The 57,671-nt window shown below is 65.9% G+C and carries 40 protein-coding genes and 5 tRNA genes (1 of these 45 running past the window's edge); 12 read left to right on the top strand and 33 right to left on the bottom strand.

Annotation, left to right across the window (positions count from 1 at the left end; genetic code table 11):
* The 19 genes from VGM20_10330 to VGM20_10240 all read right to left on the bottom strand — a co-directional run.
* Positions 1-216, bottom strand: partial view of a (2Fe-2S)-binding protein gene (locus VGM20_10330; GenBank protein HEY4101258.1) — the 5' portion only. It extends 33 nt beyond the left edge of the window; 216 of the gene's 249 nt are visible here — the first part of the coding sequence; it begins with the start codon at positions 214-216; its stop codon lies off the left edge, out of view.
* Entirely contained in the window at positions 213-1,340 is a 1,128-nt protein-coding gene (locus tag VGM20_10325) for an FAD-dependent oxidoreductase (GenBank protein HEY4101257.1), read from the bottom strand. Before VGM20_10325 ends, VGM20_10330 begins: the two co-directional genes overlap by 4 nt.
* Complete coding sequence (locus VGM20_10320) at positions 1,337-2,287, bottom strand: proline racemase family protein (protein HEY4101256.1); 951 nt, start codon at positions 2,285-2,287, stop codon at positions 1,337-1,339. The genes VGM20_10325 and VGM20_10320 overlap by 4 nt, the downstream gene beginning before the upstream one ends.
* A complete protein-coding gene (locus VGM20_10315) occupies positions 2,284-3,198 on the bottom strand; it encodes a dihydrodipicolinate synthase family protein (protein ID HEY4101255.1) in 915 nt (304 codons plus the stop codon). The genes VGM20_10320 and VGM20_10315 overlap by 4 nt, the downstream gene beginning before the upstream one ends.
* A gap of 8 nt (positions 3,199-3,206) precedes the next feature.
* Positions 3,207-4,646 carry an aldehyde dehydrogenase family protein gene (locus VGM20_10310; GenBank protein ID HEY4101254.1) on the bottom strand — a complete coding sequence of 480 codons (1,440 nt, stop codon included), beginning with the start codon at positions 4,644-4,646 and terminating at the stop codon, positions 3,207-3,209.
* 6 nt (positions 4,647-4,652) lie between these two features.
* A complete protein-coding gene (locus VGM20_10305) occupies positions 4,653-5,342 on the bottom strand; it encodes a hypothetical protein (protein HEY4101253.1) in 690 nt (229 codons plus the stop codon).
* Between the two features lie 93 nt (positions 5,343-5,435).
* Positions 5,436-5,508 (bottom strand) — tRNA-Lys (locus VGM20_10300).
* 10 nt (positions 5,509-5,518) lie between these two features.
* Positions 5,519-5,590 (bottom strand) — tRNA-Glu (locus VGM20_10295).
* 23 nt (positions 5,591-5,613) lie between these two features.
* A tRNA-Glu gene (locus VGM20_10290) sits at positions 5,614-5,686 on the bottom strand.
* 62 nt (positions 5,687-5,748) lie between these two features.
* Positions 5,749-5,821, bottom strand: a tRNA-Trp gene (locus tag VGM20_10285).
* A gap of 17 nt (positions 5,822-5,838) precedes the next feature.
* Positions 5,839-5,912, bottom strand: a tRNA-His gene (locus tag VGM20_10280).
* 43 nt (positions 5,913-5,955) lie between these two features.
* Positions 5,956-6,603, bottom strand: a complete 648-nt coding sequence (locus tag VGM20_10275; GenBank protein ID HEY4101252.1) for an aminotransferase class IV — start codon at positions 6,601-6,603, stop codon at positions 5,956-5,958.
* Positions 6,603-7,466: a DMT family transporter gene (locus tag VGM20_10270; GenBank protein HEY4101251.1), complete on the bottom strand. Its 864-nt coding sequence runs from the start codon at positions 7,464-7,466 to the stop codon at positions 6,603-6,605. Before VGM20_10270 ends, VGM20_10275 begins: the two co-directional genes overlap by 1 nt.
* A gap of 54 nt (positions 7,467-7,520) precedes the next feature.
* A complete protein-coding gene (locus VGM20_10265) occupies positions 7,521-8,636 on the bottom strand; it encodes an HD domain-containing phosphohydrolase (GenBank protein HEY4101250.1) in 1,116 nt (371 codons plus the stop codon).
* Entirely contained in the window at positions 8,633-10,576 is a 1,944-nt protein-coding gene (locus VGM20_10260; protein ID HEY4101249.1) for a hypothetical protein, read from the bottom strand. The genes VGM20_10265 and VGM20_10260 overlap by 4 nt, the downstream gene beginning before the upstream one ends.
* Complete coding sequence (locus VGM20_10255; GenBank protein HEY4101248.1) at positions 10,573-11,049, bottom strand: DUF3293 domain-containing protein; 477 nt, start codon at positions 11,047-11,049, stop codon at positions 10,573-10,575. The genes VGM20_10260 and VGM20_10255 overlap by 4 nt, the downstream gene beginning before the upstream one ends.
* A gap of 1 nt (position 11,050) precedes the next feature.
* Positions 11,051-12,325 carry an NADP-dependent isocitrate dehydrogenase gene (gene icd / locus VGM20_10250; GenBank protein HEY4101247.1) on the bottom strand — a complete coding sequence of 425 codons (1,275 nt, stop codon included), beginning with the start codon at positions 12,323-12,325 and terminating at the stop codon, positions 11,051-11,053.
* A gap of 60 nt (positions 12,326-12,385) precedes the next feature.
* Complete coding sequence (locus VGM20_10245; protein ID HEY4101246.1) at positions 12,386-13,267, bottom strand: sulfurtransferase; 882 nt, start codon at positions 13,265-13,267, stop codon at positions 12,386-12,388.
* A gap of 28 nt (positions 13,268-13,295) precedes the next feature.
* On the bottom strand, positions 13,296-13,895 hold the full coding sequence (locus VGM20_10240; GenBank protein ID HEY4101245.1) for a hypothetical protein: 600 nt from the start codon (positions 13,893-13,895) through the stop codon (positions 13,296-13,298).
* A gap of 91 nt (positions 13,896-13,986) precedes the next feature.
* Between VGM20_10240 and VGM20_10235 the strand changes: the two genes are divergently transcribed.
* A complete protein-coding gene (locus VGM20_10235; protein ID HEY4101244.1) occupies positions 13,987-15,621 on the top strand; it encodes an O-antigen ligase family protein in 1,635 nt (544 codons plus the stop codon).
* Positions 15,622-15,636: 15 nt separating this feature from the next.
* On the opposite strand, the gene VGM20_10230 is transcribed toward VGM20_10235, so the two are convergent.
* Positions 15,637-16,527 (bottom strand): sulfurtransferase, encoded by an 891-nt coding sequence (locus tag VGM20_10230; protein HEY4101243.1) that lies wholly within the window; start codon positions 16,525-16,527, stop codon positions 15,637-15,639.
* Between VGM20_10230 and VGM20_10225 the strand changes: the two genes are divergently transcribed.
* Both VGM20_10225 and VGM20_10220 read left to right on the top strand, forming a co-directional pair.
* Positions 16,526-16,954: a SufE family protein gene (locus VGM20_10225; protein HEY4101242.1), complete on the top strand. Its 429-nt coding sequence runs from the start codon at positions 16,526-16,528 to the stop codon at positions 16,952-16,954. The two genes, VGM20_10230 and VGM20_10225, sit on opposite strands and share 2 nt — an antisense overlap.
* Before the next feature lie 259 nt (positions 16,955-17,213).
* Positions 17,214-17,435: a hypothetical protein gene (locus VGM20_10220; GenBank protein HEY4101241.1), complete on the top strand. Its 222-nt coding sequence runs from the start codon at positions 17,214-17,216 to the stop codon at positions 17,433-17,435.
* Between the two features lie 8 nt (positions 17,436-17,443).
* Here VGM20_10220 and VGM20_10215 read toward each other — a convergent pair whose 3' ends face one another.
* Positions 17,444-19,258, bottom strand: a complete 1,815-nt coding sequence (locus VGM20_10215) for an ABC transporter ATP-binding protein (protein HEY4101240.1) — start codon at positions 19,256-19,258, stop codon at positions 17,444-17,446.
* Positions 19,259-19,405: 147 nt separating this feature from the next.
* Between VGM20_10215 and VGM20_10210 the strand changes: the two genes are divergently transcribed.
* Positions 19,406-23,287, top strand: coding sequence for a carboxypeptidase-like regulatory domain-containing protein (locus tag VGM20_10210; protein ID HEY4101239.1), 3,882 nt, complete (start codon positions 19,406-19,408; stop codon positions 23,285-23,287).
* Positions 23,288-23,401: 114 nt separating this feature from the next.
* Positions 23,402-27,349, top strand: coding sequence for a carboxypeptidase regulatory-like domain-containing protein (locus tag VGM20_10205; protein HEY4101238.1), 3,948 nt, complete (start codon positions 23,402-23,404; stop codon positions 27,347-27,349).
* 91 nt (positions 27,350-27,440) lie between these two features.
* Here VGM20_10205 and efp read toward each other — a convergent pair whose 3' ends face one another.
* Positions 27,441-27,998 carry an elongation factor P gene (efp, locus tag VGM20_10200; GenBank protein ID HEY4101237.1) on the bottom strand — a complete coding sequence of 186 codons (558 nt, stop codon included), beginning with the start codon at positions 27,996-27,998 and terminating at the stop codon, positions 27,441-27,443.
* A 96-nt stretch (positions 27,999-28,094) separates the two neighbouring features.
* A complete protein-coding gene (locus VGM20_10195) occupies positions 28,095-29,183 on the bottom strand; it encodes an ATP-binding protein (GenBank protein HEY4101236.1) in 1,089 nt (362 codons plus the stop codon).
* 366 nt (positions 29,184-29,549) lie between these two features.
* On the opposite strand from VGM20_10195, the gene VGM20_10190 reads away from it, so the two are divergent.
* The gene (locus VGM20_10190; GenBank protein ID HEY4101235.1) at positions 29,550-31,685 is read left to right on the top strand and encodes a hypothetical protein; all 2,136 of its coding nucleotides are present in this window, start codon (positions 29,550-29,552) and stop codon (positions 31,683-31,685) included.
* On the opposite strand, the gene VGM20_10185 is transcribed toward VGM20_10190, so the two are convergent.
* From VGM20_10185 to VGM20_10175, 3 genes are read right to left on the bottom strand one after another with little or no spacing between them, the layout of a single operon-like run.
* Complete coding sequence (locus tag VGM20_10185; protein ID HEY4101234.1) at positions 31,650-32,801, bottom strand: glycosyltransferase family 87 protein; 1,152 nt, start codon at positions 32,799-32,801, stop codon at positions 31,650-31,652. The genes VGM20_10190 and VGM20_10185 overlap by 36 nt on opposite strands.
* Positions 32,798-34,027 (bottom strand): pyrophosphate--fructose-6-phosphate 1-phosphotransferase, encoded by a 1,230-nt coding sequence (locus VGM20_10180; protein ID HEY4101233.1) that lies wholly within the window; start codon positions 34,025-34,027, stop codon positions 32,798-32,800. The genes VGM20_10185 and VGM20_10180 overlap by 4 nt, the downstream gene beginning before the upstream one ends.
* 30 nt (positions 34,028-34,057) lie before the next feature.
* A complete protein-coding gene (locus VGM20_10175; protein ID HEY4101232.1) occupies positions 34,058-36,658 on the bottom strand; it encodes a DUF5916 domain-containing protein in 2,601 nt (866 codons plus the stop codon).
* Between the two features lie 152 nt (positions 36,659-36,810).
* Between VGM20_10175 and VGM20_10170 the strand changes: the two genes are divergently transcribed.
* Positions 36,811-37,269 (top strand): CBS domain-containing protein, encoded by a 459-nt coding sequence (locus VGM20_10170; protein ID HEY4101231.1) that lies wholly within the window; start codon positions 36,811-36,813, stop codon positions 37,267-37,269.
* Positions 37,270-37,296: 27 nt separating this feature from the next.
* On the opposite strand, the gene VGM20_10165 is transcribed toward VGM20_10170, so the two are convergent.
* The 5 genes from VGM20_10165 to VGM20_10145 all read right to left on the bottom strand — a co-directional run bounded on the left by VGM20_10165 (position 37,297) and on the right by VGM20_10145 (position 44,547).
* The gene (locus VGM20_10165) at positions 37,297-38,721 is read right to left on the bottom strand and encodes a serine hydrolase domain-containing protein (GenBank protein ID HEY4101230.1); all 1,425 of its coding nucleotides are present in this window, start codon (positions 38,719-38,721) and stop codon (positions 37,297-37,299) included.
* Between the two features lie 64 nt (positions 38,722-38,785).
* Positions 38,786-39,235, bottom strand: coding sequence for a MaoC family dehydratase (locus tag VGM20_10160; GenBank protein ID HEY4101229.1), 450 nt, complete (start codon positions 39,233-39,235; stop codon positions 38,786-38,788).
* A 9-nt stretch (positions 39,236-39,244) separates the two neighbouring features.
* Entirely contained in the window at positions 39,245-39,589 is a 345-nt protein-coding gene (locus tag VGM20_10155; protein HEY4101228.1) for a response regulator, read from the bottom strand.
* Positions 39,589-41,367 (bottom strand): ATP-binding protein, encoded by a 1,779-nt coding sequence (locus tag VGM20_10150; GenBank protein ID HEY4101227.1) that lies wholly within the window; start codon positions 41,365-41,367, stop codon positions 39,589-39,591. The genes VGM20_10155 and VGM20_10150 overlap by 1 nt, the downstream gene beginning before the upstream one ends.
* 54 nt (positions 41,368-41,421) lie before the next feature.
* Entirely contained in the window at positions 41,422-44,547 is a 3,126-nt protein-coding gene (locus VGM20_10145) for an ankyrin repeat domain-containing protein (GenBank protein HEY4101226.1), read from the bottom strand.
* Positions 44,548-44,781: 234 nt separating this feature from the next.
* Here VGM20_10145 and VGM20_10140 point away from each other — a divergent pair, with 234 nt between their 5' ends.
* A complete protein-coding gene (locus tag VGM20_10140) occupies positions 44,782-45,297 on the top strand; it encodes a DinB family protein (protein HEY4101225.1) in 516 nt (171 codons plus the stop codon).
* 97 nt (positions 45,298-45,394) lie between these two features.
* On the opposite strand, the gene VGM20_10135 is transcribed toward VGM20_10140, so the two are convergent.
* The gene (locus VGM20_10135) at positions 45,395-47,398 is read right to left on the bottom strand and encodes a Xaa-Pro dipeptidyl-peptidase (GenBank protein ID HEY4101224.1); all 2,004 of its coding nucleotides are present in this window, start codon (positions 47,396-47,398) and stop codon (positions 45,395-45,397) included.
* A gap of 484 nt (positions 47,399-47,882) precedes the next feature.
* On the opposite strand from VGM20_10135, the gene VGM20_10130 reads away from it, so the two are divergent.
* The 4 genes from VGM20_10130 (at position 47,883) to VGM20_10115 (ending at position 56,136) form a co-directional block, all read left to right on the top strand.
* Positions 47,883-50,966 (top strand): response regulator, encoded by a 3,084-nt coding sequence (locus tag VGM20_10130; protein ID HEY4101223.1) that lies wholly within the window; start codon positions 47,883-47,885, stop codon positions 50,964-50,966.
* Positions 50,963-51,928 (top strand): diguanylate cyclase, encoded by a 966-nt coding sequence (locus tag VGM20_10125; GenBank protein ID HEY4101222.1) that lies wholly within the window; start codon positions 50,963-50,965, stop codon positions 51,926-51,928. Before VGM20_10130 ends, VGM20_10125 begins: the two co-directional genes overlap by 4 nt.
* A gap of 90 nt (positions 51,929-52,018) precedes the next feature.
* Positions 52,019-52,849 carry an isocitrate lyase/phosphoenolpyruvate mutase family protein gene (locus tag VGM20_10120; protein HEY4101221.1) on the top strand — a complete coding sequence of 277 codons (831 nt, stop codon included), beginning with the start codon at positions 52,019-52,021 and terminating at the stop codon, positions 52,847-52,849.
* The gene (locus VGM20_10115) at positions 52,846-56,136 is read left to right on the top strand and encodes a glycoside hydrolase family 38 C-terminal domain-containing protein (protein HEY4101220.1); all 3,291 of its coding nucleotides are present in this window, start codon (positions 52,846-52,848) and stop codon (positions 56,134-56,136) included. Before VGM20_10120 ends, VGM20_10115 begins: the two co-directional genes overlap by 4 nt.
* A 42-nt stretch (positions 56,137-56,178) precedes the next feature.
* On the opposite strand, the gene VGM20_10110 is transcribed toward VGM20_10115, so the two are convergent.
* Positions 56,179-57,483 carry a diguanylate cyclase gene (locus tag VGM20_10110; protein HEY4101219.1) on the bottom strand — a complete coding sequence of 435 codons (1,305 nt, stop codon included), beginning with the start codon at positions 57,481-57,483 and terminating at the stop codon, positions 56,179-56,181.
* Positions 57,484-57,671: the final 188 nt, after the last annotated feature.

Raw genomic sequence — 57,671 nt, 5'->3', positions numbered from 1 at the left:
CACCGGTTCGAGGCAGGCGCGAACACCAGCCACCCCGTCGACGGTGACGCGGCATTCAAAGCAGGTTCCCATCCCGCAGAGCGGAGCGCGCGGCGCCCCGTGGACGTCGCGGTGAAAGCTGGTGACACCTGCGTTGAGCAGCGCAGCCGCCAGCGTGATATCGCTCGTGACCGTGACGGGGTTTCCGTTCACGATGATCGGGATGCCGTCAGTCATGCGGCAAGGTGGCCCATCGATGGCATGGTGCGATCGGGCCGGTATGGTAGCGGATCGATTGGTGCCGGTTTCCCGGTGATCCCGGCGACGATCAGTTCGGCGGTTCCGGTCGCCATGGTGATGCCGAGTCCTTCGTGGCCCGCCGCGATCCAGGCGCCGGGGAGCTGTGGCCACGGCCCGATCAGTGGCAGCTTGTCGGGTGTCGCCGGCCGGAAGCCGATCCAGGTGCGAAGCGCTCGAAGCTCGGCCACGCCTGGCATATACTCCGTCGCGCGCGCCAGCATCGTCGCGACCAGCGAGCGATTGATCGACGAATCGGTTCCCACCAGTTCACGCGATGATCCGATGAGCACCTGACCATTCCGCCTGGGCTGCACGTTGAACGCCACGGACGACCCGCCGAAGGTGTGTGCGCTGCGCAGGTAGCCAAGTTCCACGAGCTGATGACGGACAAATCCGGGCGTGCGATCGCTGATGACGAGATGGCCCTTGCGCGGAACGATCGGCAACCCCGGCACGAGATAGGTCGACGCCACGCCGGCCGCGATCACGATCGCCCCGGCGTGGAGCGTGGTGCCGTCCTGCAGTCGCACGGCATTGGATTCGATCGATTGCACCACGCTGCCGAGCTGCACCCGCGCGCCCAGAGATGCAGCGCGGGCGCTGATGGCGCGCGCGACCGCCGGCGGGTAGCAGACGCCGTCGCCGGGAACGAGGAGGGCGCCGGCGAGATCGGGTCGAAGTTGCGGCTCGAGCTCGCGCAGCGCCTGTGCATCGACGATTTCCGCGGCGACACCGGCGGCCCAGTATTGGGTCGCCCGCTCCGTTGCGCCCTCAAGTTCCCGGTCGTCGGCGGCAATCCACAGCGTGCCACAGCCGTCATATTCGGCGGCGGCGGGAAGCGAGTCGGAGAGATCCTGCCATCGTGCCCGGGAGTAATTGCAGAGGGCGAACTGCGCCGGCGTGTCGTCCATCACGACCACGTGTCCCATCGCGGCGCCGCTGCTGCCGCCTCCGGGAAAGCTCGCCTCCAGAAGCGTCACATCCGCCCCCGCCTCGGTGAGGCAGAGCGTGGTCATCGTTCCGACCAACCCGGCGCCCACGACGATGACGTCGGCGGTCATCGCGACGGCAGCCCCTCCCGGAACGGGTCATCGGGATCGAAGAGGAGTGTCGTGCGCCCGGTGATGTAAGCCCGGCCGCGCACCCGCGGGATCAAGGCGCCCTGATCGTCCTCGAGCCATCCGGTGAACATCGATCCGACGATGCTCTCCTGATGCCAATGTTCGCCGATCGCCAGCTCTCCCCTGCCGTGCAGCGTCGCCATCTTCGCCGACGTTCCGGTGCCGCACGGCGACCGGTCATACGCCGCACCGGGACAGAGCACGAAGTTGCGGCTGTCGGCATCGGGCCGGGTCGGCGCCGTGAAGAGCTCGACATGTTCGATCCGATCACCATCGTCACCGGTGATCCCGGCAGCCGCGAGCGCCTCGCGGATCATCGTGGTGATGCGGAGAAGCTCCGCGCGGTGCGACAGGTCGAGCGCCACGCCCGGCAGTTCGGTGAGGAAGAACCAGTTCCCGCCCCACGCTATATCACCGGTTACTACCCCAATGCCGGGGACGGTGACCGCCACGTCACGCCTCGCCAGGCGCGCGGGGACATTGCGGATCGTGACGGTGCCGTCGGCGTCGAGATCTGCCGCCACCGGTCCGACCGGCGTGTCGAGTTCGATGTGCCCCGGACGGACGCGGCCGAGATACTCGAGCGTCCGCACCACGCCGATCGTTCCGTGCCCGCACATCCCGAGGTACCCGACGTCGTCGAAGAAGACGATTCCTGCCGCAGCGGTCGGCCGTTCGGGCGGCGTCAGCAGCGCGCCAACGATGGCGTCGTGGCCGCGCGGTTCGGTGACGACGGCGCGGCGGAGTCCTTCCTGTTCGCGCCGCATGTATTCGCGACGCTCGGCCATTGTCCGGCCGGGCGGCATCGGCCACCCGTCGATCACCACGCGTGTCGGCTCCCCCTCGGTGTGCGAGTCGACGACGTCGATCGGAACCATGCCGCTCATGCGGCGGTGGCCGGCTTCGTCGCCAGCCGTTCGCGGATTACCGCGAGCGCCATTTCGCGTTCCGCTCCCGTCAACACCATGCGTGGTGCGCGGACGCGCTCGTTGCCGAGACCGACTTCGTCCTGCACGAGCTTGATCAATTGCACGAACTTCGGCACCGTGTCGAGTCGCAGGAGCGGCAGGAACCACTCATACAAGGCCCGCGCTTCATGCATCCGACCCGCAACGGCGTGCTCGAAGAGGAGGACCGATTCATCGGGAAGCGCGTTGACCAGCCCTGCCACCCAGCCGGTGGCGCCCATGGCGACGCCTTCGAGGACGGCGTCATCCATTCCGACGAACAGCGCGAGTCGCTCGCCGAGCAGCGCGCGCAGCGCCGTAAAGCGTCGCACGTCGCCGCTCGATTCCTTCACCGCGTGAAGGTTCTTGTGTTCACAGAACATTCGAACCTGCTCCGGCAGAAAATCGGTGCCGTACGCGATCGGATTGTTGTAGAGCAGGCACGAAAGCGGAGTCGCCGCGATCACGGCGCTGACATGCGCGCGCATCTCGGGCCAGTCGCCACGGTAGACGTACGGCGGGAGGACCATGAGGCCCGCACAACCGGCCTTTTCGGCGGCACGGGCGAGCGCGACCGCGTCGCTGGTCGACAGCGACGAGATTCCGGCAACGACAGGAACACGATCGCCGACCGCCTGCACGCAGGTCTCGAGGATCGCGAGCTTCTCATCCGTGGTGAGCGTGGCGCCTTCGCCCAGCGATCCCAGCGCCACGAGGCCGCGGCATCCCGACGCCGTCATCCGCCGCGCGTGTCCCGCAAGAAAGCTGTGATCGACCTCGCCGTTCGCCGTGAACGGCGTCGTGATCGCGGGGAAAACGCCATACCACTGACTGGGTGTCATCGACGCCATTGCATTCCTCAAGGATGAATCTGGACGGTGCGGATTTCGGTGTAGAACTCGCGCGCGGCGGGCCCCTGCTCACGGCTCCCGGATGACGAGGCCTTGGTGCCGCCGAATGGCGCGTGCGGATCGACACCGGTGGTGTCACCGTTGACACGTACCAGCCCGACCTCGATCCGCCGGACATACTCGAGAGCGGTCGCCAGGTGGCTCGTGAAGAGCGAGGCGGAGAGCCCGAACGGCGTATCGTTGGCCAGTGCAATCGACTGATCGAGATCGTCGGCGACCATCACGCCGAGCACGGGACCGAACAGCTCGGTGCGTGCGAGCACGGCAGTCGGCGAATCGAAGCGGAGCACTCGCGGCGCGAACCAGTTGCCGGTGCGATAGCGTGGATCATCGGGAAGTGAACCGCCCAGCAGGACGTTGGCGTCGCCGTCACGCAGCGCGGTTTCGATCCGCGTGCGTGACTCGGCCGTGATCAGCGGCCCGATCGCGGCAGCCGGATCGTCCACCGGCCCGAGTGGCAGCGCGTGAATCGCGGCGCCGAGGCGATCGAGGAACTCCGCTTCCACTCGGCGATCGACAATCACCCGGCTGGTGGCGGTGCACTTCTGGCCTGCATAGCGCATCGCACCTGCAGCGGTCAGCGCCGCAGCCCGACCGAGATCGGCGTCAGCTGCCACGATCACGACGTTCTTGCCGCCCATCTCGGTCTGAAAGCGGATGTTCCGCTGGGCCGCTCCTGCCGCGACACGCGATCCGACGCCCTGAGACCCGGTGAATGAGACCGCGCGCACCTGATCATGCGCCAGCAGCGCGGCACCCGTGCTGCCGTTGCCGTGAATCACGTTGAATGTGCCGCCGGGGAGCCCCGCAGCGGTTGCGGTTTCCGCGAGCAGTTGCGACACCAGCGGAGCGTGTTCCGATGGCTTGAGCACCACGGTGTTGCCGAAGGCAAGGGCGGGCGCCGCCTTCCACAGCGGGATGGCGAGCGGAAAGTTCCATGGCGTGATCAGCGCGACCGGTCCCAGCGGGTCGCGAAGGGTGAACTGCAAGACGTCGGCAGCCTGCGCCGGAATCACGTCGCCCACTTCGCGCACCGCTTCGCCGGCGTAATAGCGGCAGATCACGGTGGCGCGCGCCACTTCACCGCGCGCTTCGCTGATCGGCTTGCCGACCTCGCGCGCCATGGCGCCGGCGAGCTCAGCGGCGCGAGCCGTGATTGCGTCACCCCAGCGGTGCAGGATCTCGGCCCGGGCCGGCCCGCTCTGTCGGCGCCACGCCGGGAACGCCGCCACAGCGGCAGCCACCGCGGCGTCGACGTCGTCTGCTGCCGCCAGGGAGGTTCGCGCGACGACATCCGACGGATTCGACGGGTTGTGCCGTTCGAGGATGGTGCTCGACGATCCGGGACGGAACTCGCCGCCGATCAGGTGATGAAGAACGTCAGTCACCGCAGGTTACTCCCGCGTGAAGACGAGTTTCTTCTGCAGCTTCCCGCCGCCAGCTTCGACCGTCTCCTTGATCTCGAGGACGCTGCCATCCTTGTTCGGCTTGAACTCGCGGGTCAGCATCGCGACGCCGGTCACGCCGTGCGCCACGGCAAGCGTTCCGTCCTTCCAGCCGGCTTCCGTCTCGATGATGCTGCCGTCCATCTGGGCATCCTGCCGCTTGTGACCATCGGTCTTGTAGCTGGATTGCCCTGCTGCGACGGCGATCGCGACCGTCGAGTCGTTGGTCGCGATGATCATCTTCGCGCCGGGGGCAAAATCGGAGAGAATGATCGCCATATGCGGATCGCGCAGGGTGCTCGCTTCCATCTCCTGATTGCGCGCCGCGTCGGCGCTGGCCGCCGCCGCTGCAGAACTGTCAGGCACAGGCGCCTGTTGGCGGCCCTTCCCCTTGCCGCCACCTCCGCCGCCACCACCCCGGCCACCGCCACCACTCGGCCGGGCAAACCCGCCCTCGCCGCCTCGCATCGAGTTGAGCGCGCTAGCACCCACGGCGTCGCTGCGAGCAGGGTCGAGCTTCCAGGTTCCGTTGATCAGTTTCTGCTGGTCTGCGGTCGGCTTTTCCTGGGCAGAGAGCGAGAACGCAGCACCGATGGTCAGTGCGAGGGAGGCGGCGAGGGCAAACGTCCGGCGCGACACGGGAACTCCTCGATGAGGTGTGGCGGAGGGAGCGCTCCCAACATAACGACTGGCGAAAAAAAGCCGCCGTCACGGGGGTGTGACGGCGGAGAATGCCCCGACCAGGACTCGAACCTGGAACCTAGTGATTAAGAGTCACGTGCTCTACCAATTGAGCTATCGAGGCGAAACTGGCATAGCCCCAACGGGAATCGAACCCGTCTCTAGACCTTGAAAGGGTCTTGTCCTAACCGATAGACGATGGGGCCCTTTTCCCGCACAACATCCCACATAGCGCTAACGGGATTCGAACCCGTGTTCCAGCCTTGAGAGGGCTGTGTCCTGGGCCCCTAGACGATAGCGCCGCAGCGGGGGCGAATATAACAAGTCGTCCCCCCGAATCGGCGGGGCCGATCGCGCAACACCACAGGCCCGGCAGGAATCGAACCTGCAACCCCCGGTTTTGGAGACCGGTGCTCTACCAATTGAGCTACGGACCTTCGCGAGGCGTGGCAAGGGTGCCTGACGGGGATTGAACCCGCAACCTCCGCAGCCACAGTGCGGCGCTCTAACCAATTGAGCTACAGGCACCACGGTGCCGCGAGGTGCAAAATGGTCCCCGGCGCCGAACCGGTCAAGCCGTAGTCCGCTGCCAGAATCGCCGCGCAAGCGCCGCCGTGCGCGGGTTTCCACCGAGCGGTGTCCCGTCGAGCATTCCCACCGGAATCACGCCCCGCGCGGCATTGCAGGCGAGGAACGATCGTTTGGCGAGCTGATCGCGAGTGAGCACCGCTTCCCGGAGTCCTCCGCGAGCCATCTCGGTGAGGCGCGCCCTTGCCACACTGCGAAGGCCGCCCAAGGCGAACGGCGGGAAGCAGAGCGTCTCGCCGTCCCACCAGCCAACCGCCCACCGGGTCGCTTCGACGAGGCGATTCTCGCTATCGAAGAGCAGCGCGTCGTCGGCGGCTGCCGCGCGCCCCGTCGCCCGCGCCGCTTCCAGCCAGGCGCGCGCGCCGATCTTGTGCGGGTAGCCGCGATGCGGGGCCGGCGAGCTCGCCAACGCCAGTGACTCGTCGGCTTCGACTTCGCGTTCGGTGATCTGCGCCATCCCATCCGCGATTTCGATCCGGACGACGCGATCGGGACCGCCGCGCGGACGTTCGAGCGCCGGAAGCGGCACCCCAAGCGCGAGGACGCTGTGCATCAGTCGCCATTCGTGCAGCGGCCAGAGCGGCGAATCGCCGTCAATGACGCGCACCGTCTCGATGAGCGCATCAGCCATCAGACAAGATCCGGCACGGGAACCGGTGACGGCGCGCGAATCGCCTGCAGGATCGTGGCACCGACGATGAGTCCGCCTCCCACCAGCGCGAGCGCGGCGGGGACTTCACCGAGGACCAGCCACGACCAGACCGGATTGAACGCCGTTTCCACCAGGAGCATCAGGGACGCCTCGATCGCCGGAATGTGTCGCAAGGCCGAGGTGATCAGCAGGTACGCCCCGGCGATCTGGAAGATGCCCAGATACAGGATCACAGTCCAAGCGTGCCAGGGATGGACGCCCACCGGCATCGCCATCGGAAGGGCCGCGAGACAGGCAAAACAGTTGCCGAGCAGCACGGCAGGAACGCCTCGGTCGACGGTGTCGCCGCGACCCAGCCAGCGCAATCCGATGAGAAGGAAGGCATACGTCACACCGCTGCCGGCGGCGAGGAGGTTGCCGCGTGCAGGATCCGGGGCGGTCGCACTCGGATGGTCGACGCCGAGGAAGACGAGGATCAGACCACCGAAGACCGCGGCGATGATCGGCAGGTCGCTGCGCCGGATCCGTTCGCGGAGGAGGAACGGCGCAAGCAGGAGGACGTAGAGCGGTGCCGTGGATTGGAGGTAGATGGTATTCGCGCTGGTGGTCAGCCGGTTGGCCAGTACGAAGAGCACGAGCGTTGCAGCGTAGGCGATGCCGACCAGCGCCGGCTTCCAGCCGATGCCGCGGCGTGCCTGCGGCACCAGGATCAGCAGCGTGAGCGCCGCGATTCCCGATCGGAACGAGGCGACCTGCCACGCCGTGAAATCGGCGGCCTTGATCGCGGCACCGCCGGTCGAAAAGAGCAGCGCGGCACACGCGATCCGGATACGTGGAGACATGTGCGAAAATACCGGGATTGGCGCATCGGCAAAACAGCAGCGACGGTGCGGGCGTTACCGAGGCGCGACCGCGGTGAGCAGCAGGTGGGCGGCGTCGGCATCAAACAGCGATCCAGTGTTGGTTCGCACGAACTCGGTTGCGCGGTCGGCCGGCCAGGGCGGCCGGAACGGTCGAGGCGCCCGGAGCGCAGCGAAGGTCGCGCAGGTTCCAATCAGGCGGCTGGCCCAATGGACTGACGGGCGAAATCGTCGCGCGGGATATCCTGCCCCGTCAGGACGAAGATGATGTTCAAACGCGACGATGGCGGCGAGCTCCAGGCCCGGCGCGCCAACGCCAAGGAGCAGCTTCGCCCCCTCAACCGGGTGTGTTTCGACCAGGGCACGTTCCGAGACCGTCAAGGTCTCACGTTCGCCGAGATCCGACGGCAGGCGCGCCATTCCGATATCGTGGAGGAGCGCAGCCAGTCCGATCCGTTGACGACCACCGCGGTCGAGCCAGGAGCTTCCGGCGACCATCGCCAGCAATGCCGTGTTGACGGCATGCACCGCCTGGTACCGCGGACCGGCAGCTTCATACGGCGCCTGTGGAAGCTGATACCGATCGAGGATGCTCCCCAGGATCCTGATGATCGCGTCGGCTTCGGCCCGGGCGAAATTGCCGCGTCCGGCTTCGTCCCACACGAATTCCATCGCGGCGAGTTCATCGGCGAGATCCTCGAATGGAATCGCAGTGCCGCCACCAGGAATGGTTCCCTGCGCGCCGGCCGTCGAGTCTTCCACTGCGACGGGACCGAACCGGATGCCGGTGAGCGGGGTCTCGCTTTCATCCGCGCGGGGCTTGCCGGTCGTGAGCCGGAGAACGATCCGTTCGAGCATCGCCACGACGAGTTCGGGAGTCGCGCCGGTGTCGAACTCGAGGCGCTGCACCCCGGCGTCGGCAAGCCGCCTGCTCCATGGCCAGTCGCGGAGTTCGTGTAGCGGGCGGCCGTTGTAGATCGGGGCGAGCCCGAGGAAGAGAAAGGTCGGTGTCGCATCGGCTGCGCAGAGGGCCACCAGCGCGTTCCAGACCACATGGCTGCTGCGCTTCGTAGCAGGGTGCCCCGGCGAATACAGCGACATCGCGGCGAGTGCCTGCGACAAGGCGTGCAGGAACGCGACGGCATCGCTCATCGATTATCGCCCCGGACAGCACCGCGGATCGTCGGGTCCGACGACCGGGCAGCGAGCTGGAGTACGGCGACGACCGGTCGGTGGCTCGCCCATTGGGTCGCGAGGACGCGCAGTGCGGCGAGCATCACCGGTGTCGGCGCGAGGAGCCGGAGCCGGCGGAACATGCCGCTGCGGGATCGCACCAGGGCAAGGAACTGCGGTACCACAAGCGGCGTCCGCACCGTACTGAGCACATGCACTGCTTGCAATTGCAGTTCCGGATTGGTCCGGGCGAGGAGTGAGAGGACCGACGCCACGTGCGCCGGCGGGCAGACTGGCGCCAGCGCCGACAGCGCGATCCGCACCAGCGATTCCTCGCCGCCTTCCAGTGCGACGGTCACGGCTCGGGCCTGCGTCGCCGGCTGCCGGACCAGCACCTTCAACGCTTCCTGCCGGACGCGTATCTCGGGGTGCTCCAGCTCCTTCACGATCGGCTCGGGATTGGCGATCGCGGGATACTGGCTCAGGACGACCAGAATGTTGCGCACCACCTGCCAGTTCGCCGATTCGAGTCGCGCCATCAACGCCGATTCGCCGGGCGGGCCGATCCGGATCAGCAGATCGAGGAGACGCCGGCGCGTCGGCCGTTCCGGTGCCGCGGCCAGCGCGTCGACCAGCGGCGTGATCGCCGACGCACTCGACTGCTTGACGACGCGTTCGATCAGCGGGAAGTCGAGGACCTCCTCATGCAGAAGGCGCGACAGGAGGCCCGGATCGAGCACCGCATCGGCGATGACGCGGACGATCTCCGGATCGTTCTCGGCATGATCAAGGAGCGCCAGCACTTCACCGAGCTGTCCGTGACCGGCGAGCGCGCGCGCGGCTGTGAACACCGATGGACTCGCCACACCGAGATCGAGTCCGGCCGCCACGACGCGCGCCGGTTCAATCCCGAGCCGGGGATCGGTCCCCTCATCCTGCTGCGGCGGCACGCCGTCCCATTGCTCGACCAGGCCGACAACTTGCGATGCGAACGCTCCCGAGCCGTCGGCGGGCAATTCCTCTCCGCCGCCGCCGGCGAGCTTGCCCAGAAGCCATCGCAACTGCGGTGAGATCGGCTCGCCATCCGCGTCGGCGACCGACTCCAGGACCTGCATCAACACGGCCGGTGGCACCAGCGACAGCGTCTCGCGAAGAAAGCGACGGCGCGCCGATGGCGTGGGAGCAGCCGCCACCAATCGCGCGGTCGTCGGTCGCGACAGCGCCCCGAGGACATCGACGAAGCGTCGCTTGGCGTTGCCTCCGGCCCGTTCGCCCCGCGCAGCAAGCGCCGTCGAAAAGGCGGCGAGCGCTTGGTACACTCGTCGGGCGCTGTCGGCGTTTTCGACCCGCGCAGTGATGTGCTCCGCGATCTGGCTCGCGGTCGGCAGCGATTCCAGTTCGGCAATGCGCAGCCCGAACGCCGCTTCGACGAGTTGTCCCCAGAAGATGTCATCGATGTCGGAATCAACCAGCGGATCCGCAAAGGCGAGGACGTCGTAGGTCAGCGGTTCGACGCGGATGTGCGCCAGCCGAATTCCTTCGCGCCCGACCTTTTCATCGGCATCACTGGCCGCGAGCGCGCTGAGCATGGCGGCGAGTTCCGCGGCATCGATCCCCGGCGTGAACTGCACCGTCCCGACGTTCTTGCGATGGAGGCGGACCGCGAACTCACGCAACGCGGGGGGAAGCCCCTCCACGGCGGCGCCATCCACCAGCAAGCCGCGCGGCGTGACCCCGATGGTGAAGCTTTCGCGATCGAGCAGCAGGGTGCTCAACCGATCGATCAACGCCTCGGCGCTGTGGATCACGAAGCGGTGACCGGGAGGATACATCGCCGACTTGATGAGCGCGTTGGCGAATTCACGCAGCGCCTGCTCCAGCGGCGGAGCGATCGATGGCGCGCGAGCGCGTCCGGTCATGTGTCCCGGCCGAGGCGCCATGGCGCCGACGCCGTGAGCGCCCCGATCACCCAGAAGGCAGCCCCATCCCACCAGTAGATCGCCGATTGTTCCCACTTGCGAGCAAGCGCCACCAGATCGGCCTGCGACCACGCCAGCGCCACACCATGCTCGGTGTGCTGCCCATCCGCCGACGAGCCTGCGACCCGGACATACCGTTTGCCGGTTGCGTCGAGTTCGGCGAGGAACCGCGTCAGCAGGTTGCCGTTGGTGGCCTCATCGACCCGCCGGCCGCGCGGATTGCACGGCGTCACCAGGCCGAATGATCCCTCGAAGCCGGCCGCCGCGAGGCGCGCGCGTGCGGATGCGCCGACCGGGACGGCGAGGTCAATCATCACCGGAGGGGTGGTGGAGAAGTGCACGATGGTGTCCGCGTAGGTGGACCAGCCGGGATCATCCTCAGGGAGCATCGGCTGGTGCGCTGCGCGAGACAAGTCAGGACGCTGCGGCCATGTTCTCGACCACGGCCCGGGCGAATCCGCTTGTCGACAGCTTCGTGGCTCCGGTCATCAGCCGCTCGAAGTCATACGTCACCCGCTTCTGGCCGATTGTAGTCGACAACGCGGCAATCACCAGATCGGCAGCTTCGGTCCAGCCGAGATATCGCAACATCATTTCGCCCGAAAGAATCACCGAACCCGGGTTGACCATGTCCTTGCCGGCATACTTGGGTGCGGTCCCGTGCGTTGCCTCGAAGACGGCGTGACCGGTGACGTAGTTGATGTTGGCCCCCGGCGCGATCCCGATCCCGCCCACCTGTGCCGCAAGCGCGTCGGAGATGTAGTCGCCGTTGAGGTTGAGGGTGGCGATGACGTCGTACTCTCGCGGCCGCGTCAGGATCTGCTGCAACATCGCATCGGCGATTACGTCCTTCACCACCACGCCATTCGGCAGGATCTGCCACGGGCCACCTTCATGGTCGGTGGCTCCGAACTCGTCGCGCGCAAGCTGGTAACCCCAGTCACGGAATGCCCCTTCCGTGAACTTCATGATGTTGCCCTTGTGCACCAGCGTCACGCTGGTGCGGCCGTTGGCGGAGGCGTATTCGATCGCCGACCGGATCAGCCGCTTGGAGCCTTCTTCCGACACCGGCTTGATCCCGATGGCGCTCGACTCCGGGAACCGGATGTTGCGGGCCTTCATCTCGTCCTGGAGGAACGCAATGACCTTGCGCGCGGCGTCGGTGTGCGCGGCATACTCGATCCCGGCGTAGATGTCCTCGGTGTTCTCCCGAAAGATGACCATGTCGACGGCGGCCGGATCCTTGACCGGGGACGGCACCCCTTCGAACCAGCGAACCGGCCGCACACAGGCGTACAGATCAAGCTGCTGCCGCAGCGCCACATTCAACGACCGGAAGCCACCACCGACCGGCGTGGTGAGCGGTCCCTTGATGGCGACGAGATAGTGCTGGATCGCGGCCAGCGTGTCCTCCGGGAGCCACGAATCGTAGGCCGCCTTCGACTTCTCCCCGGCGAAGACTTCCAGCCACTCGATCCGCCGTGCCCCGCCGTACGACACGCGCACTGCCTCGTCGAGCACCAGCTGTGACGCCTTCCAGATGTCGGGCCCCGTGCCGTCGCCTTCGATGAATGGAATGATCGGGGTGTCGGGAACGAGGAGCCGGCCGTCGGCGACGGTGATCGTCTCGCCGGTGGTCGGGGGCGTGAGGTGCTGGAACACGGGCGGGCGCGGGGCGATGTTGGTCATGCGACAATTATAGCGGCCGCGGAACGCCTGTCACCCGGCGCGGTGCCGCGGCGCGCGCGGCTACGGTCGCTCGATGGGAGCGCAAACCGAGTTGCCCCATTCGGTCCACGAGCCGTCGTAATTCCGCACCGTGGGCCAACCGAGGAGATAGGTCAGCACGAACCAGGTGTGCGACGACCGCTCCCCGATCCGGCAATAGACGATGACGTCGTCCGAGGGTTCGATGCCCTGCTCCTCGCGGTAGAGGTGCCGCAGTTCAGCGGCCGACCGGAAGGTGTGCGTGTCGGCGTCAACCGCACGGGACCACGGAACGCTGCGGGCACCGGGAATGTGGCCACCGCGCATCGCCCCTTCGTTGGGATAGTCGGCCATGTGGAGGCGCTCGCCGCGAAACTCCTCCGGCGAGCGGACGTCGACCAGCGGCCGATGGGCCCCGACGTGCCGCGCCACATCGTCGCGGAAGGCGCGGACCGCTGCGTCGTTGCGATCGCTCACCGAGACACTGCCGCGTCGTGTTGCGGGCGCCTGCGTGGTCAGCGGACGTCCTTCGTCGACCCAGCGCGCACGTCCACCGTCGAGCAGCTTGCAGCGGCGGATGCCGAACAGCTGAAAGACCCAGAAGGCGTAACATGCCCACCAGTTGTTCTTGTCGCCGTAGAAGACCAGCGTCGTATCGTCGTCGATCCCACGATCGCGGAGCAGCGTCTGCAGTCGCGCTCGATCGACGTAGTCCCGGATGACCGGGTCGTTGAGATCGTTGACCCAGTCAAGCTTGACGGCGCCTTCGATATGACCGGTGTCGTAGAGCAGCAGGTCTTCGTCGGATTCGAGGAGGCGGACCTTCTGATCAATCAGGTGCGCGGCGACCCAGTCGCAATCGACCAGGACATCCGGCCGCGCATAACCGCGCGAAGTAATCGGAGTGAGTTGCGTTGCTGCCATGATCGTACCTTTTCGCAATAAGGCTCAGTCAATTGCCGAGCAGGTCCTCCAGCACCTTGTCGACCGCTTCAACGACGCGACCCGACACGATTCGCGCGAGCACGTCGACCGTTTCGAGCGCGAGGTTGTCGGGGTGCTTGCGATCCTTCTGAAAGCGGACGATCTGGCCGAGCAGGACGGCCGCCATCGGTGACTCGCCGTCCTCACTCTCGTCCGGATCCTCGGCGACCGCCTCTTCGTATCGTGACGATGGCACCGAGACCGCCCATGGCTCCTCGCCGTCGTCGTCGTCGGCATGCATCGGTTCGGACGGCATCGGCACGAGCGCGTAGAGTTCGCATTGCAGGCCGGGATCCTCCTCGCGTGCCGCGAGGACCAGGCGCCGCGGTTCCGCGAAGACGCCGTGGCGGTCGAAGTAGTCGATTGCTCCGGGCGGAACGACGCAGCGCGCCACCAGCTTTGCGTCAAGAAAGGTTCCCAGGCAGCGCATGCCTTCCGGCACGCGCTCGTCCACGATTTCGCGCACGCCGATCGGCACCGGCCGGTCGGTAGCAGCGAGCACGGCGGCGCCTTGCGGCGGCGCCTCGGGCTCATCGTCTTCGTCTGGTTCGAACCCGTCGTCCAGCATCAATTCCTCGTGGTCCGACCGCGTGAATCGCCTGTGGCGACCCGCCTTTCTCGACCCTCCCTGCAACCTAGTCGGTATGTTTGGGACCGCCGTGACATTCCCAGCGCATCACGATCCCGCCCATCTCGATTTCGACGCCGCCGCCCGCTGGCCCGTCCGCGCCGCGGCACACCTGCTCGGCGCCGGCCTGGTCGCCGCCGTCATCGTGGCGCTCCCAGTCGCGCCCACTGATCTCGACCGACATCAGCTTCCCAAGGAAACCATCGTCCATCTGATCACGTGGCTTGCAGTCCTTCTCGCTCGCCCGCGGATGCCGCGGGCGATGCGTCCTGCCATCCGCTGGTCGCTTCTGCTGCTCATCGCCGTGGCGATCGCCAGCTCGCTGGTCGCGACCAACGGCTGGCTCGCGTTCCGCGCCACCGCGCTGATGGTGACGGCAGCTGCTGCATTCACGACCGCGACATATGTCGCCTCTCTCGGTGCCGGCGCTGTGCTGCTGACCTGGTGCGGCATTGCTGGTGTGGTTGGAGCCGGGACCGGGCTGGCGCAGGCATACGGACTCGACTCTCCGCTCTTCGCCAGCACGCGACTCCCGGGCGGAACGTTCGGCAACCGAAACTTCATGGCGCACTTCGCGGCGCTCACCATGCCGGTCGTGCTGATGACGGTCCTCGCCGCGCGGCGCCGCCTCGTGGCCGCGCTCGGCCTCGTGGCGGTCGTGTTCCTTGTCGCGGCAATCATCCTGTCGCGCTCGCGTGCCGCGTGGATCGGCGCGGGAATCGGGGCCGCGATGATGGCCCTCGCCTGCATCCTTGCGCGGCGGCGCAACGCGGTCCCGTCCTTCGGGCCACGACCGGCGCTGCTGGTGGCCGCCGTGCTTGCGGCAATCATCGGCGCCGTCGTGATCCCCAATCGGCTGGCGTGGAAGTCCGGGTCGCCATACAGCGACACCCTCGTCGGACTCGCCAACCACGACGAAGGGTCCGGGCGCGGCCGCGTTCTTCAGTATCGCAATACCATCCGCCTCGCATTGCAGCATCCGGTTCTCGGCGTGGGCCCGGGGAACTGGTCGATCCACTACGCTGACGTAGCACCGGCAAGCGATCCCACATGGGTCTTTGGCGATGTCGTCCCGATCAACCCGTGGCCGAGCAGCGACTGGATGGCGCTGCTCAGTGAAGTGGGCCCGGCCGCGGTGCTCCTGGCATTGCTGTTCGGCGGGGCGGTGGGGTGGCGGGCGATTCGCGGCTGGCGCTCCAGCGGCGCACGGGTTCTGGCAGGAAGCGCGCTCCTCGGCTTGCTGGCGACGACGCTTCTGACTGGCTCATTCGATGCGGTCCTGCTCCTCCCTGCCCCACTCCTGCTGGTGGCGATCGCCAGCGGCGCGTTGCTGGTCCGGACCGACGATCCTGCCGCCGATGCGGAAGCGGCACGCGCTGCGCCCTCGCGTTGGTTGCTGCTGCTCCCGTTAGCACTCGCGTTGTGCACCCTCCGGAGCGCGCTTCAGACCGCCGCGTACGTGGTTGCCGGCTCGGGCCGCTCCGTCACGCGGCTTGCGTGGGCGGTCCGGATCGATCCGGGGAGTTATCCGTTGCGCATTGCACTGGCGCAGCGACTGCCGTGCAACGCGGCTCGAACGAGCATCGCCGCCGCCCTGGACCTCGCCCCGACCTGGCCCGCGCCGATCGCGGCGGCTCGTCGATGTGGCGTGCGCGTGCCGAGGTAGCACGCGGCGGTGGTGTTACTGCGGTCCGCGACGCGCTCCCTCCGCCCCCCATTCCGACCAGCTCCCATCGTAGATCGCGACCGGTGGGCCGACCGCGCGGCTCCCCGATTCGCGAATCACTTCCACGGCAAGCGCGAGCACGCAGGCGCTCGTCCCCGATCCGCAGTAAGAGACAATCGGCCGCTCGACATCGAGTCCCCTCCCGGCGAGGACCGCCCGCAGCTCCGCTGGCGGCCGCATCATGCCGGTTGCCGGATCGGTGAGATCGGCAAACGGTATGTTGCTGCTCCCGGGAATCGTTCCGCGTCGGACGCCGGCGCGAGGCTCGTCGACTTCGCCACGAAACCGATCCGCTGACCGGCAATCAGCGAGCTGTACCCTGCCGTGGCCGGCAACAATTGCTTCGACGCTGTGGCGATCACGCACCAGTGTTGCGTCGATCACGGGAACGGGATATCCCGTCGAGGGTCGCCGGACCACGCCGCGCTGCACCGGGCGGGTCGCCGCTGACCAACCGCCGAAGCCGCCATCAAGCACCGCCACGGTCCGATGGCCGAAGACGCGGAACATCCACCACGCGCGCGTCGCACTAAGGTTCACCCCGCTCCCGTCATAGCAGACAACTCGGTCACTCGGCCGGACCCCAAAGCGCTCCATTGCGGCGGCGAATTCTGACGGGAGTGGCAGCATGTGGGGGAGCGTCGTGCCGGTGAGGCTGAGCACGTCGAGATCGAGACGGACCGCTCCCGGGATGTGTGCCATCTGATATTCGGCGGTCGGGTCCCGGCCTGACGCCGGCATGTACCACGAGCAGTCGAGGACCACGAGATCAGGATCGCGAAGATTCGACGCCAGCCAGACCGGTGGCACCAGCGAAGGGAGCGTTCCTGTATCGGTAGATTGCATGGCGATGCTCTTCGATTCGATAATTGCCCGCCTGCGCGCGGCGGATCGAAACACCCGGCTGGAAACGCTGCTGGACTATTCCCGGAAACTTCGGGACTTGCCTCCTTCTCTACAAGCGGCGAGCGATCGCGCATCGCATCGGGTGAACGAGTGCCAGACCCCGGTCTTCCTCTGGGCGTTGCTTCATGATGGAAAAGTCGCCTTGCATGCCGATGCTCCGCGCGAGGCACCGACGGTCAGGGGATTCCTCGCCCTGCTGCAGTCCCGCCTGGATGGCGCGACCGCGGCGGAGGTTGCGGCGATCCCCAACGATCTCCTCGACCAACTCGGGATCGCCGAACTGCTCGGCATGACCCGGACGCATGGTCTGACCGCGGTCCTGCTCCGGGTCAAGGCGCTGGTGGCCGAGGTCGACCCGCAAGCGTAATCATCGGGATTTTGACCGACGGGAGAGCTCCGCTGTAGCAAATCTGCGCGCTCCCGATCCCCAAACCCCCGCACCAATCGACCATTCCCGGTGACCCAAGTCGTTGCCGGATCGTGACCTCTGTGCGAAAACTTCGATGCGGCGATCGGGAATCTTTCTGCGTGAAAAACGTGGCACGAAGTATGTAATACCCTCAGACGTCGTGCCGTGCACCCAGCGTCCGACCGAGCCCTGCCGACCGAGTGTGTCAGCGGGACGCGTGCCGGAACGACGCGACAGGACCGGGGGTGACACCGTGTTTGGCGATTCGATGTTCGACGAAGAGGATCGGCTCCGCCGTGCTGAGGAGCCAAAAGGCGATGACGAGTTCCTGGCCGCCGATGACGAGTATCAGGATGTCACTGCTGCGGGTGGTCTCGACGAGACGCTTCGTCGCCGCCAGGCCGTCGCGCAGTTGCTGCGCGAAGTCGGCGGGTGCTGACGGCCGGGTCAGCTTCTGAGATGCACCGCACCGGGCAGTTCCTCTCCCGGGTTCACATATCGATTGATGGCCTGCCGGTACTGACGTTCGTACAGCGCGCGGTACCTGCCTCCGACCTCCAGCAGTTCGTCGTGGGTTCCCCGCTCCGCAATCTCGCCGTTGTCGAGGACCAGGATCTGATCAGCTGAGGTAATCGTCGAGAGCCGGTGCGCGATCACGAACGTGGTGCGACCGGCGCGCAGCCGCGCCAGACCCTCCTGGATCAACGCCTCGCTTTCCGAGTCGAGCGACGACGTCGCTTCGTCGAGGATGAGGATCGCCGGATCCGCGAGAATTGCACGCGCGATCGCGACACGCTGGCGCTGGCCGCCGCTGAGCTTCACCCCGCGCTCCCCCACGATCGTCATGTACCCGAGCTCGAATCGGAGGGTGAATTCATCGCAGTGGGCGATCCGCGCCGCCTCGAGGACCTCGGCGTCGCTGGCACTTGGCTGCGCAAAGCGGATGTTCTCGAGAATGGTGCCGTCGAAGAGAAAGTTGTCCTGCAGCACGATCCCCAGCCGGCTGCGATAGTCCCGCAGCCGCAATGTGCCGAGATCGCGACCGTCGACCAGGATCGTGCCGGAATCGGGATGATTGAACGCCATGACCAGTGACACCAACGTGCTTTTTCCCGATCCACTCGACCCGACCAGTGCCGTGGAGGAGCCGGCTGGCGCATCGAACGAGACGTGCTTGAGTACGGGAACGCCCGGGTCGTATGAGAAGGTGACGTCCTGGAACTCCACATGCCCGATGATCGTCCCCGCGGGATGCCGGTTGGCATCGTCGGCATCCTCGGGCACCCAGGACCGGAGTTCCCGGATGCGGTCGAGGCCGGCGAATGCCTCGGTGATCTGCGTACTCACCGACGCGATCTGGATGAGCGGGCTCGCCATCATGATGGTAAAGCCGGAGTAGGCCACCAGTTGCGCAATCGTCATGCGGCCCGCGATCACATCCCCGCCGCCGACGACGATCATCACAACCCCGATCAGTCCGATCACCACCGCCGACATCGCCCCGGCGGCGGAGATTCCGGTCATCGTTGCCGCAACGTTGCGCAGCAGGCGATTGACGCCCTTGGTGAACGCCAGCTTCTCGCGGCGCTCGGCCGCGTACGCCTTGACGACGCGAATCCCCGAGATGCTCTCGACCAGGCGTCCGGTGACTTCGGCATTGAGTTGCCCGCGGATCCGGAAGATCGGTCGCAGCTTGCTGAACGCGTACGCCATCCCGGCCGAGAACCCGCCGAGGAGAATGATCGTCCAGACCGTCAGACGCCAATTGAGATAGAGCAGGATGACAAACGCCGCGAGCGACGTGAGGAGCCCGCCGGCGAGTTGCACCAAGCCGGTGCCGATGAGGTTGCGAATCCCTTCGGCATCGCTCATCACGCGGGATACCAGCTGGCCGGTCTGGGTGGAGTCGAAGGCGCGAATCGGAAGCCGAATCAGGTGGGACTGCACCGTCCGTCGCATGTCGGTAATGGCGCGCTGCGCGGCGACGCCGAGGATCTGCGACAGTCCGAACGATGTGGCGGCCTGCACCAGCGTGGCAGCTCCGATGGCCAAGGCAACCATCACCAGCAGATGCTTGTCGTGGCGCGGGAGCACCCGGCCGAGCACAACCGTGACGGAGCCGGGGAGGACGAACCCGCTGCCTCGGTTGATCAGCATCAGGATGAAGCCGACGCCCAGTCGCTTGCGATGGAGCCAGATCAGCTCACGCGCTTCGCGCCAGACAACCTCGCTGCTGACCTTTGGTTTTCCGGGTGCTGTCATGGAGGGAAGATAAGAGAAAATCGTCGCAGCCCCAGCTTGAAACACGGCGTTCACGGAGATCAACGTTTTCCGGCGAGGCAGCGTAGGAAAGTCCGTGGTGCGTCCGGCATTCGCGCGGACAACCAGAACCCGAGCCGGGACCAACTCATGCCGTTGCGCCGTGTGCTTCGAGTCGTATCCGCTCTGCTCTTCGTCGCCGCCGCCCAGCTCGCTCGTCCCCACACTGCCCTCGCGCAAGGCGGCAACCTCGACATCATCGAAGGAAAGGTGCTCGACAAGGACGGCAAGCCGGTTCCCAATGCCACCATCGAAGCGTTGAGCATCCAGACCGACGAAACCCGCCGCGCCACCACGAAAGCCGACGGCAAGTACATCATCTTCTTCAACGATGGCGGCGGGCAGTACCGGATCACCGCCCGCGCGATCGGTCACAACCCGTTCATCCAGAACGTGACACGACAGGAAGATGACGATCGCATCGACCTCGACATCACCCTCGGATCCCAGGCGGTCCGGTTGCAGGACATCGTCGCGAGCACCAGCCGGCGCCCTGACCTGACCCGCGAGGATCGGCCAACTGCTGGCGAGACCGGACTTTTCATCACCGGCGATCAGGCGCTCCGGTTGCCGATCGATGCGACCGACCTCGCCGCCCTCGCGGCACTCGCGCCCGGAGTGATCTTCACCTCAGGGACCGACTCGACCGCATCGACCTTCTCGGTCGCCGGCCAGAGCGCCGAGTCGAACAGTTATCAGGTCAACGGCATGACGACGACGAGCACCACCGTTCCGCAGGACGCGGTGCGGACGACGCGCGTGATCACCAACACCTACGACGTGGCGCGCGGCGGATTTTCCGGCGGGCAGGTGTCGGTGACATCACGCGGCGGCGGGAATCGCGTCACCGGATCACTCAGCAGTCGATTCCAGAATCAGGATCTCGCGTGGGGCGGAAATACGTCCAACGCGTTCGGCCAGGGAACAACCAACGAACTGCTGAGCGGCGGGTTCGGCGGTCCGATCAAGCGGAATCACACATCGCTGTTCGGGTCGCTGCAGGTCACCCGACGATTGCAGCCGCTTCCTTCGCTCAACATTGCCGACAACGCGACGCTGCAGCGCCTCGGTGCCTCGCCGGATTCCGTCGCGAAATTCATCTCGACCGTCAATGGCCTCGGCTTGACGGGACTCGCCGGCGACATCTCGTCGGATCGCACCAGCGACCAGTATTCCTCGCTTGACCGCTTCGACTGGAACATGGGTCGGACCTCGATCGTCACGATCACGTCGAATCTTGGCTGGAATACCCAGGATCCCACGCGAATCGGGAGCACCCAGCTGCCGCAGGTCGGCGGCAACTCGAAGACGAATAACGGCGCGGTGTCGCTCCAGGTGGCGTCGCAACTCGGACGATGGGTGAACCAGTTCCGTGGTGGTGTGTCGGTCAACGATTCCCGATCGGATCCGTACCTCACCGCCCCGGTCGGCCGGGTGACCAATGAGTCGACCCTCGATTCCGGAGAAATCGCAACGACGGTGTTCGGTTTTGGCGGAAACGCCGGCCTGCCGCAGCACAACAACACCAAGAGTTTCGAGGCCACCAACGAGATTTCGGTCTTGCCGGGGAGCGGGACGCATCGATTCGCACTGGGCTTCTACTCCTACGCCCAGCAGTTCGACCAGGACGTCACCAACAACCGGTTCGGCACCTACACGTACAACTCGCTACTCGACTTCGAGAACAACACGCCCGCGCAGTTCACGCGCACGCTGCAGCCGACCATCCGCGACGGCACGTCGTGGAACGAAGCGATCTACCTCAGCGACGCATGGCGTCCGCGGTCATCGCGCGCCGGCCGTGGCGGGGGCGCCAACGGCGGCGGCCGCGGGGCTGGGGGCGGTGGGGGCGGCGGATTTGGCGGGGGCGGCGGTGGTGGTCGTCGCGGCGGCCGCGGTGGCGGCGGAGACATCGGCACGGCAGGGGCCGGCGGCAGCAATTTCCAGCTGATCTATGGCGTGCGGCTGGAGCATTCGTCGTACCTCGGCGCGCCGGCGCTCAACGATTCGGTGTTCAATGAATTCCACGTCCGCACCGATCAGCTTCCCGGCGAATTCTACGTGTCGCCGCGCATCGGCTTCAGCTACAGCATTCCGCGCCCGGAGCAGCAGGGCTCGAGTCAGCGCGGCTTCGCGCCGCCGATCCTCGTGATCCGCGGGGGCGCCGGAATCTTCCGCGGGCAAATGCCGGCGACGCTTCCGGGCACGGCGCAGGCGCAGTCGGGATTGAGCACCGCACAGACACAGTTGGTATGCGTCGGCGATGCCGTTCCGGATCCGAACTGGATGGACTTCGCGACCGATCCCGGCAACATCCCGTCCGAGTGCGTCAACAACCAATCGACGCCCGTGACCACCGGCCGGCCGACGGTCACCACGTACGACCCCAATTACGGCGCGCCCAAGACGCAACGCGTGTCGCTCGGCCTTTCGCGCAGCATCACGCCGCGCATCTCGTTCAATGTCGATGCGTCGTACGTGCATGGCATCGGCCAGGCAGCGTCGCGCGATCTCAATCTCAACGACGCAACATCGCGTTTCAACCTTGGTGCCGAGGATAACCGGCCGGTCTTTGCTGATCCGGCACAGATCATCCCCACCACCGGGGCGGTGCCGCTCTCGGCGTCGCGCATCGACCAGGCATTCGGCCGGGTGAACACGGTGTTCTCGGCGCTGGAGAACCGCACCAAGCAGGTCACCTTCAATCTGGCCGGCACGACCAACAAGCAGATGGTGATCAACCTCGCCTATACGCTGATGTATGCCCAGGACGAAGGCGGTGCGGGCGGCGGCATTGGCGGCGGGCTCAACCAGACCGCCGGAGATCCCAACGTCTACACCTGGGCACCGTCGAGCAACGAGCGGCGCCACAACTTCCAGCTGAGCATGCAGTGGCCGGTCACTCCCGCACTCGAAATCACCGGCACGGGGAGCATCACATCGGGGTCGCATTACACGCCGATCGTCGCCGGCGACATCAACGGGGATGGTTCGTCCGGGAATGACCGCGCCTTCATCTACAATCCGTCCATCACGACCGACACGGCGGTGGCGAACGGCATGTCGCGCCTGCTGAACGAAACGTCGGGAAATGCCCGCAAATGCCTGCAGGCGCAGATGGGGCAGATTGCCGGCCGGAACACCTGTACGGGACCGTGGCAACCATCGCTCAACGTGCAAGTCAATTGGCGGCCCGGGTTCTTCGATCGTCGGCTGGCGCTGTCGGTGTCCACACAGAATCTCCTGGGTGGACTCGACCAGTTGATCAATGGCGAGAACAACCTCAAGGGATGGGGCGGCTTCGCTCGTCCCGACGGGACGCTGCTCACGGTCGACGGTTTTGATCCGAACACCAATCAGTTCAAGTACGTGGTCAATGAGCGCTTCGGCAACACAAGCGGGAGCGCCCTGGCACAGCGCCAGCCGTTCCAGCTGCAGCTCAGCGTGCGGTATACCATCGGCTATGACACGCGGCTGCAGCAGATTCAGCAGCTCGGTCGCGGCACCATCCAGCCCGCAACCGCGCGGATGCTGGTCGACTCGTTCACGGTCCGCTTCGACCGCCAGAACGCAGCGGTCGCGGCACTCAACCGGAAAGACTCGCTGGCGCTGTTGCCGGCGCAGGTGACCCAGCTGACCACGTTGAGGGATTCGAGTGCCGCGTTCATGAAGCCGCAGATCGATTCCCTCACGACAGCGGTGGACGTGGTGCAGAAGGCGAAGACCAGCGCCGACGTGGTACCGCTCCTTACCCAGATACGGACCTTCTCTCAGATCGCCGTGCGGGAGCAGACCCGGGTGCACGACCGGGTCCGCCAGATACTCACCGATGTCCAGTGGGCGCTCCTCCCCGACTACGTGCGGACACCTTCGAACAACCTCACCGGCGGCGCGGCGGGCGGCCGTGGCGGCTTTGGCGGTGGGCGGGGTGGTCGCGGAGGCGGCGGTGGGGGCGGCCGCGGGGGCGAGTAACCGGCACCAGGATAGCGCCAGGCCGTGCTCCGGCGGATTGTCAAGTTCCTTGACAGTCCGCCGGTCCGTTTAATCCCTCAACTTTTGGCCTCAACCCAGCGTAACTAAGCCCAGGTGCGACTAGGCGCTTCGGCCGAGAATCGTGCCATCGACCCCGATACCGGGACCAATGACATGCTGGTTCGTTGCTCCGCTCGCCTCGCGAGCGCCTTCGCACTCCTCGCAGCGCTGATGTTCGTGGCGGTCAGACCGGCCCACGCGCAAAGTGACGTCGACATCATCGTTGGCACGGTGACCGACGCCAGCGGGAAGCCGGTGCCGGGTGCCTCGGTCGAGGCGTTCAGCATCGAGACCGAGGTGACTCGCTCGACGCATACGAACGACAAGGGGCAATTCCGGATCCTCATCGATGCCGGCGGCGGACAGAGCCAGTACCGGATCTCGGTCAAGGCAATCGGCAAGGCGCCGCAGATCTACAACGTGATGCGCCAGCCGGACGACGACCGCATCGTCCTGAACGTGAAGATGGGTGACCAGGCGCAGCGGATCTCCGATCTGGTGGCCACGAGCGGACGCCGCCCGAACCTCGACCAGGCCGAGAGCCGAGCCACGGCGGGCGAGGCGGTCCACACGATCAACGGCGACCAGGCGATGCGTCTTCCGATCGACGCGTCCGACCTGTCGGCGCTCGCGGCGCTTGCTCCCGGCGTCATTCTCACCGGGGCCACCGATTCGACGGCGGCGAGCTTCTCGGTTGCCGGCCAGAGCGCAGCATCGAATACCTATGTGGTGAACGGCCTCACGACGACCAGCACCAACCTGCCACAAGACGCCGTGCGGAGCACGCGCGTGATTACCAACACCTACGACGTATCGCGCGGCAATTTCTCGGGCGGCATGGTGTCGGTGACGACGAAGAGTGGCGGCAACCGGGTCACGGGCTCGCTGAGCAGTTACTCGATCAACAACACGCTTGCATGGGGTGGTGTCAGCGGCAACCAGTTTCAGGCGGGGCAGGCAACGCAATCATTTGGCGCAGGGTTCGGTGGTCCGCTGAAGCGGAACGTGACGTCCTTGTTCGGCTCGTTCCAGTACAATCACTCGGCGTCGCCGGTGGCTTCGCTCAATGTCGCCGACGATGCGACGCTCTCTCGACTCGGCGTGTCACCGGACTCGGTGGCCACGTTCATCAACGCCGTCTCGGCGACGGGCCTCACCGCCAAGGCGGGGACGATTTCGCCCAACGCCTCGAACGACCGCTTCAACGGCATCTTCCGTTTCGACTGGAACGCCGGCCAGACCCATGTGATCTCGTTCACCGGAAGTGCCAACTGGAGCTCGAACGAACCGCAGCGCATCAATTCGACGTCGCTGCCGCAGGTCGGTGGAACCTCGTCGAACAAGAGTGCCACCGCTGCGGTTCGCGTCTCGTCGCGCTTCAACAGTGGTCTGATCAACTCGCTGAATGGCGGGTACTCGTACAGCAGCAACAACTCGAGCCCCTACCTGTTCGCGCCCGCCGGACGCGTCACCAGCTTCAGCACGGTCGACTCCGGGCAGCTCACCTTCACGACCCTCGGGTTCGGCGGCAATACCGGATTCCCGACCAGCAGCACGACGAACGGGGTTGAAGTCACCGACGAGTTGTCGCTCCTCTCGCCCGCGGGCGCACACCGCTGGGCACTCGGCTTGTACGGCAATACTTCCGACATCACCAGCGACGTGACCAACAATCGCAACGGGACGTTCACCTACGCCACGCTGGGGGACTTCGAGAACAACGACCCCTCGACGTTCACCCGGACGCTCCAGCCGACGATCCGCTCGGGGCAGATCTTCAACGAGGCGATCTACCTCAGCGATGCCTGGCGCATTCCGCTCAGCAAACGCAACAGCACGGCGGCGGCAACGGCTGCCGGTGAGGGAACGCCGAATGGCGGCGGACGCGGCGGCTTCGGTGGTGGCGGCGGTCGTGGCGGTCGCGGTGGTGGCGGCGGCGGCGGGTTTGGTGGCGGCGGCGCCGGCAATCTCCAGCTCAACTACGGCCTGCGCCTCGAGCATTCTTCGTACGCTGGCGCACCGGCGACCAACGAGGACGTGCTCAACGAATTCCACGTCGATACGCACGTGCTGCCGACCGAGACCTACCTCTCGCCGCGGATCGGATTCAGCTACGCGATTCCGGCGCCGGAGCAGCAGGGCTCGGCGCAACGCGGCTTCGCTCCGCCGCTCTGGACGATACGCGGCGGCGTGGGTGTCTTCCGCGGGACAATGCCATCGGGCCTGCCGCAGACGGCGCAGGGTCAGTCGGGGCTGATCAACGCCCAGACCCAGCTCTATTGCACCGGCGAGGCCGTCCCGACGCCGGACTGGTCGGACTACATCAATGATCCGAGCACCATCCCTGATCAATGCCTCGACGACAGCTCGACGCCGGTGATCAACGGCATTCCGATCGTCACCGTGTACGACCCCAACTATGGCGCCTCGAAGACCAAGCGTGCCTCACTCGGCTTCACCCGCCGGATCACGCCGCGTGTCTCGTTCAATGTCGACGCATCCTATGTGCGCGGCGTGGGCCAGGCGGCCTCGAAGGACCTCAACCTCAACGACCAGCCGATCTTCAGCATCGGCAGCGAAAACAATCGTCCGGTGTATGCGGACCCCGCGCAGATCGTGACATCGACCGGCGCGATTCCGCTGGCGGCGTCGCGCAAGGACATCAACTTCGGTCAGGTAAACGATGTCTTCAGCGCGCTCCAGAACAGCACCAAGCAGGTGACGTTCAATGTCTCGGGAACGACCAGCAAGCAGATCAACCTGAGCTTCAGCTATACGCTGATGTCCGCCCGCGACCAGGGGGGCTCGGGTGGCGGCTTCGGCGGCGGGTTCGGCGGCGGCAACCAGACCGCCGGCGATCCGAACGACTACGAATGGGGGACCTCGAGCAGCGATCGGCGGCACAACTTCCAGGCGCAGATCTCGTGGCCGATTACTCCGGCGTTCGAGCTCACCTCGAACATGGGGATGGTCTCGGGGCGGCCGTACACCCCGGTCGTCTCAGGTGATATCAATGGAGATGGGTCGGGCAACAACGATCGCGCGTTCATCTTCGACCCTGCGACAACGACCGACACCGCAATCTCGAATGGCATGAACCGCCTCCTCAAGGAGACTTCGGGGAACGCGCGGAAGTGTCTCGAGGCGCAGATTGGCCAGATCGCCGGCCGCAACACCTGCTACGGGCCGTGGCAGCCGACGCTGGCGTTCCAGATGAACTGGCGCCCCGCGATGTTCGATCGCCGCCTCGCGGTGTCACTCTCAACGCAGAACCTGCTCGGCGGCCTCGACGAGTGGATCAACGGGCCCGACAACATCAAGGGATGGGGCGGGAATGCGTCGCCGGACAACCACCTGTTGCAGGTCAAGGGCTTTGACCCGACGACCGAGCAGTTCGTCTATGCGGTGAACGAGCGGTTCGGCAACACCAGCTCGGCCGCGACGGCGCGCCGCAGCCCGTTCCAGCTGCAGGTCGCGCTGCGGTACGCGATCGGATACGATCCGCGCACCCAGCAGATCCAGCAGCTGAGCCGTTCGCTCGGCGGCGCCAGCAGCGGTCTCGGTGCGCTCGATTCGGCGATGGCACGGTATCGCCGGCAGAACGTCGCGACGCAGATCCTGGCGCGGAAGGACTCGCTGGTCCTGAGCAAGGATCAGGTCGCCAAGCTGCAGGCACTGGTTGATTCGAGCAACGCGAAGTTGCAGGTCCAGGTCGACAGTATCCGGCCGGACGTCGAGAAGATTGCCAAGATCGGCTCGGCGGCGGACCTGCAACCGCTACAGCAGAAGCTGGGACCGTTCCAGTTCGCGCTCTTTCAGCAGCAGATCAAGACGCGTGATCAGGCGCACGCGATCCTGACCGACGTCCAGTGGGCGCTGCTCCCGGATTCGGTGACCAACGTGCAGAACAACCTCTTCGGCGGTGGGCGCGGTGGTCCTGGCGGCGGCCCCGGAGGCGCTGGCGGCGGTCGCGGTGGCAATCGCGGCGGCGGCGGAGAGTGATGTCCTGCTGATCGAGCGATGATCGAAACACGCAGAGAGGCGGGAGCGAAGTCGCTCCCGCCTCTCTGCATTCCGGTCGGTCCGGAATCAGTTACTTCACGCGTTCGAGATAGACACGCTCACGCGGGTTGACCCGGACGCGCTCACCCTGCGCAACGAACTCCGGCACCTGGATGGTGACCCCGTTGCTGAGCTTGGCCGGTTTCGAGCTCGCCGTCTTGGTCGCGGTCTTCATGACCGGTGACGTCTCGACAACTTCCAGTTCGAGCGAGGCCGGCAACTGGAACGAGATCGGCCGCCCCTCGAGCCAGGTCGCGTCGAATTGCATTTCTGCAACCATCCACGCGGCATCCTCGCCGACCACGTCCGGATCGAGGGTGTACTGCTCATAGGTATCGGCGTCCATGACGTGGACCCCGTTGCCGTCCGCGTAGAGGACCTGCATCGTCCTGGTATCGAGGCGGGCCTCCTCGACCAGTTCGGTCGCGCTGAACCGATGGTCGAGCGACATGCCGGTGTTCAGGTTGCGGAGCCGGACCTGCACGAAGGCCCGGAGGTTCCCCGGGGTACGGTGGGTGAAATCCATGACGAGGTGCGGCTTCCCCTCGTAATAGATCACGGTCCCCTTGCGGATGTCATTGGCTTTCATCGTGGCTCTCTCGGACGGCGTTGACGCGCTTCGCGGTACAGCATCGCGGGCGCCAATATTGGCGCCGCCGCCGCCGGTCGCAAGGTGGGGCGGCGTTCAGGGCTGCGACTCGAGGAGCGCCGAGACGGCCTTGACGAGGATATCGGCGACGAACGGCTTTGCGACGACAGTCTCACCGCTTCGCGAGAACCCACCGTCTCCGGTGGCGAGGAGCTCGATTTCGGGGCGCTCGCTCCGGAGGATTTCGGCAAAGGGAACGGGGCCGTGTTGCGCGAGATGTGCGTCAACCAGGACCACGCGGACGCAGGACCCTGCCACGTCGTGCAGCAGTTCGGTGGCGGCATCGACGTGCTCTGCTTCGAGGACGCCGAAGCCGGCGCGCCGGAGGATGCGTGCCCCGCTCATTCGTGCCCACTCATCGTCGTCCACGATCAGCACGGCGCTGGCGGTCCCGGTGGCAGGCTGCCGGGTGCGCGACGGGCGGACGGCGGGAAAGCACGCAGCAAGCGCGCTTCCGGCCGTGCGGTCAGCCTGAAGCACCATCTTGCCGCCGCAGTCGCGCACGATCGCCGCGACGGTCGAGAGCGACAGGCTCGAATCGAACGGGAGATTTCGTGGCGGCGCCTGGAAGAGATGCTCGATCGACCGCTCGTCAATGCCCGATCCGTTGTCGCGCACCTCAAGGACGGACCAGTTCCCGGGCTCGAGTGAGCCGATCCGGAAGCGGCGCGGCCGGTCGAGCGTCAGCGAGTCGGCCACGACATGGACGGTGCCGCCGAGTGGCAGGGCCTCGCGTGCATTGATGACCAGCCCGAGCACCAGCTGCTCGATCTGACCGCGATCGGCCGCGGCCCATACCCCGCCTGGATGCAGCACGCACTCCAGTGAGATGAACGGACCAAGGAGGCGCTGCAATGACGGCGACAGGCCGCTCACGACGGAATTGAGGTCCAGCGGTGTGGCGCGTGGGGTCACGGGCCGCCCGGACGTGTGCAACTGGCCGGTCAGCATCGCCAGGCGGTGCATCGTCTGCTCAACGCGGGCGAGTCGGTTGCCGATCGGATCACCCGGCGGGCACGCCGCGAGTAATTCGCGGACGGTCTGATTGGCGGCCGCAACCAGCTCGCCAATTCCCGTTGTGAGTCCATCCGATGTTGCTGCTACCGACGCGCTAAGATGACGCAAGCCTGACGCTCCGATCGACGAATTTTCGATGCCGGTACCACGATTCCGATACCCGCCACCCGGAAACGCAAGCGGCGGGCCCACGATCGAAAACCCGGCGCTGATTGCATAACATCATACCAAATAAAGCTTTAGCTCATCATCGACCGCGCAGGACCACCGGCGGGAGGAGGCAATCCGATCGGGAACGAGGGGCAGCCGCCACAGTCATCTGCGTCAGCGAAGCGGTACTCTTCTTTGACCGGCAAGCGTCAACTATTCAGGACTACTCGGGAGCGGGCAATTCCACGGGCGATGCAAAGACGACGACCGATCTTCGCGGGCGTCGCCGCAGGAGGTCTTATCCTCGCGGCGGCGGCGGTCTGGATGAACCGCTGGCACCTGGGCCGCGCCGCAGTTCAGGTCGCCGATCCGGTGATCCGGAACTGGGTTGAAGCGCACGTCCTCACGTCGAGCGACAGCGCGTATCACCTCGCGATGAGCACGATCCGTTTCGATGAGTCGAGTCACACGATCGCCATCGACACCATCACGGTCACGACGGATACCGTCGTGAATGGACGGCTGCGATCACCGCATCCGAGGCTGACCCTCGACTTCCGTCGCTGCCTGATCAGCGGGATCGACCTCGACCAGCTGACCGCGGCGCGCGGCCTGCATGCCGTCCGCGGTGGATGCGACACGATGACGCTTGCGATCGAGACAATCCCGTCGACGACGATATCCGAGAGCCAGGATACCTCGACCAACTTCCTCAAGTTTCAGGGGAAGGTTGATCTCCCGGCCTCGCTACCGTCGATTTCGCTTGACGCACTGACCTTTCCCCATGTCCACGTCACGTTCGACATGGCGAAACCGGGCGGGAAGCACGCCACCCTTTCGGTCGATTCGCTCGCGGCCGAGCTTGATGCCGTCCGGATCGACCCGCATGAGCCGGTCGCCAAGCGCCAGCCGCTTTTCTCACGCAACGTCTACGTCCGGCTCGACCGCTTCAGCGGTACCACGCCGAGCGGGGCGCATCTGGCGCTGCGCCACTTTTCGGCATCGCTCAACGACGGAACCTGCCGGCTCGATTCGCTGACGTATGCCCCGGAGGCCGGGACGCGCGCCGATTCACTCGGGTTCGCCACCCTCCGAGCCCAGCGCGTGCGCCTGTCGGGGGTTGCGTGGCGGCCATTTCTGCTGTCGGGAAACGTGGCCGTTGGACTCCTCCGGATCGACACCGTCGGACTTCGGATGGTGTCACCGCAGCATGAACCGACGCGATTGCTGCGGGCGGTGGCACCGACGACGCTCGAAGAAACGCTGCGAGCCGCGGGTAGCAACGTCCGTCTCGACTCCCTGGTCGCGACATCCGTCGCCGTGATCGTGTCGCCGCAGCATCGCCCCGACAGCATCGTCACCACGGCCAGGCGGCTGACCGTCGGCCATCTTGCGTTCGGATCGACTGATTCGGCGTGGAGCACGGCCTATCCGATCGGCGACGTCACCCTTCGCGTCGACGGATTCGAGCGTCGTGAATCGCAGGTGAAGCTTTCCGCATCGGAAATTCTGGTCAATGCCCGCTCCGCAACGATCAGCGTCGATGCCGTTCATGCAGCACCGGAAGGGGATGACTCGGCGTTCGAGCGCCGGATGCGGTACCAGAAGTCCCGCTTGAGCGTCACCTTTGCACACGCGGTGGCGACGGGGATCGACCTGCCGGCCTACCTGCAGCGTGGCGCGCTTCGGGCTCGACGCCTCGAGATTCATGGCGCCATTGTCGACGTCCTCAAGGACCGCAACAAGCCGGAGGATCCCGCGCCCGATATCGTCCGCCGGTCGCCTCAGCAGGTGCTCCGCGACTCCCGCGTCGACGTGTCGATTGATACGACCATCGGCGACGGCGAGATCACCTACCGTGAAATCGGCATCGGCGCACCGCGGGCCGGCGTGCTCGCCTTCTCCAAGGCGGTCATTCACGGCTACAACTTCAGCACCGAGCCGGCCCGGATGACGGCGCGCACGCCATTCCGGTTGAACGCAGAGGCGAACCTGATGGGGGCGGGACGACTGCAGGCGGAATGGGACGTCCCGCTCCTGGCGCCCGACTTCGCGATGGAATGGCACGGGTCGCTTGGCGCGATGGATCCCCGCGCGATGAATTCGTTTCTCGCCAACTCGGTCGGCATGCGGTTTACCAGCGGGACGTTCGCCGGAGCGGAGTGGAATGCCACGGTGCAGCAGGGCCGCGCGGTCGGCAAGTTGGTGCCACGCTGGCACGATCTGCACGTCGACCTGCCGGGCGTCGCGCGCACCGACTCGAGCATGGTGGGGAGTCTCAAGCGCAAGTTCGCGAAATTTGCCGCGAACGCGTTCGGCATCCGCGGCAGCAATGACACCTCGAAGAGTCGCGGGCCGATCGATGCCAGTATCACCCACCAATGGGTGGCGACCGAAACGCTGCCGCAGTTCATCTGGTTTCAACTACGCGATCCGCTGCTCCTGATCCTGAAGAAATGACCCGCCGGGTGCGACACGCGCCCCGCCCCACCAGGTCAGCAGCGGAAATGCCATCAGCGGAATCCCCCACGTCAGGACGACAAGCGTCGCCGGTCGCCCGATGATGCTCTGACTCAGGACCGTCAATACGATCAGCGACAGAACAAAGACGGCGCGTGCGGCCGGTTCGTGCCGGCCGAGCTTCCACGCCAGCGCGAGCAGTGGCCACAGGAGGATCTGATGGTGGATCCAGCTGAGCGGCGAGGTCCAGAGGATGAACGGGATCAACGACGCTTCGACGATCCACCAGTCGCGCCGCGCAAGCGGAGCACGCCAGAGCCGTCGCCAGAAGGCGAGCCAGAGGACTCCTGCCAGCGTGCATCCGATGATCCACCACAACGTGACGTGATCATGCACCAGCTCACGGTGGCGGTAGAGAAATCCGAACCATGACTGATTGTCGTTCTTGGGATAGTTGTGGGCATGCAGCGGATCGGCAAAGGTCTCGATCCATCGCCGATACGCGGTCACGAGGGAAGCAGGTCCGAGGATTACCGGTACCGCGGAAATGGCAATGAGCGCCGCCACGACGCGCCCGAGCAACTGCCACCGCCGCAACAGGATCCACGGAACGATCAATGCGATCCAGAACGGCTTGAGGGCGATGAGGATAGCGTAGCACCCGGCCTCGACCCAGCGTCGTGGCGAGGTGAGCGCCACGGTCCAGAGCCACAGCATCGCGAAGGTGACGTTGCCGAACTGATACTGCCAGAACAACGCGTGCCCCACGCAGATGTATCCGAGACCGATCGCCACATCATCGAGAGTCCAGCGTGCACGCCATCGTCGTTGCGCGTCGACCACCATCGCGGCGTTGAGCGCGGCCCAGACGATGCGGGCTGCCGGCTCCGACAACCATCCGAACGGCGCGAACACCAGTGCAAAAGCCGGATGGTACTTGAACGGCGTGAGGCCGCTGATCTGGTACACCGCGGCCCAGCCGCTGCGGAGCGCGCGACCAGCCAGCCAGTAGACGTGGAAATCACCGGTGTGCGACACCGACAGCCAGAGGAGCGTGATTGCCCCGGCGATCCCGGGGATGCATCGGCTCCGCCATGTCGGACGGGAATCGTTCAAGCGGGAATGCTGGCGGCTGCGTGTGCCGGAGGTTGCCCGACGGCGTCGAGGAGCTCGCGCCACCATCCGGTGCGGAGATCGAACGGCTTGCCCCCGCGAATCCGCTCAAACTCGATGGCGCGGAGTGCGCCGCCGCGATCCTCGTCTTCGCCGACGACGCCGGAGACACCGCCGAGGGCGCACTCGACCGCACGGTCAGCGGTGCGGCGGATCAGCTCGAGATCCTCGGTGTTCGGCGCGGCCGCGCGCGCGAAGTACCCGCTCTTCTGCACCAGGGTCTTCTCGGCGCCGAGCCTCGCCGCGAAGTGCTTGGCGAACCATGCGCCGGGATTGATGGCATCGAGCTTGACGTGGCCGAACGCATCGCGCGGCACCGTGTCGCCGGCCGACTCGAGCTCCCGGACGATGCTCCCGACTCCCGCACCTTCTGCGATGAAGAGGTTGACGCAATCATGGCGGTCCATCACGGCGCGAAGGCGGCTCGACTCCGCGGCGAAATCGATCGCCATTTCGGGGAGATAGACGCCGTGAATGTCGTATTTCTGCCGGGACAATCCGAGTTCCGGGAGAAACTCGCGATCAGCCAGCTGCCGGCGATACGCGCGCGCGGTCGCGGCTGTCAGCCAGCCACAATCCCGGCCCATCACTTCGTGGACGATCAGCATCCGCGGATTGGCGCTCTGCTCGGCCACGACATTGGCGAAGAATCGAGCCCCCTGCTCTGCGGCGGTCGCCGCGCCGAGGCTTTGTCGCACCGGATAGACATCGTTGTCGACGGTCTTGGGAAGGCCGACGACCGTGAGACGATGGCCGCGGTCGGCGAGGAAGGATGCCAGCGTCGCGGCGGCGGTGTTGGTATCGTCGCCGCCGATGGTGTGAAGGATGTCGACCTGGTCACGCATCAGCTGCGCCGCGGCGACGTCCTGCGGGTCATCGCCCTCCTTGATCAACCCGCGGCGAAGACAATCCTCGATGTTGGTCAACTTGACGCGACTGTTGCCGATCGGCGAGCCGCCGAAATGGTGGAGGCGATTGGCCGCGGCGCGCACCGCAGGGGTCACGTCGATCCGCTTGCCGGTGAGCAGCCCTTGGTAACCGTTGACATAGCAGGTGATTCCCGCGCCGGGGGCGGCGACGGTGTAGCGCTGGATCAGCGCGCCAATCGCCGACGACAGGCAGGGCGCCAGACCACCTGCGGTGAGGATCCCGACCGTACGCGGCGGCATTCCGAGAAAGTAACCGGGCGGCGCCGGGGCTCAACGATTGAGCCAGTAGGAGACCTTGACGAGAAAGGTGTTATCGGGAGGGAGATGGAGGAGGTTGTCGAAGTCGCCGGAGAGTCCCCGCGGATTGGCCACCGGGTCGAAGGCGTTCCTCCCCTGCGTCCAGACGAGGAAAATCGTCGATCCTGGCCGGTACTCCCACCGAACCACGAAGTTCGAGTTGAACTGCCGGGAATCGACGCCACCGGGATTGTTGGTCACGGTTGTATCGCCGTACGGGCGGTAGCGCGCGTCATACGCCGCCGCGGCAGGATTCGCCAGTTCCCGGACGTTGGAGTACGTGCCGCGGCTCACAAACGGCGCGAGATACCACTGAATTGAAAGGACCGTGCTGACGGCATAACTCAGATTGGCCGTCAGCGACACCGTGCGCTGGTCGAGGTGCGCAAAGGTGTAGTGCACCGTTCCGGCCGAATCGGTCACGTTGTTGTACCACTGGTTGTCGCTAATGTTCCTGGCGATCGACGCACCCAGCGACGCCGAGAGTCGAGTGGATGCATTCACCGTGACTTGCGGGCTGATGTTCAGGGTGCTGTTCCGGCCCGCGTCTCCCCGGAAGTAATTGCCGTTGATCGACGGGATGATCCGGTGCCGGTCGTCGCCCTGGATCGTCCACCACGGTGCGACGTAGGGATCCTGCCGGATCGCCGGCCCACCGCGTGCACACCGGTCGCACCAGGTGGCGCCGAGCTGGCCAAGGGTCCCGCCGGTGCGCAACCACCAGTGATTGATGAACTGGATGTGCACGTTGGTGTTGGCGGCGCGCTCCGTCGGCAATCCCGCGGCCGACCACCACTGCCACCAATTGAGGTTCCATTGCAGCCGGTTGAACACCGCGTTCGGTCTGTTGACGAAAATGCCGAACCAGTTGTTCCAGCTCTGTTGATCGGCCTGCAGGAGGAAGCCGAGGTCGTTGATCTCGAACCCCGGCGAGCGGCGGAGGTAGCTCGTTTCGAAGTCGGTGTGCGTACCGGCGATCTTGGCGAGCTTGATCTCTTCGGCATCACCGGTCATCGACGTCCGCGTGGAATCGAATGTCAGCGGACCGCCGGGTCGCTGATAGAAATGGACCGGATCGAGCTGCGTCTGGGCGATCGCCGAGCGACTGCCGTCGACGCGGGAGAGATCGAGCGAACCGGTGAGCTGGAAACGGCGCCCGGCGAACTGATGCCGGAAATCGAGGGCGCCGACGTACGCATCGCTGTGCAGGTCAGCGCTCGACCAGTGATCAAGGGTTCGATTCACGCCGGTGAACATGAACCCGAAGCCGCTGGCGCCGCCGTCCAGGTCCTGGGTGGCGCGAAGCACCGCATAATTGGTCGCCGGCTCGATCGTGGCGTTTCCGGCTCCGGCCTCGCGTTGCGTCACGGCGTCGATGGCACCGATCGACAATCCGCTCGCCAGCTGGCCAGTGAGCTTGCCGGCGCCGAGAATCGTGGTCGCCGTGGGGGACGTGGTATCGCCGTACAGAGATGACAACTGCGGCGCGCGGCCGATACGCCGCGAGTAGAACAGATTCTCGTTGTTGCAGTTCACCTGACTGCAATTGACGTTGAACTGAAACAGCCCGTTGCCTTCGACGAAGAAGGGACGCTGCTCGGGAAAGAACGTTTCAAACGCCGAGAGATTGAGGACCGAGGGATCGGCCTCGACCTGACCGAAATCCGGATTGATGGTGCCGGTCATGGTGAGGTTGGAGGCGACCGCGACCTTGAAGTCAGCGCCTCCTGAAAGCTGCTGGCTCCTCCCGGGTCCACCGGTCGTCGCCTGCGTGACGTTGCGGGTCACGAAGTACGGCGCCAGTTCGATGCGCCGCGGCGACGCCAGGGAGTCGAGCCCTGCGAGCTCGCCGAATTGCGACGCGAGTCCCGGTGCCGAGACGCGGTACAATGGCCAACTCGATTGTTCGCCGGTCCGCTCGACCGTCCTCGCGAGGGTGAACCCGAACTGTGTCTCCGCTTTGGCCGCGTGACGGAGCTGCGACAGCCGGAACCGGAACTCCGCCGTCCACCCCAGTGAATCGACCCGGGTGGCGACATCCCAGATGCCGTCCCACGCCATGTCTTCATTCCCGTCCTGATAGATCGCCGCATCCGTCTTGACGCCGGCCGGATTGACGTCGAACTCGTACCCGGACCGGCGGTCGTGATACGAATCGATGTAGACGGTGATCAGATCCGATGGAGTCATCGCATCGCGCCGAGCCATCAGGCCGACGATACTGTCGGGGTGCGCGTCGAAGGCGCGCACGAAGACGTAGAGGTAGTGCGCGTCGTAGGCGACCTTCGCCATTGTCCGAAAGTGCGGATCACCGTTCTCCACCGGCCGAAACACGCGAAAGCCGGTGATCTCCGGTGCACGTTGCCACACTGCATCGTCGGCGCGACCGTCGATCACCGGTGCCGTCTCGGCCCGGATCGCCCGGACTTCGCGAACCGGAGAGCCCGACGTTCCAGCGGTGACCACCCCGACCGCCGCGGTCTGCGCTCTCTGGCCGACGCACCGGACCGGAACAGCGATGACGGCAAGAAATGCTGGCAGTGCGGTCACGATGCGCGTCGAGCGGCGGTTCATGAACAAGTCTGACGCGCATCGTCGAAAAAGAGTTGCACCCCGAGACGATCCGCATCGGCGCGGTCATACTCCGTTCAACCCAACCGATAATCGCCGGATCGTTCGGTGTCCCCTGAAACTGATCTGGAGTGCCCGTGCGCGTCTATGACCTGATGACTACCCCTGTCGTGACCATCCGCGCCGACAAGCAGCTCCTCCTGGTGGAGGAGGTCATGCAGTGGCATCATATCCGGCATGTCCCGGTGGTGGGAAACGATGGGCAGATCGTCGGCATCGTGAGTCATCGTGATCTGATGAGCGCCGCCGTCTCGACCCTGGCGTTCACGGTCGCGGCGGCCGAACGGCGCCAGCATCTCGCGATGTCGGACGTCGAGCGAATCATGAAGCGGGATGTGATTTCGATCGCCCCCGACGCGCCGGTGCAGGAAGCCGCGGCGCTGATGCGCGCCAGGCGCGTGGGATGCCTCCCGGTGGTGGACGACGGCTACCTCGTCGGCATCGTGACCGAGTCCGACATGGCGCGGCTGGTCGAACAGCTGCAGACCAGTGCACTCGACCAGGTGCGGCGACCGGTCCCGCGAACGAGTTCGCGTCCCGCGACTGCGGCGTGACCGGATCGTTCAGTCGCGCTGCCCCCGCTACTGTCCCGCGATCTGATACTGCTCCAGCTTGCCGTCGGGCATGGTGAATGTCGAAACCACCATGTTCCGATTTCCCGCGCGAATCCGGAACGACCGATACGTCATCCCGCCGCGAAGCGATTGCCCCCCGGGGGAGAAGGTCGTCGGCGCACCGAGCGGCCCGAGACTCGACTCGAAATCTGCCACGGCCTGCGTGCTGAAATAGGCATTGGCGTTGTCGGTGAAGAGCGATCGGTCGATCGTTCCGTGCTGCAGACCATCGAAGATTCGCCGCGCCTGCGCCGTCGCCCGCTCGGCGTCACGATCAACGGCGGTGAAGAGGACGTCGGCGATCCGATTCGCAATCTGTCCTGACGCGCCGGTTGCATCGAGGTTGGTGAGGACCACGATCGCCGCGCGATCATCGGGGTAGATATTGTTTTCGGCAGTGAAACCGGAGACTTCGCCGCTGTGGGAGATGAGTCGGTGCCCGTTCGCCAGGCCAACATCCACGCCGAGACCGTAGCCGGTGCTCGTTCCGTTGGCGAGAAGGACCGTGGTCTGCTGGGCGCGATACGACGCGGGCTTGAGAATGGCCTGGTTGATCACCGACATGTCCCAGCGTGCGAGGTCGCTCGCGGTCATCGCCAATTCACCGGCAGCGAACATCCATCCCCGCCCTTCCTTCGGCGCCGGGCGCACCGGCCCCAGCGCATAACGCAGATACCGATCCGGATCAGCGGGACCGAGACCGGCGTCGTCGGTGATGACGACGGACTCCATGTGCAGCGGCGTGAAGACTTCCTTGCGGAGAAAATCCACCAGTGATGTACCGGTGATCTTCTCGATGATCATTCCGGCGAGGACGTAGTTGGTGTTGCTGTACTGCCACCGTGTCCCCGGGTCAAAGTCGAGTGGCTTCCTTGCCCACCCATCCGCGATCGCGCGCGCGGTCGTGGGCTTCAGCATCGGGGGCATGACATAGTCCTGCGGCCAGAAATCCTCGTAGCCCGAGGTCATCGAGAGGACCTGTCGCACGGTCACCTCGTTGGCGCGCGTCAGATCGGGTAGCCAGCGGCCGACCTTGTCGTCGAGCGACAACTTTCCCCGCTCGGCAAGGAGGAGGATCGCGGTCGCGGTGAATTGCTTGCTGACCGACCCGATGCTGTATCGCATCGTCGGACTTGCCGCGAGCGCCGGTTCAAGCCGCGCCGAGCCGTACGCCTGCGCGAAGACGATCTCTCCGTTCCGAACCACTGCGATCGAGGCACTCGGCGCGCCAGTGCGCGTCAGGACGTCGTGCGCGGCCGAATCGATCGCTGTCTGCGTCGATGCATCGAGCGTGTTCTGCGCGGACGCAGGGGCGGCGAGAGCTGCCGAGGCGAGCGATGTGATTGCGAGAATGACGAGCGAGCCACTCGACTTCATCGGGGACTCCGGCATCGATTGAATGTGGTGAGTCGACAACAGCACTGCTTCAACGCGATTGTGCCTGACGCTGCAGCGTTCAGTTCGCCGGCCGCTTCGGCACAAAGAGATTGGCGACCAGGATCTGGACGATCACGCCATCCTGATTCCGCGTCTCGCTGCGCACCGCAACCAGGCCGAGTTCCGGGCGGGACTTCGACGGGCGCATCGACGCGACCTCGCTGTAGACGCGCAGGGTATCGCCGGGGCGTACTGGATTGGGCCACGAGAGCTCGCCACCCACACCGATCACGCCGCCGGCCAGTTGCATCGGACCGGTGACGAGCAGTCGCATCGTGACCGCGCCGGTATGCCACCCGCTCGCAACCAGTCCCCGGAAGAGCGAGTGCCGGGCGGCATCCGCGTCGGTATGAAATGGTTGCGGATCGTATTCGCCGGCAAAGCGGATGATCTCCGTCTCCGTCATCGTGTGCGCACCCGAGACGAACTGCTGGCCGAGATGGAGGTCGTCGAAATAGAGGAGGGGCATCCGCGGCCTCTAGTTGAGCATCGCGAGCAGCGACGGAAAGTCGATCGGCTTCGTCATCACTCCGGCGGCCCCCTCGCGCTCCGCTTCCGCGAGCCGGTCAGCCGCGGTGTGCGCCGTCATCAGGACGACCTGGAGCGACGGGTCGCACTGCTTCATCGCTCTGAGCGCCGCCACACCGTCCATCCCCGGCATCATGATGTCCATCAGGACGACCGGATAGCGATCGGCACAGGCGACGGCCACCGCTTCGGATCCCGAATGGACGCCCCGCGATTCCCATCCGCGCAATTTCAGGATATCGCACAGCGTCCGCACCATCGCAGGATCGTCATCGACGACCAGGATGCGGCGCATCAGGTGGTGACCCGCGCAGCAGCCGGCATGGTGATGGTAAAGGTCGCACCGCGCGTCCCGTCGTTGGCGACGGTGATGTCGCCGCCGTTGGCCTGCATCAGGGCACGGGAGACCGCGAGACCGAGCCCGATGCCGCGCGCCTTGGTCGTGAAGAGCGGCTCGAAGATCTGATCGAGGAGTTCGGGCGGCACACCGGGGCCGGAATCGGTCACCTGAAGCTTCACATCGTCGGCACCGATCCCTTCGGCCGTGATGATGATGCGACCACCCGATTCGCCCATCGCCTGGACCGCGTTGGTGACCAGATTGCCGACGACCTGGCCGATGTGGATCGGATCGACCTCAACCATCGGGACGTCGCCGTCGAGACGCACATCGATCCGGACGCGCGGCGCCGGCGGGAGCCGCTGCAGCTGCGCCATCACGATGTCGCCGATCGCCGTTGGCCGGCGGCGCGCCGGTGTCGCGCGGGCGAAGTCGAGGAGATCGCCGACAATCCGCGTGGACAACGCGATCTGCTCGCGGAGCAGCTGCAGATAATCACGGACATCATCGGGTGGCGATTCGAGCACCATCTCGAGATAGTAGATCGCATTGCTCATGACCCCGAGCGGATTCCGGAGCTCGTGACCGACGCCGCCGGCGAGCTGGCCGAGCATCGCAAGCTTTTCGCGACGCACCAGCGCTTCCTGCGCCGCCTGCAGCTGGTCGAGCGCGCTGTTCAACTCTCCGGTCCGTTCGGCGACCTTCTCCTCGAGGCGTTGCCGCGCCTCATGAATCTGGTGCCCCATCAGGTCGAACGATGTCGCCAGACTTCCGAGCTCGTCGTTGCGGCCGGTGGGGATCGACTGCGCGCGGCCACCGGCCGCCAGTGCGTCGGCTGCGTCGGTGAGTTGGCGCAACGGCGTGGTCAAGCGGCGCGTGTAGAGCCACGACGCGATGCCGCCGAGCAGCACGCAGAGCAGCGTGACCAGGAGCACGCGACGAAGAAAGGCCTCGGCCGGCTGCAACACCGCATTCATCGGTGTCTCCACCGAGAAGAGCCACGGTGTTCCGTCGAGTGGCACAAACCCGGCGAGCACCGGGCCCTGGGATGAGTCGCGCGTGTATTCGACCGGGAGCTGCGAACTGCGGGGTTCGAGCGCGGGGCCAGGAACAACCTTCGCAAAATCGGTCCAGTACGATCCGTCACGATTGCCAAGGAGCATCGTGGCGCCGATCGCCTTGCGAGCTTTCGGACTTGATTCGCCCGCATTCAAGCCGCGGCGCCACTGGACGATCATCACGCCGGGATGATCGTCGATCGTGCCGGTGACCGGGTAAACGAGTGAATCGTGCACCAGCCGCAGACGGCCGACCGCGCCGGAATCCCGCGGCGGAATGGCGGGCGGAAAATCGGATGGGACGTCGTCGAAGGCCGTGTCAGTGCTCAGCAGCACGGTGCCGTCGGCGCCAATGATCTGCGTGGCAAGCACCTGTCCAGCGCGACCGGCAAGTGCGGCCACGGCAGCATCGCGTGCCGCGGCGCTCGGCTTGCCGAGGTATGTCTTGAGCGGGTCGCGCCGCGCCGCTGCACGTGCCGCTGACACCAACTGCGGGCCGGTTCGCTGCCCCGATCCCACCAGCCGGACCAGGTCACCGATATGCTGCCGCGCCGCATTGACGGCGGTCTCGCGAACCTGCAGATACGAGCCCACGGAAATGCCGGCGCCCACAAGGAGCATCAGGCCGGCGACAACGAGCGGCAGTTTCTGACCCAGGGAAAGTGGCCTGGCCATGCAGGGTCCGATCGTGCGTGATGTATCTATTCTAAACGCAACGGCAGATAGATGTCAGCGCGGCTGCTCAGCGCCTGGTGCGGTCGCCGCCGTACCATGAGCCGGGCCAGCGCGCAGGAGCTTGCCGAGCCGTGTCATGCCATTGCGCTCGGCGATGTCGGCGGCGGTGCGGCCGTCGTGGTTCACGATGCGCGGATCGGCGCCGTTTGCCATGAGGAGCGTCGCCAGATCGACGGCGCATGCTTCGTCGTCGACTGGCAGCCACATCAGCGGAGTCTGTGTGGCCGAGCGGCACTGAGCGAGATCGGGGTTCTCGGCAATCAGCTCTCGAACGCGCTCGATCTTGCCGAGGTACACCAGTTCCCAGATGTCACGGCTGACGCCACTCAGATAGTTGATCATCGATTCCAGGCGGAAGTGTTGCGCCGCACCGAGCGCCGTGTTGTGATAGTTGCCGCGGATGGAGTCGACCTCGGCTCCCCTCGCGACGAGCAGGCGGGCGACGTCAACCGCATTGCTCCACGCCGCGACGTGAAGCGGTCGTTCGCCTTCCCGGTCAACCGCCTCGACTGAGACACCGGCATCGATCAGCGTCCGCACCGCATCGACGTCCTTTCGCTTCACCGCCTCGCCGATCGCGAACGCATCGGTTCGAAGATCGGGATGCCGAGCCACCAGCGCTCGCGCGGCCGTTGATTCGTGGCGTAGTGCCGCGCCAAGGAGTTGTTGTGCGTTGGTCAACGCGATCGGCACATGCGCGGCGCCATGAGCAATCAGCAGGTCGGCGATCGCATCGCGCCCGCCGCGAACCGCCAGTTCGTACAGCGACGCCTTGGGATGCATCTTCGCCAGCGGAGGTTCGGCGTTCGCATCGGCACCGTGTTCGAGACACCATCGCGCCAATTCGACATCATCATTCGCAACGGCAATGCCGAGGTACCATCGCGCACCCGATCCGTAGTTCCCCATGTTCAACATCATCCAGGCGGGATCTTCCCAATCCCGGCCGAGGCCGAGTTTCATGGCGCGAGCGTACGCGAGCTGCAGGAACCAGAGGACCTTTCCCTTGAACCCGATGTTGTATCCCACCTGCTGATCGTATTGGTTCGCGCCGTTCGCCAGGAGGAGCCGGCTCAGTTCGTCGCGTCGCGGGTGCGCCGGACGGTCCTCCTCGCCTTCGCCGATGACACCAACCAGCGGCGTGTAGCGCGAATCGCCGGCCATGAAGTACGCGTTCGGATCGGCACCGCGATCGAGAAGGAGTTGCGCGATCGCGATGGCGTTCTCTGCTGACTCCTGGAGCGGCAGCCGCGCGAACGAGAGATAGAGCAGCGATGCCCATTCCTTGGCGGGGAGATTTCGTTCGGTATCGCCAACATTGCCCGGCGCCGACCGCGTCACCGAGTGGCGAATCGGCGCATTCGCCAGTTGCGGTTCTGCGGCGAGCCGCCGCTGCACATCGGCGAGGTTCCCGCAGACGATCGCCGTCGCGAAAGTCGCCCGCTTCAAGTCGGGATGATCGGCGAGGAGCCGCATTGCCGCCGACCGCACTCGCAGGTGATCGGAGGCGCTGCGGATGTGATGGTCGGGACAGGCGAGTTCGAGGAAGCGCGAGACGACTTCCGCCGGCACTGCAGCCCCCAGCTCCTCGAGCACCGCGATCGCGTCGTCGTGACCGAGCGCCGCGGCATAGGCGAGCGGCGTCCATTCGCCCTTGAACCACCAGTCTTCCCGCGGCGGCACGCGAAGATACGCATGCATTGGACGTTCGAGCACCGATCGATCGCCCACGACCAGCTCTCGAATGCGATCGTGGCGATGCTGATCGATCGCATCGAAGATGTCGATGGGCGATTCGATGAGTAGTTTCACCACATCGTCGTGCTTGCCGTACGCCGCCCACCCGACCGGTGTCGCGGCATAGACAGTGTCCCGCGCCGCGACCCGGGCGCCGTGCGCGAGAAGCGCCTTCGTTGCCGCAATGTTTCCCGCAAACGCTGCGGCATGAAGCGCGGTATACCCGAACGTTCCGTCGACAGACGTGCTCTCGTCGTCTTCGGCGTTGACGTCGGCACCACCGGCGATGAGCGCATCGATCACGCGCGCAGAGCCGCGTTCCGCTGCCCGCACGATCAAGGTGCCGAGGCGGTGCCCGGGGTGCAGCACATCCGGATCGTCGCGATGCAGGCGCCGGACTTCATCGGGACGATCGAGCGCCACGGCGGCAGGAAGTTCGATGCGCGCGCCCGCGGCGATGAGGTGATCGACCATGTCGCGCTGGCCGTCAAGCGCGGCCTGGTCGAGCGGCGTCAGTCCCGCGGCGTCGCGGCGATCGACCGGTGCGCCAAGTCGGAGGAGCAGATCGAGCGCGCCGAGCTGCCGCTTCACCACCGCCAGGTGGAGTGGCCGGCGACGGCGGTTGGTCCGGTCCATCGTGCGATCGAGCTGTGCCCCGTCCGCACGCGCGATCGTCTCGATCGCGGCGAGATTTCCGGTGACGATCGCCGAGAAGATGTTGTGCCGCGCACCGTGCGCCAGGAGGTATTCCACCACCTCCGGCCGCGCCGATCCGAAGACCGTCGCCCACCCGATCACCTCGAGGTCGTGGTCGTCGCCGGCTCCGATCATGTCGGATCCGTGCTCCACCAGGAGCCGGATGATCGGCAGCTCTTCCCTCTCCGCCGCGAAATGAAGCGGTAACGCGTTGTCGCCCTCGTCGCGCACGTCGGGATCAGCTCCGCGCTCGAGCAACAGCCTCACGACGTCGACATGCGACCCACCAACGGCAAAGTGCAGCGCCGAGCGAAGCCCGATGTGACCGCGCAGCATTCCACGTGCACTGACCATTGCTGGATGCGCGCCGAGCGCGAGGGTTACCGCGTCGACGTCGCCGTCAGCGGCGGCTCGAAGGAACCGGGTGAGCGCCGCCGCGTCGATGCGAACCGGCTCTGCGCGGGCGGCCGCCACCGCAGCGATGAGGTCGCTCCAACCGGCGACGCCGAATTCCCGCGCAAGTGCGTGCTGCACCTGGCGGAGCCCGGGGGCGGGCGGGACCGGAGTGACGGCGCGGGCGAACCGGGCGCCGGCGCCAGCGTCACCGACACGAAGCGCCTGCAACCAACGCTTCGCTTCCCGCTTGAGGTTGTCAATGGAGGTGGAGGGCGTGATACGCCTGGACACGATCCTTCTCCCGTAGTGCCTGACGTCCGCTGATTTCAGGCCGGAAGAAGGTGATGGCCTTCTGGACTGCCGGTTGGGTGGAGTCGAAACCCCTTGCCGCGGACAGGTGGCGCCCCAAGGCGCGCTATCGGAGAAGGAAACATTCGCGTCGCCGGGCGTCAACCGCTGCCGCTGCGGTCGAGCTATACTTTCCGCTCTCATAGCCCCATCCCACCCCGCACTCGAGAGAGGCCCATGCGCGCCCCAGTCCTGACGATGTTCCTGCTCGCCGTGCCCGCGCTCGCCGCGCAGGCTCAATCACCGGTGGCCACCGCGTTCCGCACGCTGGAGGCGGGCCGGGCAAGGAACCTGATTGCCGCGGCGGAAACGATGCCGGCGGACAAGTACGCGTACAAGCCGACGCCCGCCCAGATGACGTTCGGCGCGGTCGTCATGCACCTCGCCGAAGGGAATGACTATCTCTGCGGGTCGATCGGCGGCGTGGCCGCGCCGAAGCGGACACCGCTTGCCGAAACCGCAGGCAAGGACGCCCTGGTGGCGCGGCTCAAGGAAACGTTTGACTTCTGCACGACCTCGCTGGCATCGCTCGACGATTCGAAGCTCGACGAGCAGCTGCCGTTCTTCGGTCGCAAGATGTCGCGCGCCTCGGAGATGCTCGAGACCGCCGGTGACTGGGCCGATCACTACAGCCAGGCGTCAGTGTATCTCCGCATGAACGGCCAGCTGCCGCCCACCGCCAAGAAGCCGTAAGTCAGGGCTGCAGCGCGCACCGGAACGGTTCAAGCCGCAGAGCGATCCGTTGCTCTGCGGCTTGAATGTTTGTGCAGATGTGCCGAAGACGCGAGCGCTACATCCCGCCGGCTTTCGTCACCGCCGTCGTGCCGCCGACGATCGGAATCTCGAACGCCGAATGCGCCAGGTCCACCGTGAGTTCGGTCCCGGGCCTGGGCCAGAGCGTGAATTCGCGATCGCTCGACATGATCATGACGGCGAGCCGCTTCCCGGCAGGAATGAATTCGTCGTCCGGTTCGAGGTCGAAGGTGAGATCGTAGAACTTGCCGGGCACGAGCTGTTCTTCCGGAATCGTCGACTCGTAATTGCCGCCCTTAATGAGCGACTTGTAGTTCCGGATGTCGGCCCACCCGCGTGAGACCACCCCTTCGTGACTGCCGCTGCCCACGTTGGCCGAATCATAGGGAAGCATGACCAGCCAGACGGACAGATTCGCGGCCGGCTTGCTCGAGGCGATCCGCAGCGTGACGCGCGGCGTGCCGGAGACATGCACCGTGTCCGTAAACGTCCCGGTCGCGTACAGCAGCCGGTGATCGGACCGATCGGCGGCGGCGTTGGCGCTGCCGCTCATCGCGACATCATCAACAAGTTTCTCGGTGGCTGCACCGGCGGCGGCAAGCGACAATCCGCCGACACCAGTGCCGCCGGCGGTCGGATGGAATGCGACTGGCACCGACCCCGGGATCGGGAACGAAGCGAATGGTGTGGGATAGGGCGACGGCGGACCACCGCGTCCCCGTCCTCCTCGACCACCGCGACCACCGCGACCCGTTGCCGCAGGAGGCGGTTCCGGCGACGGATGTGCCGCCACCGAATCGCGCCACGCCTGCTCGAGCGCGACACCCTTCGGTGCCTGCATCCTGGCATCCTGCACGATCCAGACGGGAGGATCCTTCTCGACGCCGTTGTCGACACCGTAGAGGTAGTGCGAGAACCAGCGGTTGACCATGTCGGCTGGCGGATTCCCGCCGTGACCATTGGTGTGCAGGTAGATCGACACCGGCTTGTGCAGCGCCTTCATCGCGTTGTAGATGCGGACGCTATGCTCGGAGACGACGTTGTAATCGTTGAAGCCGTGCGCAAGAAGCACTGCTGCCTTGACTCCCTTGAGGTGCAGCAGGAGATCGCGATCGGCCCAGAACTTGTTCATGTCGCCGCTGGCGCGATCCTGGCCGGTCACGCCGGCAAAGATCCCGTTCTTCCAGATCCGGTCGCAGTTGGCGCGATTGGCGGTATCGCCGCTGGCGATGAAATCGTAGAGCACGTCGACATCTTCGCCGAGATATCCTGCCGGCGAACGGTCGAGGCCGTTGGTCCGGTAGTAATGGTAGTACGAGGTGTTGGGCGAAACCGGAACGACGACTTCGAGCCCCTTCACACCGGTCGTCGCCGTGGCGAGCGGGATCGTCCCCTCATATGAGGTCCCGATCATGCCGACCTTGCCGGTCGACCACGAGGTCGCCTTGATCTCCACGTTGCCGGTCTTGGTGGTGAAACCCTTGGCATTCCCGGTCAGCCAGCGCACTGTCGCGGCCGCGGCATTGCGTTCGGGATAGTCGCCGACGGTGGGACACCCCGACGACAGCCCGCTGCCTGGGGCTTCGGAGTGCACGACGGCGAACCCGCGCGGAACCCATTCGTTCACGAGTGACGTGGAGATCACCGGCCGCGGGGACTTGAAGTCGGGATTGTTCATCTTCCCGCGGGGCGGCGGCGTTGCACCAACCTCGACCTGCACATCCCAGTTCACCTGCGGATGTCCCGTGCCTGCGAAGTAGGGACTCGACGCCATCACGATCGGCACCTTGAGCCCGTGATCGGTTTGCGCCGGACGGGTCACGTCAACGTGCATGCGGTCGGGTTTGCCATCGTGGTCGGAATCGAAATCAGTCTCGACCCAGAGCTCCTGATGGATCCACTTCGAGGGGTCCTGGAAATCGGGAACGACCTGCGCCTGGCCGTCCTTGAAGACCGGACCGGCGGTCTGGGCAGAGGCACGAACGCCGGCGAACGCCGACACTGCGAGCGTTGCGGCCACCAATCGGCAGCGTGAAGACATGAACAACCTTCGGCGAGACGTGATCAGCTGTGGAGGGGGAGGCGAATAGTAATGGTTCGCGGTGGCGCCAATTCGAGATGCAACGGCGTCAGTGATGCCCCAGTGCCACCGCAATGAAGACGAACGCGGCGATGACACAGATCGCGACGATCACCCAGCGGAGCCAGCGGGGATAGACATTCGCCATGGTCGATAAGGTAGCCCAGCCGGTGCCGGAGTGGTCGGCTAGCCGTCGGATAATTCGACAGTTCGGACCGCTGCATAGGGCCTGATCGTCGCCAGTTGCTCTGATCAACTGTCAAAAAACTGACCGTTCCATCCCTCTCAAGGAGCGCCGCGGAGACAAGTTCCAAGTCGTTACTATATAGCGAGTTAGGCACGAACGCCAATCCGTCAGCAATCCGGAGATGTACTGGACCTGTCGGGTCGGCCCACAAGCTGCCTTGCTTCTCTCCGAATCATTTCCTTCTCTCGGGAGATTGCGGTGACCGGCACATATGATCTGCGACTCGTCGGACTCTCGGTGCTGATCGCGATGGGCGCTTCGTACGTCGCGCTCGACATCGCGGGCCGGGTCGCGCAATCGAAGGGACGCGCGTGGGCAACGTGGCTGGTCTGCGGCGCCGCGACGATGGGGTTCGGGATCTGGTCGATGCACTACATCGGGATGCAGGCGTTCTCGCTCCCCGTGCCGGTGCAATACGATCTCCCGACCGTCTGGCTCTCGCTCATCGCGGCCATCGTGGCGTCGGGGATCGCCCTGCTCGTCGTGAGTCGTCCGCGTCTCGGCTGGAGCGGGGCGATCGGCGGCTCGCTCGCGATGGGAAGCGCCATCGTCGCGATGCACTACATCGGCATGGCGGCGATGCGGATGCCGGCGCGGGCGGCATGGAACGATGCAATCGTGGCGCTGTCAGTCGTGGTTGCGATCGTGGTGTCGCTGGTCGGTCTCTCCCTCGCGTTCTTCTTCCGCTCCGAAACGCGCGGCGTCGCGCTCCTCAAGGTGGGGAGTGCTGCGGTGATGGGCGTCGCGATCGCCGGGATGCATTACACCGGGATGGCAGGGGCGACCTTCTCCCGTGCGCCGATGCACGTGGACATCGCCCATGCGATCGAGATTCCGTCGTTCGGCGTGGCCGCGATCTCGATCATCATCTTCGGTCTGGCGCTGCTCACGGCCGCCGTCGATCGACGTTTTTCCGCCAAGGGAATGCTCCTCGCCGCCAGCGAGGAACGGTACCGGCTGCTCTTCCAGCGGTCGCTCGCCGGCGTCTATCAGAGCACGCCTGACGGCCAGCTGGTCGACTGCAATGAGGCGTTTGCCCGGATCTTCGGCTATACCTCACGCGACGAATGCCTGCAGCAGCGGATGGACCGTCACTACGCCAGCGTCGAGATGCGCGACACCTTTGTCCGCCGGCTCCTCGAGCAGCAGCGGCTGACGGATTTCGAGAGCTGCCTGAAGAGGACCGATGGCACGCCGGTGTGGGTGCTGGAGAACGCCACGCTGCTCGACAGTCCGAGCGACGGCCAGCTGATCGAAGGGACCTTGATCGACATCACCCAGCGCAAGGAAGCCGAGCGCGCCCTGGTCGATGCGATGTCGGCTGCCGAAGCGGCCAATCAGGCGAAGAGCGAATTCCTGGCGAACATGAGCCACGAAATCCGCACGCCGATGAACGGCATCATCGGAATGACCGAACTCGCGCTGCTGACCGAGCTCACCGGCGAGCAGCGGTCGTATCTCGATACCGTGCGCAATTCCGCCGACGCGCTGCTCGCCGTGATCAACGACATCCTGGACTTTTCGAAGATCGAGGCGCGCAAGCTCGATATCGAGTCGATCGATTTCGATCTCGGCACCGTGCTCGACGAAACGATGCGGGTCCTCGCACCGGCGGCACACGCCAAGGGACTCGAACTCGCCTATCAGGTCGACCAGAACGTCCCGGCCGCGCTGGGCGGTGATCCGGCCCGTCTGCGCCAGATCGTGCTCAACCTCGCCGGGAACGCGGTGAAGTTCACGTCGGCAGGCGAAGTGGTGCTGCGCGTCGCAGTCGAATCACATCGCGACAATCGCCCGCTGCTCCACTTCAGCGTCACCGATACCGGCATCGGCATTCCGCTGGAGAAGCAGGCGACGATCTTCGAAGCGTTCACCCAGGCCGACAGCTCAACCACCCGGCGATTCGGGGGCACCGGCCTCGGGCTCGCGATCGCGAGTCATCTGGTCCGCCTCATGGGCGGCAGGATCTGGGTCGAGAGCGGCGCTGGACGCGGCAGTGTCTTCCACTTCGTGTTGCCGTTCGACGTGCGAGCCGAACAGCCCGCTGCGAAGGGGCATGCCGAACTCGCGGATCTTCGCGGCACGAGCGTCCTCGTCGTCGACGACAACGCCACCAACCGACGCATCCTCGAGGACATTCTCGGATACTGGGGGATGGTGCCGACGATCGTCGACGGCGGACGCGCAGCCCTGCAGGCGATGGAGCGCGCGCAGGCGGCCGGGACGCCGTTCCCCTTCGCCCTGATCGATTTCCAGATGCCGGAAGTCGACGGCTTCCAGCTGGCCGAAGAGATCCGTCGCCGTCCCGAACTCGGCACCCCGATGATCATGATGCTTTCGTCGGTGGGCCAGAACGGCGACGCCGCCCGGTGCCGGGAGCTCGGCATCGATTCGTATCTCACCAAGCCGGTCCGCCAGTCGGTGCTCCTCGACGCGATGCTCTCGATCAAGGCGATGAAGCAACCGGCGGTGCCGATGCCTGCCGCCAGTCCGCCGGTGCGAGTGGCGGGACAGCCGTCGCGCCGCGTCCTCCTGGCGGAAGACAATGTTGTCAACCAGGCCGTCGTCGCGGCGATCATGCGGACGCACGGCCACTCGATCGTCACCGTCGAGAACGGCGCGCAGGCGGTTGCCGCCGTCCTCCAGAGCGAGTTCGACGTGGTGCTGATGGACGTGCAGATGCCGGAAATGGATGGCTTTGAGGCTACCGCGGCGATTCGTCGCAGCGAAGCCGGGTCCGGTCGTCACATCCCCATCATCGCGCTCACGGCACACGCGATGAAGGGCGACCGCGACAAGTGCCTCGCGTCCGGCATGGACGCCTATCTCTCGAAGCCGGTGCACCCGCGGGAACTTCTCGCGGCGATCGACGAACTAGTGCTGCGCGGCGGCAGCACCCCCGTTCAGCCTGAGCCGGTGGAACCGGTGGAGCACGAGAGCGCACTCGACGGCGTCGGCGTGATGGATCGGGTCGAAGGCGACGTCGATCTCCTGCGCGAGCTGGTCGCCCTCTTCCATGCCGAAGCCGTCCGGACCCGTGCCCGGCTGCACACTGCCCTCGAGGAGGGCGACGCCAGGCGCGTCGAGCGACTCGCCCACGCGCTCAAGGGCTCGGCGAGCAACCTCGGCGGCGTCACGGTCGCGCGGATCGCGCAGACGCTCGAAGCGATGGGTCGCGACAATGTCCTCACCGGCGGAACCGCACGACTGGCGCAGCTCGACCGCGAGATCGAACGGATGAATCGCGAGCTTGCCAGTCTCACGTCGCGGGAGGCCGCGTGAGAATCCTGATCGCGGATGATGATCCGATTTCGCGCAAGCTGCTCGAACGCACGCTCCTCCGCCTCGGCCACGAGGTCGAAGTCGTCTCCGACGGCCCCGATGCGGTCAACGCGCTCCTGCGCGCCGACGCGCCGCGGATGGCGATCCTCGACTGGGAGATGCCCGGCGCCGATGGTCTGGTCGTCTGCCGCGTGGTACGCCAGCGCACCGCGCCGTACATCTATCTGATCCTGCTCACCGGCCGCGACCGGCGTGAAGATGTCATCGCCGGACTGGAGTCCGGTGCCGATGATTTTCTCACCAAGCCGTTCGACGTGCTGGAACTGCAGGCACGCATCCGCTCGGGCGACCGCGTGCTCCAATTGCAGGAAGGATTGCTCGAAGCGCAGGAAGCGCTGCGGGTGCAGGCCACCAGCGACGACCTGACCGGGCTGTCGAACCGCCGGGTCATTCTCGAGCAGCTCGACCGCGAACTCGGCCGCGCCCGTCACGAGCGGAAGCCGCTCGCTGTCGCCATGGCCGATATCGATCACTTCAAGCGGATCAACGACCTCCACGGACATCCCGGTGGTGACGCCGTCCTCCGCCACGTGGCGCGGTGCTTTCAGATCGAGGTCCGTGCCTATGACGGCGTGGGTCGGTACGGCGGCGAAGAGTTTCTCTTCGTCCTCCCGGGATGCGAGGGCGACGAGGCCGCGGTGGCGATGGAGCGGGTGCGCAGCCGGGTCGCGATGAATCCGCCGCAATGGGACGGCAAGCCGCTGCCGGTCACGCTCAGCGTCGGCATTGCCTGGACCGGCCCCGGCGAATGTGACTCGGCGACGCTGACACACACCGCCGATGAGGCGCTGTATCGCGCCAAGGCCGCCGGACGCGACCGGATTGACATCGAACGGCGACGCGCCGGATCGAACACCGCAGATCGCCGCCCGGCGATCAGCATTGCCCCCGCGGCGGCCTAGCGACCGATCGCTCCGATCCCCGCGCCTGCCCTCGCTGTAACTTCCTCGGTCTGCCGCGGCGACGCCGCGCACCCGCACCAAGGATGAGCGATGTCGGATCAGCGAGTACCGGCCGATCAGTTTGTGGCGCTGCACCAGCGCGCGGGCGCATTCGTCATTCCTAATCCCTGGGACGCAGGCAGCGCGCGCCTCCTCGCGCATCTGGGGTTCGAGGCACTCGCCACCACCAGCGCCGGCTTTGCGTTCTCCATCGGGAAGCAGGACACCGCTGTGAGCCGCGACGAGATGCTGGCGCACGTGGCAGCGATCGCCGCGGCGACGCCGTTGCCGGTCAGTGCCGATCTCGAAAATGGCTACGCCGACGCGCCACGCGAGGTCGTCACGACGTACCTCCGTGCAGCCGAGGCGGGAGCGGTTGGCGCGTCGATCGAGGATGCGACCAACAAGCCGGGCGATCCGATCTACGACATCGAACTGGCGGCGGATCGCGTCCGCGCCGTAGCGGAAGCCGTTCACGCACTCCCCTGGCCTTTCACGCTCACCGCCCGCGCGGAGAATCACCTGCATGGCCGGCCGGACCTCGCCGACACGATCGCGCGATTGCAGGCGTACCAGCAGGCCGGTGCCGATGTGCTGTATGCCCCCGGCCTAATCACCGCCGACGACATTGCTGCAGTGGTTCACGCCGTCGACCGGCCGGTCAATGTCCTCGCGGGCGTACCCGGATTCACGCTCGATCGCGCCACGCTCGATGCCATCGGCGTACGGCGCATCAGCATCGGCAGCGGCCTGGCGCGCGCAGCACTTGGGGAATTTCTGCGGGCGAGCAGGGAGATGCGGGATCGCGGCACGTTTTCCTTCATGGATGACGTCGTCCCCTTCGCCGAGGTGATGGGGATGTTGAAGACGCCCGATCGGTGACGACCCTCCGCACCTTCCTGCTCCTCGCCGACACGCTGACCCGCGCGCTCGGCGCGCTCCCCGCGGGCACGACCGACGGATACGCGCGGACGATTCGCGGCGAACGCTTCACCTACATGTCGGCGCATCCGACGTCGCACACCTCGCTCCTCGTCCGGTCGGTCGACAGCACCAATTCCGCGCGATGGATGACGGCGCCGGTGTCGCCGGCCGCGGGACCGATGCGGCATGTCGTCTTCCTCGCCGCCATCGACGTCACCGATCCCGGCCACGCGCCGGTGCGATTCTGGGTCACTGTCAACGGGACCCATCGCTTCGCGGTCCCGCAGCCAACGACTACTACCGCAGAATGGTCCGTTCCGGGAGTCGACGGAATCGCATGGCACTTCCGACGATTGATGATTGATCGATTCGGCGACGTGCACGGCGTGGTCACCCTCGACGTTCCCGGCGCGCTGGCACCCGCCGGTGCGCCGGTACTGCTCGACGTGCATGGAGAGAGTGTCGCGCGGCAGAGCTGGTTCATTCTCTACACCGTGTCGATGCAGCCAACGGTCTCGGCCCATGCCGAACAGATGCTGGCTCGTACCAGTCACGGCGATCAACAGACGATCCGGCTCGATGCATGGCATCCGTTTGACACGACCACGGTCGCCGTCAGTATCAATGGCACCACCACGCAGACCGATCACCTCGCGGCCGGCGCCACGACGATCCGCGTCACCGTCCCGGCGGTGCAGCGACCGACCAGGGTGGCACTGACGATTCACGGTACCGGCTCCGACGCCGCGTTCGCCGCCTTGCCGCTCGCACCGGTGATACCGCGCGAGATCTACCTCATCAATCACGATCACCTCGACATCGGCTACACCGATCTGCAGCCGGCGGTCCGCCTGAAGCATGAGCGCGCGCTCGATAGTGCACTGGCGTACATCGACCGCAGCCGGGGGAGTCCGGTTGGTGCGCGGTTCCTCTGGAACGAGGAGGGACTCTGGCCGCTCGAGGATTATCTCGCGCACCGTCCGGCGACCGACACCGCGCGCGTGCTTGCCGCCGTGCGCCGCGGCGACATCGCGCTGAGCGCGCCCTATGCCAACCTGATGACCGGGCTGTCGGGGAGCGAAGAGCTGATTCATCTCCTCGACTTCACCCGGCAACTCCGGCGCACCACCCACGTGCCGGTGACGATGGCAATGACGAGCGATGTGCCCGGCTTCACATGGGGGATGGTGCCGGCCCTCACGAGCCAGGGCGTTCGCTACCTCTCCAGCGGGCCCAACGAAACCGACCGGATCGGCCACACGCTCGACGCGTGGGGCGACAGGCCGTTCTGGTGGATCGGGCCGAGTGGCAATGATTCGCTGCTGGTGATGTTGGCCGGGCGCGGCTATTCGTGGGTGAATGGCTGGCCGAAAGGGCGACTCACCGTCGACGACGCCAACGTGATGAGCGAGTACATGGATACGCTCGTCGCGCACCGGTATCCGTGGCAGATCGTGCAGGTTCGCGTCGCAATCTTCGGCGACAACGGCATGCCCGACGGACAGCTTGCCGACGAAGTGCGCCGCTGGAACGAACGGTACGTCAGTCCGAAACTCGTGATCGCGACGCTGCCGCAGATGTTTGCCGCGATGGAGAAACGGTACGGGCCGCAATTGCCGCGCATCCGCGGCGACCTCACCGGCTACTGGGAGGACGGTGCCGCCAGCACGCTGAGGGAAGAGATCGCCGCACGCGAAGGGGTCGCGCGACTGACGGAGGCGACGACGCTCGCGACGCTGCGGAGGCTCCACATTGGCGCAGAGATCTTCGACGCGGCGTGGCGCGATGCGTTGCTCTGGGACGAACACACCTGGGGCGCAGATCGCAGCGTCAGCGACCCTGATCTCCCGATCGTCACGGAGCAATGGCGCATCAAGCAGGGATTCGCGACCGCCCTCGATTCGGTAAGTCGCGCGCTGCTTGCGACGGCGTCTCGACCGTTTCGCCCGGGGATCGGACTCGACGTCTGGAACACCCATGAATCGATCATGCGTGGCGTCGTGCGGATTCCGGATTCGCTCTCTCGCACCGGCGACCGAGTGACCGATTGGCATGGTCGCACCTTCCCCGCGCAGCGGTTGCGCGACGGATCGCTCGCCGTGGGGGTCGAACTCGCCCCGCTCAGTGCCACGAATCTGCTGATTGGACCCGGCACCCCGACGCCAGTGACCGACGGAATTCATGCCGCGAGCGACTCGCTCTGGAATGGCGACGTCGCCGTTCACGTTGATTCTCTCTCCGGCGCCGTCGCGAGCGTGCGCTGGCGCGGTCACGAGTTGGTCGATCAGGCGCGCGGCGGCTGGGGACGCTATCGCTACGTGCTCGGCCGCGACACGAGCCGCGCGAAAGACGCATCGCGGAGCAGAATCGAAGTCGTCGAGAACGGTCCGCTGGTCGCGACCCTCAGGGTGACCAGCGAGGCTCCCGGCGCGGCGTCGCTGGTTCGCGACGTCACCATCGAACGCGGCAGTGCCGCGGTCACCATCACCACCCATCTCGACAAGCTCGGCGTCCGCGACAAGGAGTCGGTGCACATCGGCTTCCCCCTCGCAGTCCCCGGCGGCACAGTGCGGATGGAGCAGGGTCTTGCCGTCGTGCGGCCAGATCTCGACCAGGCGGTCGGGGCCAACCGGAATTTCTATCCGGTCCAGCGATGGCTCGACGCGAGCAATGCAACCTTCGGCGTGACCGTTGTCAATCCAGACTTGCCGTTGTGGGAGCTCAACGGCCTGACGGCGGAAGCGTTTACTCAGCCTGACGGACGCGACGAGTGGCTGACACACGCACTGCCGGGCACGGAACTGATTGCCTACGCGATGAACAATTACTGGCACACCAACTTCAAGGCCGATCAACCTGGTCCGGTGTCGTTCATCGTGCAGCTGGTCCCGCACGACACCTTCAACGCGGCGGACGCGACGCGCGAAGCGATCGCGATGACCGAACCGCCGATCGTGACGCGTGCGCAGGCGACGCCGGATTTTCCGGTCGACCCTCCGCGTTTCAGCCTCGACGATGCCGATGTCGTCGTCTCGAGCATCGCCAATGCTGCCGACGGAAAAGGATGGATCGTGCGGCTCTGGAATCCCGGCGAGCGCACCGTCAGTACCAGTTTCCACTGGAGCGGCCACGGCGTTCCGCGGCTCTGGCTCAGCTCACCTGCCGGGGAGCGGCGGGTCATCGTGTCAGCGAACCGGATCACGATTCCCGCACTCGGCGCCGTGACGGTACGCGTCGAGAGATGATCGGAGAGGTGGTAACGGCCCCCCGGCTGCGATCGACTGACTCTACGCTTCCTCACCGCTGACGACCACGCGATTGCGGCCGGTTTCCTTGGCTCGGTAGAGCGCGGCATCCGCTGCCGCCACCAGCGTCGCCCCGTCGGATGCCGAGTGTGACATCGCCACGCCGACGCTGACGGTCGTCACCACGCGGCTCCCGCCAATGGTGACCGATGCTGCTCCGACGGCTTCGCGCAGTCGGTCGGCGGCACCGCGAGCAGTGGTTCGATCGCCCCCGGAAAGGAGTGCCGCGAATTCTTCGCCGCCGGTACGAAAGAGGCGATCGAACGGCCGGATTGCCGCGAGCAGCGACGCCGCTGCCGAGCGCAGCACCTCGTCGCCCGCAGCGTGGCCATGGACGTCATTGACCCGCTTGAAATGATCGAGGTCGAAGAGCACCAGCGCGAACGGCTCGCCGAATCGCTCCTGGCGGGCGAACATCTCGATCAGCGCTTCGTCGAACGCGCGGCGGTTGAGGAGACGCGTCAGGCTGTCGCGGCGTGCGAGATCGGCGAGCGCATCCTCGGATTCGTGGATCCGCCCGATCATCCGGTTGAATTCCTGGGCAACCCGATGCAGTTCGGGTGGGACCGTCACGTCGATCCGGTGCTCCCGGTCCCCTGCGGCAAAGCGCTCGGCGCCGCTCACGAGCCGTTCGACGCTTCCCGAGATCACCCGGCCGATGATGATCACCCCGACGAGGATCGCCAGCGCAGAGAGAATCGCGGCTGCAACGGCAAGCCACTCGGATCGCTCGACATCGCGCAACGCCTGATCGTGATCGGCGTGAACATCGGCAGCCAGGTCTTCGTACAATGCCCCGAGCTTGTCGTCTGCCGAGTTCACCAGGCCATGGAATTCGTCCATCTGCGCGGCGTTCGCCGTGTCGCCCGCGGCGCGCCGCACCGCGAGGACGCGCGTGGCGATGCGGTCGGCGCTGGTCCAGTCGTCCTCGGCCCGCGCGACCAGCGAACGGAGGGCGCTATCGCGCTGCATCCGGGGACCGAGGTCCGCAAAGAGGGATTCGATCCGTCCCCGCGCTTCGCGATAGGCTGCCGGATCGCGCGGATCCCCTTCATCGACGAAATCATCAAGCGGCTCGGTGGCATCGGCGAGAAGAAGTCGGAGTCGCTGGGTCGGATCGAGCTGATTGCGCTGCCGCGCCGCGACGTCCTGGAATGACGCCACCACGCCGCGGCCGAGCACGAGGTAGCCACCGATCGCGGAGGCGCCGAGCGGGAGGATGGCCACCGCCATGCCGATCGCGATCCACGAGCGAAGCGATCCGCCCTTCCAGATGGCATGCAGCATGATGCTGCTCCTGTCGGATGGTGGGACGCACGGTTGTCGGGTCGGTTGGTCGCAGTATAACCGGTTGAGGTGTCGCCTTGTGCCACTTGGTCAGTGGTCACATTTTTCGGGCTCGCCATCATTCCGCAAATCACCGCCGCCGCACCGAAAGGGATTTGGATGACCGCCCCGGCGCAGGCCTGTACCAA

The sequence above is a fragment of the Gemmatimonadales bacterium genome, from assembly GCA_036500345.1.
Taxonomy (GTDB): Bacteria; Gemmatimonadota; Gemmatimonadetes; order Gemmatimonadales; family GWC2-71-9; genus Palsa-1233.
Note: the sequence above shows the minus strand (reverse complement) of the source record. Positions and strands in the feature narration are given on the sequence as shown.

What these genes read in the sequence shown, in the direction of transcription:
- VGM20_10325 (HEY4101257.1), bottom strand. Translation starts at nt 1,340, where the DNA reads ATGACCGCCGACGTCATCGTCGTGGGCGCCGGGTTGGTCGGAACGATG.
- VGM20_10320 (HEY4101256.1), bottom strand. Translation starts at nt 2,287, where the DNA reads ATGAGCGGCATGGTTCCGATCGACGTCGTCGACTCGCACACCGAGGGG.
- VGM20_10315 (HEY4101255.1), bottom strand. Translation starts at nt 3,198, where the DNA reads ATGGCGTCGATGACACCCAGTCAGTGGTATGGCGTTTTCCCCGCGATC.
- VGM20_10275 (HEY4101252.1), bottom strand. Translation starts at nt 6,603, where the DNA reads ATGGCTGATGCGCTCATCGAGACGGTGCGCGTCATTGACGGCGATTCG.
- VGM20_10270 (HEY4101251.1), bottom strand. Translation starts at nt 7,466, where the DNA reads ATGTCTCCACGTATCCGGATCGCGTGTGCCGCGCTGCTCTTTTCGACC.
- VGM20_10265 (HEY4101250.1), bottom strand. Translation starts at nt 8,636, where the DNA reads ATGAGCGATGCCGTCGCGTTCCTGCACGCCTTGTCGCAGGCACTCGCC.
- VGM20_10260 (HEY4101249.1), bottom strand. Translation starts at nt 10,576, where the DNA reads ATGACCGGACGCGCTCGCGCGCCATCGATCGCTCCGCCGCTGGAGCAG.
- icd (HEY4101247.1), bottom strand. Translation starts at nt 12,325, where the DNA reads ATGACCAACATCGCCCCGCGCCCGCCCGTGTTCCAGCACCTCACGCCC.
- VGM20_10245 (HEY4101246.1), bottom strand. Translation starts at nt 13,267, where the DNA reads ATGGCAGCAACGCAACTCACTCCGATTACTTCGCGCGGTTATGCGCGG.
- VGM20_10240 (HEY4101245.1), bottom strand. Translation starts at nt 13,895, where the DNA reads ATGCTGGACGACGGGTTCGAACCAGACGAAGACGATGAGCCCGAGGCG.
- VGM20_10225 (HEY4101242.1), top strand. Translation starts at nt 16,526, where the DNA reads ATGGCGATGCTCTTCGATTCGATAATTGCCCGCCTGCGCGCGGCGGAT.
- VGM20_10230 (HEY4101243.1), bottom strand. Translation starts at nt 16,527, where the DNA reads ATGCAATCTACCGATACAGGAACGCTCCCTTCGCTGGTGCCACCGGTC.
- VGM20_10215 (HEY4101240.1), bottom strand. Translation starts at nt 19,258, where the DNA reads ATGACAGCACCCGGAAAACCAAAGGTCAGCAGCGAGGTTGTCTGGCGC.
- VGM20_10210 (HEY4101239.1), top strand. Translation starts at nt 19,406, where the DNA reads ATGCCGTTGCGCCGTGTGCTTCGAGTCGTATCCGCTCTGCTCTTCGTC.
- efp (HEY4101237.1), bottom strand. Translation starts at nt 27,998, where the DNA reads ATGAAAGCCAATGACATCCGCAAGGGGACCGTGATCTATTACGAGGGG.
- VGM20_10190 (HEY4101235.1), top strand. Translation starts at nt 29,550, where the DNA reads ATGAACCGCTGGCACCTGGGCCGCGCCGCAGTTCAGGTCGCCGATCCG.
- VGM20_10180 (HEY4101233.1), bottom strand. Translation starts at nt 34,027, where the DNA reads ATGCCGCCGCGTACGGTCGGGATCCTCACCGCAGGTGGTCTGGCGCCC.
- VGM20_10175 (HEY4101232.1), bottom strand. Translation starts at nt 36,658, where the DNA reads ATGAACCGCCGCTCGACGCGCATCGTGACCGCACTGCCAGCATTTCTT.
- VGM20_10170 (HEY4101231.1), top strand. Translation starts at nt 36,811, where the DNA reads ATGACTACCCCTGTCGTGACCATCCGCGCCGACAAGCAGCTCCTCCTG.
- VGM20_10165 (HEY4101230.1), bottom strand. Translation starts at nt 38,721, where the DNA reads ATGCCGGAGTCCCCGATGAAGTCGAGTGGCTCGCTCGTCATTCTCGCA.
- VGM20_10160 (HEY4101229.1), bottom strand. Translation starts at nt 39,235, where the DNA reads ATGCCCCTCCTCTATTTCGACGACCTCCATCTCGGCCAGCAGTTCGTC.
- VGM20_10155 (HEY4101228.1), bottom strand. Translation starts at nt 39,589, where the DNA reads ATGCGCCGCATCCTGGTCGTCGATGACGATCCTGCGATGGTGCGGACG.
- VGM20_10150 (HEY4101227.1), bottom strand. Translation starts at nt 41,367, where the DNA reads ATGGCCAGGCCACTTTCCCTGGGTCAGAAACTGCCGCTCGTTGTCGCC.
- VGM20_10140 (HEY4101225.1), top strand. Translation starts at nt 44,782, where the DNA reads ATGCGCGCCCCAGTCCTGACGATGTTCCTGCTCGCCGTGCCCGCGCTC.
- VGM20_10135 (HEY4101224.1), bottom strand. Translation starts at nt 47,398, where the DNA reads ATGTCTTCACGCTGCCGATTGGTGGCCGCAACGCTCGCAGTGTCGGCG.
- VGM20_10120 (HEY4101221.1), top strand. Translation starts at nt 52,019, where the DNA reads ATGTCGGATCAGCGAGTACCGGCCGATCAGTTTGTGGCGCTGCACCAG.
- VGM20_10110 (HEY4101219.1), bottom strand. Translation starts at nt 57,483, where the DNA reads ATGCTGCATGCCATCTGGAAGGGCGGATCGCTTCGCTCGTGGATCGCG.